At 62.0% G+C, this 55,311-nt stretch carries 57 protein-coding genes (1 of these 57 cut by a window edge); 26 read left to right on the top strand and 31 right to left on the bottom strand.

Annotated elements, in window-relative coordinates; genetic code table 11:
- Positions 1-1,468: the 5' portion of an NADH-quinone oxidoreductase subunit D gene (locus QNM96_RS09285; RefSeq protein ID WP_283835895.1), read on the bottom strand. It extends 224 nt beyond the left edge of the window; only the first 1,468 of its 1,692 coding nucleotides appear in the window; its start codon is at positions 1,466-1,468; its stop codon lies off the left edge, out of view.
- Positions 1,469-1,550: 82 nt separating this feature from the next.
- Here QNM96_RS09285 and QNM96_RS09280 point away from each other — a divergent pair, with 82 nt between their 5' ends.
- From QNM96_RS09280 to QNM96_RS09270, 3 genes are all read left to right on the top strand, one after another.
- Positions 1,551-2,201, top strand: coding sequence for a helix-turn-helix domain-containing protein (locus QNM96_RS09280; RefSeq protein ID WP_283835894.1), 651 nt, complete (start codon positions 1,551-1,553; stop codon positions 2,199-2,201).
- A gap of 218 nt (positions 2,202-2,419) precedes the next feature.
- Positions 2,420-2,968: an XTP/dITP diphosphatase gene (locus QNM96_RS09275; RefSeq protein ID WP_283835893.1), complete on the top strand. Its 549-nt coding sequence runs from the start codon at positions 2,420-2,422 to the stop codon at positions 2,966-2,968.
- A 209-nt stretch (positions 2,969-3,177) separates the two neighbouring features.
- Positions 3,178-4,068 carry a DUF5518 domain-containing protein gene (locus QNM96_RS09270; RefSeq protein WP_283835892.1) on the top strand — a complete coding sequence of 297 codons (891 nt, stop codon included), beginning with the start codon at positions 3,178-3,180 and terminating at the stop codon, positions 4,066-4,068.
- Between the two features lie 260 nt (positions 4,069-4,328).
- On the opposite strand, the gene QNM96_RS09265 is transcribed toward QNM96_RS09270, so the two are convergent.
- From QNM96_RS09265 to QNM96_RS09250, 4 genes are all read right to left on the bottom strand, one after another.
- Entirely contained in the window at positions 4,329-4,820 is a 492-nt protein-coding gene (locus tag QNM96_RS09265; protein ID WP_283835891.1) for a hypothetical protein, read from the bottom strand.
- A complete protein-coding gene (locus QNM96_RS09260; RefSeq protein ID WP_283835890.1) occupies positions 4,813-4,974 on the bottom strand; it encodes a hypothetical protein in 162 nt (53 codons plus the stop codon). Before QNM96_RS09260 ends, QNM96_RS09265 begins: the two co-directional genes overlap by 8 nt.
- Positions 4,975-5,047: 73 nt before the next feature.
- Entirely contained in the window at positions 5,048-6,160 is a 1,113-nt protein-coding gene (locus QNM96_RS09255; RefSeq protein WP_283835889.1) for a putative sulfate/molybdate transporter, read from the bottom strand.
- Between the two features lie 226 nt (positions 6,161-6,386).
- The gene (locus QNM96_RS09250) at positions 6,387-7,214 is read right to left on the bottom strand and encodes a hypothetical protein (protein ID WP_283835888.1); all 828 of its coding nucleotides are present in this window, start codon (positions 7,212-7,214) and stop codon (positions 6,387-6,389) included.
- 151 nt (positions 7,215-7,365) lie between these two features.
- Between QNM96_RS09250 and QNM96_RS09245 the strand changes: the two genes are divergently transcribed.
- The 9 genes from QNM96_RS09245 (at position 7,366) to QNM96_RS09205 (ending at position 19,028) form a co-directional block, all read left to right on the top strand.
- Positions 7,366-8,478, top strand: coding sequence for an AIR synthase family protein (locus QNM96_RS09245; protein WP_283835886.1), 1,113 nt, complete (start codon positions 7,366-7,368; stop codon positions 8,476-8,478).
- Between the two features lie 81 nt (positions 8,479-8,559).
- Positions 8,560-9,906, top strand: a complete 1,347-nt coding sequence (thiD, locus tag QNM96_RS09240) for a bifunctional hydroxymethylpyrimidine kinase/phosphomethylpyrimidine kinase (protein ID WP_283835885.1) — start codon at positions 8,560-8,562, stop codon at positions 9,904-9,906.
- A gap of 115 nt (positions 9,907-10,021) precedes the next feature.
- On the top strand, positions 10,022-10,351 hold the full coding sequence (locus QNM96_RS09235) for a tRNA-binding protein (RefSeq protein ID WP_283835883.1): 330 nt from the start codon (positions 10,022-10,024) through the stop codon (positions 10,349-10,351).
- 133 nt (positions 10,352-10,484) lie between these two features.
- Positions 10,485-10,877 (top strand): hypothetical protein, encoded by a 393-nt coding sequence (locus QNM96_RS09230; protein ID WP_283835882.1) that lies wholly within the window; start codon positions 10,485-10,487, stop codon positions 10,875-10,877.
- Between the two features lie 115 nt (positions 10,878-10,992).
- Positions 10,993-13,782, top strand: a complete 2,790-nt coding sequence (gene mutS / locus QNM96_RS09225; RefSeq protein ID WP_283835880.1) for a DNA mismatch repair protein MutS — start codon at positions 10,993-10,995, stop codon at positions 13,780-13,782.
- Positions 13,775-16,027: a DNA mismatch repair endonuclease MutL gene (mutL, locus tag QNM96_RS09220; RefSeq protein WP_283835879.1), complete on the top strand. Its 2,253-nt coding sequence runs from the start codon at positions 13,775-13,777 to the stop codon at positions 16,025-16,027. The genes mutS and mutL overlap by 8 nt, the downstream gene beginning before the upstream one ends.
- Before the next feature lie 115 nt (positions 16,028-16,142).
- A complete protein-coding gene (locus QNM96_RS09215) occupies positions 16,143-17,603 on the top strand; it encodes a sodium-dependent transporter (protein WP_283835878.1) in 1,461 nt (486 codons plus the stop codon).
- A complete protein-coding gene (locus QNM96_RS09210) occupies positions 17,603-17,920 on the top strand; it encodes a hypothetical protein (protein ID WP_283835877.1) in 318 nt (105 codons plus the stop codon). The genes QNM96_RS09215 and QNM96_RS09210 overlap by 1 nt, the downstream gene beginning before the upstream one ends.
- A 67-nt stretch (positions 17,921-17,987) precedes the next feature.
- Positions 17,988-19,028 (top strand): proline racemase family protein, encoded by a 1,041-nt coding sequence (locus tag QNM96_RS09205; RefSeq protein ID WP_283835875.1) that lies wholly within the window; start codon positions 17,988-17,990, stop codon positions 19,026-19,028.
- Positions 19,029-19,034: 6 nt separating this feature from the next.
- On the opposite strand, the gene QNM96_RS09200 is transcribed toward QNM96_RS09205, so the two are convergent.
- A complete protein-coding gene (locus QNM96_RS09200; RefSeq protein ID WP_283835873.1) occupies positions 19,035-19,847 on the bottom strand; it encodes a protein-glutamate O-methyltransferase CheR in 813 nt (270 codons plus the stop codon).
- A gap of 238 nt (positions 19,848-20,085) precedes the next feature.
- Between QNM96_RS09200 and QNM96_RS09195 the strand changes: the two genes are divergently transcribed.
- Positions 20,086-20,331 carry a flagella cluster protein gene (locus tag QNM96_RS09195; protein WP_283835872.1) on the top strand — a complete coding sequence of 82 codons (246 nt, stop codon included), beginning with the start codon at positions 20,086-20,088 and terminating at the stop codon, positions 20,329-20,331.
- Between the two features lie 31 nt (positions 20,332-20,362).
- Here QNM96_RS09195 and QNM96_RS09190 read toward each other — a convergent pair whose 3' ends face one another.
- The 5 genes from QNM96_RS09190 to QNM96_RS09170 form a co-directional block, all read right to left on the bottom strand.
- Positions 20,363-21,853, bottom strand: a complete 1,491-nt coding sequence (locus QNM96_RS09190; RefSeq protein ID WP_283835871.1) for a sulfatase-like hydrolase/transferase — start codon at positions 21,851-21,853, stop codon at positions 20,363-20,365.
- A gap of 129 nt (positions 21,854-21,982) precedes the next feature.
- A complete protein-coding gene (hisS, locus tag QNM96_RS09185; RefSeq protein ID WP_283835870.1) occupies positions 21,983-23,281 on the bottom strand; it encodes a histidine--tRNA ligase in 1,299 nt (432 codons plus the stop codon).
- Between the two features lie 140 nt (positions 23,282-23,421).
- Positions 23,422-24,012 (bottom strand): alpha hydrolase, encoded by a 591-nt coding sequence (locus QNM96_RS09180; protein ID WP_283835869.1) that lies wholly within the window; start codon positions 24,010-24,012, stop codon positions 23,422-23,424.
- Complete coding sequence (locus QNM96_RS09175) at positions 24,012-24,362, bottom strand: DNA-binding protein (RefSeq protein WP_283835867.1); 351 nt, start codon at positions 24,360-24,362, stop codon at positions 24,012-24,014. Before QNM96_RS09175 ends, QNM96_RS09180 begins: the two co-directional genes overlap by 1 nt.
- 165 nt (positions 24,363-24,527) lie before the next feature.
- Entirely contained in the window at positions 24,528-24,983 is a 456-nt protein-coding gene (locus QNM96_RS09170) for a 30S ribosomal protein S19e (RefSeq protein WP_283835865.1), read from the bottom strand.
- A gap of 192 nt (positions 24,984-25,175) precedes the next feature.
- Between QNM96_RS09170 and thiL the strand changes: the two genes are divergently transcribed.
- Positions 25,176-26,081 carry a thiamine-phosphate kinase gene (gene thiL, locus QNM96_RS09165; protein WP_283835863.1) on the top strand — a complete coding sequence of 302 codons (906 nt, stop codon included), beginning with the start codon at positions 25,176-25,178 and terminating at the stop codon, positions 26,079-26,081.
- 42 nt (positions 26,082-26,123) lie between these two features.
- On the opposite strand, the gene QNM96_RS09160 is transcribed toward thiL, so the two are convergent.
- The 3 genes from QNM96_RS09160 to QNM96_RS09150 form a co-directional block, all read right to left on the bottom strand.
- The gene (locus tag QNM96_RS09160) at positions 26,124-27,296 is read right to left on the bottom strand and encodes a site-2 protease family protein (RefSeq protein WP_283836359.1); all 1,173 of its coding nucleotides are present in this window, start codon (positions 27,294-27,296) and stop codon (positions 26,124-26,126) included.
- 173 nt (positions 27,297-27,469) lie between these two features.
- The gene (locus QNM96_RS09155; RefSeq protein WP_283835861.1) at positions 27,470-27,709 is read right to left on the bottom strand and encodes a hypothetical protein; all 240 of its coding nucleotides are present in this window, start codon (positions 27,707-27,709) and stop codon (positions 27,470-27,472) included.
- Between the two features lie 253 nt (positions 27,710-27,962).
- Positions 27,963-28,793: a molybdopterin synthase gene (locus tag QNM96_RS09150; RefSeq protein ID WP_283835859.1), complete on the bottom strand. Its 831-nt coding sequence runs from the start codon at positions 28,791-28,793 to the stop codon at positions 27,963-27,965.
- 156 nt (positions 28,794-28,949) lie between these two features.
- Between QNM96_RS09150 and pyrH the strand changes: the two genes are divergently transcribed.
- The 3 genes from pyrH to QNM96_RS09135 all read left to right on the top strand — a co-directional run bounded on the left by pyrH (position 28,950) and on the right by QNM96_RS09135 (position 33,302).
- Positions 28,950-29,675 (top strand): UMP kinase, encoded by a 726-nt coding sequence (gene pyrH, locus QNM96_RS09145; protein WP_283835857.1) that lies wholly within the window; start codon positions 28,950-28,952, stop codon positions 29,673-29,675.
- A complete protein-coding gene (gene lysS / locus QNM96_RS09140; RefSeq protein ID WP_283835855.1) occupies positions 29,672-31,381 on the top strand; it encodes a lysine--tRNA ligase in 1,710 nt (569 codons plus the stop codon). The genes pyrH and lysS overlap by 4 nt, the downstream gene beginning before the upstream one ends.
- 76 nt (positions 31,382-31,457) lie before the next feature.
- Positions 31,458-33,302 (top strand): site-2 protease family protein, encoded by a 1,845-nt coding sequence (locus QNM96_RS09135; protein ID WP_283835853.1) that lies wholly within the window; start codon positions 31,458-31,460, stop codon positions 33,300-33,302.
- A 255-nt stretch (positions 33,303-33,557) separates the two neighbouring features.
- On the opposite strand, the gene QNM96_RS09130 is transcribed toward QNM96_RS09135, so the two are convergent.
- Positions 33,558-34,085: a PadR family transcriptional regulator gene (locus QNM96_RS09130; RefSeq protein ID WP_283835852.1), complete on the bottom strand. Its 528-nt coding sequence runs from the start codon at positions 34,083-34,085 to the stop codon at positions 33,558-33,560.
- Between the two features lie 137 nt (positions 34,086-34,222).
- Here QNM96_RS09130 and QNM96_RS09125 point away from each other — a divergent pair, with 137 nt between their 5' ends.
- A complete protein-coding gene (locus tag QNM96_RS09125; RefSeq protein WP_283835851.1) occupies positions 34,223-35,752 on the top strand; it encodes a heme-binding protein in 1,530 nt (509 codons plus the stop codon).
- Between the two features lie 32 nt (positions 35,753-35,784).
- On the opposite strand, the gene QNM96_RS09120 is transcribed toward QNM96_RS09125, so the two are convergent.
- The 3 genes from QNM96_RS09120 to QNM96_RS09110 all read right to left on the bottom strand — a co-directional run bounded on the left by QNM96_RS09120 (position 35,785) and on the right by QNM96_RS09110 (position 37,839).
- Positions 35,785-35,973 (bottom strand): hypothetical protein, encoded by a 189-nt coding sequence (locus QNM96_RS09120; RefSeq protein WP_283835850.1) that lies wholly within the window; start codon positions 35,971-35,973, stop codon positions 35,785-35,787.
- 177 nt (positions 35,974-36,150) lie between these two features.
- Positions 36,151-36,534: a DUF5611 family protein gene (locus QNM96_RS09115; protein ID WP_283835849.1), complete on the bottom strand. Its 384-nt coding sequence runs from the start codon at positions 36,532-36,534 to the stop codon at positions 36,151-36,153.
- Between the two features lie 246 nt (positions 36,535-36,780).
- Positions 36,781-37,839 carry a hypothetical protein gene (locus tag QNM96_RS09110; protein WP_283835848.1) on the bottom strand — a complete coding sequence of 353 codons (1,059 nt, stop codon included), beginning with the start codon at positions 37,837-37,839 and terminating at the stop codon, positions 36,781-36,783.
- Positions 37,840-38,066: 227 nt separating this feature from the next.
- Between QNM96_RS09110 and QNM96_RS09105 the strand changes: the two genes are divergently transcribed.
- From QNM96_RS09105 to QNM96_RS09095, 3 genes are all read left to right on the top strand, one after another.
- Positions 38,067-38,366, top strand: a complete 300-nt coding sequence (locus tag QNM96_RS09105) for a DUF6432 family protein (protein WP_283835847.1) — start codon at positions 38,067-38,069, stop codon at positions 38,364-38,366.
- Between the two features lie 110 nt (positions 38,367-38,476).
- Positions 38,477-39,610 carry an aminomethyltransferase family protein gene (locus tag QNM96_RS09100; RefSeq protein ID WP_283835846.1) on the top strand — a complete coding sequence of 378 codons (1,134 nt, stop codon included), beginning with the start codon at positions 38,477-38,479 and terminating at the stop codon, positions 39,608-39,610.
- A 68-nt stretch (positions 39,611-39,678) separates the two neighbouring features.
- Complete coding sequence (locus QNM96_RS09095; protein ID WP_283835845.1) at positions 39,679-40,140, top strand: hypothetical protein; 462 nt, start codon at positions 39,679-39,681, stop codon at positions 40,138-40,140.
- Between the two features lie 13 nt (positions 40,141-40,153).
- On the opposite strand, the gene QNM96_RS09090 is transcribed toward QNM96_RS09095, so the two are convergent.
- A complete protein-coding gene (locus tag QNM96_RS09090; RefSeq protein WP_283835843.1) occupies positions 40,154-40,627 on the bottom strand; it encodes a hypothetical protein in 474 nt (157 codons plus the stop codon).
- A gap of 156 nt (positions 40,628-40,783) precedes the next feature.
- Between QNM96_RS09090 and QNM96_RS09085 the strand changes: the two genes are divergently transcribed.
- On the top strand, positions 40,784-41,194 hold the full coding sequence (locus QNM96_RS09085; RefSeq protein ID WP_283835841.1) for a hypothetical protein: 411 nt from the start codon (positions 40,784-40,786) through the stop codon (positions 41,192-41,194).
- A 144-nt stretch (positions 41,195-41,338) separates the two neighbouring features.
- Here QNM96_RS09085 and QNM96_RS09080 read toward each other — a convergent pair whose 3' ends face one another.
- From QNM96_RS09080 to QNM96_RS09040, 9 genes are all read right to left on the bottom strand, one after another.
- Positions 41,339-42,229, bottom strand: a complete 891-nt coding sequence (locus QNM96_RS09080; RefSeq protein WP_283835839.1) for an arsenite methyltransferase — start codon at positions 42,227-42,229, stop codon at positions 41,339-41,341.
- Between the two features lie 84 nt (positions 42,230-42,313).
- Positions 42,314-43,270, bottom strand: coding sequence for a permease (locus tag QNM96_RS09075; protein WP_283835838.1), 957 nt, complete (start codon positions 43,268-43,270; stop codon positions 42,314-42,316).
- A gap of 1 nt (position 43,271) precedes the next feature.
- Positions 43,272-43,655, bottom strand: a complete 384-nt coding sequence (locus tag QNM96_RS09070; RefSeq protein ID WP_283835837.1) for a metalloregulator ArsR/SmtB family transcription factor — start codon at positions 43,653-43,655, stop codon at positions 43,272-43,274.
- Positions 43,656-44,263: 608 nt separating this feature from the next.
- Positions 44,264-45,355 carry a geranylgeranyl reductase family protein gene (locus QNM96_RS09065; RefSeq protein WP_283835836.1) on the bottom strand — a complete coding sequence of 364 codons (1,092 nt, stop codon included), beginning with the start codon at positions 45,353-45,355 and terminating at the stop codon, positions 44,264-44,266.
- Positions 45,356-45,441: 86 nt separating this feature from the next.
- Entirely contained in the window at positions 45,442-46,092 is a 651-nt protein-coding gene (locus QNM96_RS09060; RefSeq protein WP_283835835.1) for a GTP-dependent dephospho-CoA kinase family protein, read from the bottom strand.
- Positions 46,093-46,104: 12 nt separating this feature from the next.
- A complete protein-coding gene (gene spt4 / locus QNM96_RS09055) occupies positions 46,105-46,302 on the bottom strand; it encodes a transcription elongation factor subunit Spt4 (protein WP_283835834.1) in 198 nt (65 codons plus the stop codon).
- Between the two features lie 2 nt (positions 46,303-46,304).
- The gene (locus QNM96_RS09050) at positions 46,305-46,877 is read right to left on the bottom strand and encodes a DNA-directed RNA polymerase (RefSeq protein ID WP_283835832.1); all 573 of its coding nucleotides are present in this window, start codon (positions 46,875-46,877) and stop codon (positions 46,305-46,307) included.
- On the bottom strand, positions 46,878-47,264 hold the full coding sequence (locus QNM96_RS09045; protein ID WP_283835831.1) for a DUF188 domain-containing protein: 387 nt from the start codon (positions 47,262-47,264) through the stop codon (positions 46,878-46,880).
- Between the two features lie 6 nt (positions 47,265-47,270).
- On the bottom strand, positions 47,271-48,503 hold the full coding sequence (locus QNM96_RS09040) for a translation initiation factor IF-2 subunit gamma (RefSeq protein WP_283835830.1): 1,233 nt from the start codon (positions 48,501-48,503) through the stop codon (positions 47,271-47,273).
- A 244-nt stretch (positions 48,504-48,747) separates the two neighbouring features.
- Between QNM96_RS09040 and QNM96_RS09035 the strand changes: the two genes are divergently transcribed.
- The 4 genes from QNM96_RS09035 to QNM96_RS09020 all read left to right on the top strand — a co-directional run bounded on the left by QNM96_RS09035 (position 48,748) and on the right by QNM96_RS09020 (position 52,318).
- Positions 48,748-49,695 carry a helix-turn-helix domain-containing protein gene (locus QNM96_RS09035; RefSeq protein ID WP_283835829.1) on the top strand — a complete coding sequence of 316 codons (948 nt, stop codon included), beginning with the start codon at positions 48,748-48,750 and terminating at the stop codon, positions 49,693-49,695.
- Between the two features lie 137 nt (positions 49,696-49,832).
- Positions 49,833-50,228, top strand: a complete 396-nt coding sequence (locus QNM96_RS09030; protein WP_283835827.1) for a hypothetical protein — start codon at positions 49,833-49,835, stop codon at positions 50,226-50,228.
- A gap of 83 nt (positions 50,229-50,311) precedes the next feature.
- Positions 50,312-51,334: a DUF5787 family protein gene (locus QNM96_RS09025; protein WP_283835825.1), complete on the top strand. Its 1,023-nt coding sequence runs from the start codon at positions 50,312-50,314 to the stop codon at positions 51,332-51,334.
- A gap of 126 nt (positions 51,335-51,460) precedes the next feature.
- Entirely contained in the window at positions 51,461-52,318 is an 858-nt protein-coding gene (locus tag QNM96_RS09020; RefSeq protein ID WP_283835823.1) for a hypothetical protein, read from the top strand.
- Between the two features lie 30 nt (positions 52,319-52,348).
- On the opposite strand, the gene QNM96_RS09015 is transcribed toward QNM96_RS09020, so the two are convergent.
- The 3 genes from QNM96_RS09015 to QNM96_RS09005 all read right to left on the bottom strand — a co-directional run bounded on the left by QNM96_RS09015 (position 52,349) and on the right by QNM96_RS09005 (position 55,176).
- Positions 52,349-53,176 (bottom strand): MBL fold metallo-hydrolase, encoded by an 828-nt coding sequence (locus tag QNM96_RS09015; protein WP_283835821.1) that lies wholly within the window; start codon positions 53,174-53,176, stop codon positions 52,349-52,351.
- A 2-nt stretch (positions 53,177-53,178) separates the two neighbouring features.
- Positions 53,179-53,667, bottom strand: a complete 489-nt coding sequence (locus tag QNM96_RS09010) for a DUF2237 domain-containing protein (RefSeq protein WP_283835819.1) — start codon at positions 53,665-53,667, stop codon at positions 53,179-53,181.
- A 93-nt stretch (positions 53,668-53,760) separates the two neighbouring features.
- The gene (locus tag QNM96_RS09005) at positions 53,761-55,176 is read right to left on the bottom strand and encodes an ATP-binding protein (RefSeq protein ID WP_283835817.1); all 1,416 of its coding nucleotides are present in this window, start codon (positions 55,174-55,176) and stop codon (positions 53,761-53,763) included.
- Positions 55,177-55,311: the final 135 nt, after the last annotated feature.

Genomic DNA, 55,311 nt, shown 5'->3' with positions numbered 1-55,311 from the left:
GTTTCAGGGTTCGGGGTACGTTCGCCTGCACCTCCCGGTCGTCCTCGGGCCACTCCTCGAGCAGGTCGAGACACTGCGCGACGATTTTGGCTGACTCTTCGACCTCCCGCATTCGAACGAGCACTCTGGCGTAATTGTCGCAGCCGCCCTCGGTGACGACGTCCCACTCGAGGTTCGGATAGTAGCCGTAGGGATCGTCCCGGCGGAGATCGTAGTCGACGCCAGAACCGCGGGCGACCGGGCCGGTACAGCCGTAGTCCTTCGCGACGTCGGGCTCGAGGACGCCCGTGTCGACGCATCGAAGCTGGAAGATTTCGTTCCCGACGAGCAGGTCGTGGTATTCGTCGATCTTCGCGGGTAACTCCGCGAGGAGGTCCCGAGTTCGTCCGACGAACTCCTCGCGCGGTTCGGGCAGATCCCAGGCGACGCCGCCCAGCCGGAGGTAGTTGAACATCATCCGCTGGCCGGTGAGTTCCTCGAGAATGTCGAGGACGAGTTCGCGGTCCCGCATCGCGTATTGGAAGGCGACGGTGAACTCGCCGACGACGTCGAGGGCGTAGGTTCCCAGCGCGATGAAGTGCGAGGCCATCCTCGAGAGCTCCGCGCCCATCGTACGGATCACCTGCGCGTATTCGGGGACGTCGATATCGGCGAGATCCTCGGCCGCTCGAGCATAGGCCCACTCGTTTAACAGGCCCGAGGAGACCCAATCCCAGCGATCGGGGTAGGGCATGATCTGGTGGCGGTACGTACTCTGCTGGCACATTTGCTCCTCGCAGCGGTGAATGTAGCCGATGTCGGGTTCGGCGTCGACGACCGTCTCCCCGTCGAGGACCGCCTTCACGTGGAGGACCCCGTGCGTGGAGGGATGGTGGGGGCCGATGTTGAGGAACATCGTCTCCGATTCGGGGTCGCGTTCGTCGCCCGCGATCGGGTTCGCGTGTTCGGAGAGCGTGACGACCTGTGGCTTCGTCCGATCGTAGTCTCGCGCCAGCGGGTGGCCCTGCCAGGTCTCGGGCAGAAGGATTCGCCGTAAATCGGGGTGGTCCTCGAACTCGATCCCGACGAGGTCGTAGGCTTCGCGCTCGTGCCACTCCGCGGTCCGGTACACCGACGACGCCGACTCGCTCACCGGATCGTCGACCGCCGTCGGAACGACGACGCTCAGTTCCCGCGTCGGATCGGCGTACGACCGGAGGTGGTAGATCGTCTCGAACCGGTCCGGGTACTGCTGAGCGGTGACACACGCGCAGTGATCGAAATCAGCCCGCTCGCGAAGCGTCTCGAGGACGTCGACTACTTCGTCGGGCCTGACGACGATCCCCGGCGCGTTGAGGTGGTCGTCTCGAGCGAGGATCGCCTCGCCGAGCAGGTCCTCGAGATCGGCTTCGATCCGCCCGTCCCCCGCGTTCGCCGTGTCGATTCGCACGTCCGCCTCGAGCGCCTCGGATTCGGAACCTGTCGACATAACTTGACGTTCGAACGAATCTCGTGAATCGATTGTGCACCAGTCACTAGGCTATTTATATACTCGAGCCGATCTGCGGACGATGAAGACCGTTCGGTTGATCCTGCGCCACGACGCCGAGACGATCCACCCGATGCATCGGTTCGTCGCCGAGCACGACGCGTTCGACTCCTACCGAATGGTCCACGGAAACTTCAGCGGCGAGGAGGAACGGTCGTTCATCTTCCACGTCGTCGGCGACGCGACGGTCTACGAACGAGCCCTAGAGGAGTTCGGCGGGACGGTCTCCTACGATCTCACCGAAACGAGCGAGCGATCGTTCTCCGTCTACGTCCGCGACGCGCCGGAGGAGGTCGGCCAGGAGTTGCTCGCGGCGTTTACGCGGGGCACGCTCGTCGCTCTGCCGCCGGTCGAGTACTGCGACGACTGGACGATCCGCTTTTCGGTCGTCGGCGAATCGGAGGACCTCCGCCGCGCCCTCGAGACGGTTCCGGACGGGATCGACGCCACTGTCCAGCGAATCGGCGAGTACGAACGGCCCGATTCCGCCCCGATGTCGCTGACCGAGCGCCAGCGGGAGGCCCTCCGCGTCGCTCGAGCGAAGGGGTACTACGCGATTCCGCGCGAGGCAAGCGTCGAGGATGTCGCCGAGGAGTTGGGGGTTACACCGGGGACGGCCGCCGAACACCTGCAGAAGGCCGAATCAAGGGTGATCCGCGGGCTCGAGTTGTGATCTGACGAGCGAGTTCGAGGAGCATCCGACATTCGGTGGCGCGCGCTGTGTCGCGGCGAGCGAAGCGAAGGCGTTCGTCTTCGAAAGAGCGTCAGTAGCCGCACGTGGTTCAGTAGCCGGATGTGGTTCAGTAACCACGTGTGGTTGCTCGAGCCCTCGTATCGATTATCGCGGAAGACACCGACGACGCTTTAGCCCTCCCGAACACCTCCCCTCGTATGACCATTCAGTTCGTCACCGGAAACGAGGGAAAGGTGCGCGAGGCAACCGCCTACCTCGAGGGCGTCGAACCCGTCGAGCAGGTCGAGTACGACTACACGGAGATCCAGAGCGACGGACTCGAGGAGATCGCCGCCCACGGGGCGCTCGAGGCCTACGAAGAACTCGGGGCCGACGAGCCCGTGCTGGTCGACGACGCGGGACTGTTCGTCGACGCCCTCGGAGGCTTTCCGGGGCCGTACTCCGCCTTCGTCGAGGACACCGTCGGCGTCGAACGACTCTGGCGACTGGCCAGCGAGGAGGACAATCGCCGCGCGCGATTCAGGACGGTACTGGCCTACTGCGACGAGAACGGGACCGAGACGTTCGAGGGCTCCGTGGCCGGAACGCTGGTCGCGCCTCGAGGCGAGGGCGGCTTCGGCTACGATCCCATCTTCGAGTACAACGGCCAGACGATGGCCGAAATGAGCACCGAAGAGAAAAACGCCGTCTCCCACCGCGGCCGGGCGCTGGCGACGTTTTCGGAATGGTACGCCGAAGAACGATAGGCGCGCCGAGAATTGCTACTTCGTTTTGCGGGCAAAGTGGGGTATTCTCGAGCGGGTTATCGACGGGTTTCTCGGGCGGGCTATCTACAGTGTCCTCGAGTGATGATCGACGGTCGTCGATTCCGAGTCCGTTCTGGTTTTTGTCGGCCGACAACCCTCGTAACGAACGGTAGCTTCAAGGGGAGGTGTCAATATAACACAATCATCGCATGACCTCGCTTCGATCTCCCCTCCCACCCATCCAACCCGTTCGCGACGGCCTGACGGACGAGTCGTTGCGGTTCGCGATCCTCGCCGGGCTCGCGACGATTCCGATTACCCTGCTCCTCTCCTGGGAGGTCGTCACGGACGACGTGGCTTTTCTCGGCGGAACGATCTCGGGAGCGCCCCTGCTACTGGCCGCGCTGGTCGTCGGCTACCGCTACAGCGACCGGGAAACGACGGCTCGACGCGCCGGCGTATGGACCGGGCTCGGAGCCTCAGCTGGGACGATACTCATCTATCTGGCAAACACCGCGACCACGATGTGGGATGCCTCCGCGGAACTGGCCGCGATCGCCGCCCTCCTAACCCCGCCCACCATTATCCTCGGGGTCGGGCTCACCGTCCTCGTGACCACGGCGACCGCCATGTTCAGCGGCTGGGTAGGGACGCGACTCGACCGAAACCGGCGAGTAGTCGACTCGCACGAGACCGTCGAACGAACCGTCCGGAACTCCCGCTGGTGGATCCCCGTGGCAGTGTACGCGCTCGCGGCACCGATCACGCTCGTCGGGATGGTCGCCCTCGAGTCCCGGAGTGAACTTCACGGACTGCTCGCTGCTCTGCTCACGATCTGTCTCGCGTTCGTTTCGGTGATCGCGTTCGTCTCGCTCTTTATCGACGCGACCGCCCCTCGAGCCGCGGAGACGGACTGGATTCCGAATCTGTGGCTGTACGTTGGTCTCCCGATCGGCGGCTACGCGCTCGTCTATCTTGTGGCGGCGGTTCAACAAGTACCGGGGCCGTCGGCTCCCGGCACGTTCGGGTTCCTTACCGCCCTCTGGGCAGCGACGGTGATGTACGTCGTCGCACGGCACCGCCACGTCGGAACGGTGTGAGAGGATAGACAAATCAGCTAAACGAACTCTGTTTTGCAAATACATTGTCTCCTAATCACTCACAAACGCATACACCGCCTTCGGAAGGGGTATTCGACTCGTTCGAAAACGCTACGATCTTCCGACCGCTCGAGTTGTAAATCCATCTCGAGAATCCATCGCGAAACGCAGTCCGGACGGACGAGAGAGAACCCTCTTCTCGAATTGCTCGATAAGGGAGGTTCGCACTACTCTTGGAGATGAAAGGAAGTCACGAGATGCTACGGCGATTTCCCGTCTCGAGGATCTCGATCCGGGCCGGGATACTCCCCGCTGTGCTCGTCCACTGTTTTATACAAACTCGCTGGATCGAACAGCGTTGCGAACGCGTCCGGTGGGCGGATACTGAGCGATACTCGCGGCTGGAGCGTTAGCCCGGCCTTCGCCGACCCGAGCCGTTCGTCGTAGCTCAGCAGGTGCGCGGCGTCGCCCTGGTACGCGGAGGCCAGCGCGGGGTGGTCCTCCGCGGGCTGTTCGACGCGAACGCGTTCGGCCTCGAGTCGCGCGCGGTGGTCGCCCGCGAGATCCGCGTCGGTCAGCGAGGCCACGAGCCGTTCGGTCTCGTCGAGCAGTTCGTCGCTCGCGAGGAGCTCGACCCAGGAGTGGCGTCGAACGTGATCGAGCGCGTCTCGAGCCTCGCCGCCGACGAGCAGATCGGCCGCGAGGACGTCCGCGTCGGCCACGACGCGGGTCGGATTCGGGTTCTCAGTCATCGTCGATTGCCTCCTCGTCCCCGTCGGATCCCGGTTCGCGCTCGTCCGCAGACGAATCGTGACGCTGCGACTCGAGCGTCTCTCGAATCGTCTCGAGGTCGACGTCGGCCGACTCGGCTCGATCGAAGAGGTCCGCCCAGTTCGTCATCGTCATCGGACGCGAGTTAGGGCCGGACCGAAAAAGGCGTGCGCTTTTCTCGTCGGTATCGGCCGTCCGCCGCTCGACCCTAGACGCCGCGTTTCCGGCGCGCGAGCAGCCAAAAGACGACCGTTCCGAGGACGAACGCGACGCCGACGTTGACGAGCAGGCCGACGGCTCCGACGCCGACGACGAGCGCGAGCGACTGGTGGGTATCGACGGGATCGAAGGCGGCGCGACCGAGCTCGAGCGCGACGACGACCAGCAGGACGCCGAGCAAGGCCATCGGGAAGGCCGCCAGCAGGGCCCCCGCCGCGACGAGCGCGAGCGCGAGGTAGCCGATCCCGAGCAGGACGTTCGCGCCGCCGGTCCGAGCACCGAAGGCGTACTTCCCGGCGAGTCCGCCGCTTCCGTGACACATCGGCACGCCCCCGATCGGCACCGCCGCGAGACAGGTGACGCCCATGCTCTGTGAAAGGTTGTCCGCGGAGATATCCCGGTCGTAGAGATCACCACAGAGCAACGCGGTCGCGATAGCCGCGTTGCCGACGGTCATCCCGATTTGGGCAACGGTGCCCTCGAGTGCGGCCTCGCTGAACGCGGGTGTTCCCGCCGGGAAGAGGGTCGCCTCGGGCACTCGAGGAGTCGGAATGCCCGCGTACGCGACCGCGGCGACGGCTCCGAGGCCGAGCACGACCAACACGCTCTGCTTGCGGTATCCGACGAGCGTAAGAACGACGACGACCGCAAGGCCGGCGGCCGCGACGGGGAGGCTTTCGACGGACAGCTCGACAGCGGCCTCGAGCAGGAGCAGGGCGACCGCGAACTGAATACCGCGGATGACGGGCTCGCCGACGACGGTTTGGAGCCTCCCGACGAGTCCGAGCCGACCGACAACGAGTAAGACGATTCCCGCGAGCAATCCCGCGGCGGCGAGTTCCGGGTACGAAAGCGTGCCGACGATCGCCAGGCCGATCAGGGCTTTCATCGGCTCGACGGACAACGGCATCCCGTAGTACAGCCCCCAGACAATCTGGAACACGCCGAAGCCGACGAGAACGTGGGGTAACGACACCGATGTCGTCGCCGCGAGCGCCACGATCAGGGGTAGAACCGTAACCGAATCACCTAGCGCACCCGTCAGTTCGCTCGTCGAAAACTCGAGCGATTCTCGAGTCGAGTGCTGTGACGAATGCGCCATCTGTAGCCATTAGGCTGACGGTCCCTTTTACTCTTGCCAGAAACTCTGCGACGTTATTTCTCGAGCAAACGTAACTGATATCAGTTGCCACTCTGCTCGGTTTTGGAAGGTCCCTAACCACGCTGTGACGAGAGACGCTGAGAAAACGGCGAGGGCCCAGACGTAGTCTGGAAGGCATCTCTGTCCGACAGTGACTCGTCTGTGCTATTCGACTGATCCGCCACCGCTACGCTGACTCGTTACCGTCGCTACCGTTGGCGTCTTCGATGTCTTCGGCATCCTCTATATCCCCAATATCCTCGCCGTCTTCAACGTCCTCCGCCGTTTCGGCGTCTTCGGGGAGCTGGATATCGACCGGTTCGTTGTGCTCAGAGATTATCATCTCCGTGGTCGAGGTGATGGTTTCACCGCCGGAAGTCATCGTCAGATCGGCGTCGATACCGTGGATGTAGTTCGTCTCCTCGTCGACGTAGAGCTCGTAGGAGACGTCGTCGACGGTCGCTCCGGTCGCCTGGAAGTCTCGGGAGCTCTCGAGTTCTTCTTTGAGTTCGTCGGTCGCTTCGACGGAGACGACGGTCGTTTCGACGCCGTTGACCGTCTCGGTTCCGTCTTCGGTGAGTGTCCCGGATTCGATGAAGTCGGTCTGTGCCGCGAGCTGGGCGCTTTCCTCCCAGACGTCGCCATCGAGGTCCATCTCGAACCAGTCGCCGTCGATCGAGGCGTACATCGTGTTCTCGATGATGTATTCTTCGACGTCGATGGTCTCGTTCTCCGAAATCAGTTGGTTGTCGGTGGTCGAACTCACGTGAGATCTGTTCGCCGATTCGTTGATCGTTCCCTCCGAGACGACCGTTTCCTCACCGTTTGGCGTTTCGATCGTTTGCGTCATCTCGTACTGATACGTGTCGACGGCTTCGACCTGTTGGAGGATCTCTGTCTGCTCGATCTCCTCGTCTCCAGGGTCGTCGCCGCCGGGCATCGCGCCTGAGCAACCGGCGATCAGAACGACCAGTACGACGGCCAAAATCGCGCTTTTTCGAATTGAATGTGTCACGTTCCGTGAACGCTCAACGCACGGCTTCTAAACCGTTGTCCCACGATTCACTCCGCGAGAGATGACTGTCACAGAACCGTTACTGTCTCGGGACGGCCGAAGCTGTTCGGCGATCAGCACCGATAAGAGACCCGCACCGAAAGCAACCCGCGTGAGCGACCTTGGAAAAATCGACCGGACGTTCTTCGAGCGCCACGTCGCCCCGAACCTCGGCGCGCGGCGAGACGATGTCGCGATCGGCCCTCGACACGGGGTCGACTTCGGCGTCCTCGACATCGACGGGAAAGCGCTGGTCACCGCAACCGACCCGCTCTCGATCCTTCCCCAGATCGGCCTCGAGCGCGCCGCCCGGTTCGCGCTCGATCTGGTGCTCGCGGACGTCGCCGTCAGCGGCGTTTCGCCGTCGCATCTCTCGATCTGTTTTACCCTTCCCGAATCGATGAGTGACGAGGAATTCGCAACCGTCTGGGAGACGATTCACGCCGAGTGCGTCGATCTGGGCGTTTCCGTTGTCACCGGTCACACCGCTCGCTACTCCGACCCGTCCCATCCGTGGGTCGGCGCGGCGACCGCCATGGGGGTTGGCGACCACGACGAAATCGTTCGCCCTGACGGGGCTCGAGCCGGCGACGAACTCCTCCTCACGACCGGTCCCGGCGTCGAATCGGTCGGCCTGTTGAGTACGCTGTTCGGCGATCAGATGGAACTCCCGGACGACGTGCTCGAGGACGCGCGAGAACGGCTCCAAGACGTCCACTGCGTCCGCGACGCGCTCACTGCCGCCGCGGCCGGCCCTGTGACGGCGATGCACGACGTTACCGAAGGCGGCCTCGCCGGGGCGCTCAACGAGATGGGCAACGGCGCGAACCGGCGGGCGTCAGAGAGTACGAGCGAAGTGGCCGACGCAGATATCCGATTCGAAATCGACCGCGCGGCGGTTCCGATCCGGCCGGGTGTCGCCGAGGTCTGTGCCGAACTCGAGATCGATCCGTGGCACACGACGAGTTGTGGCTCGCTCGTGATCGCCGTCGATCCGGCGGGCGTCGATGCGGTCCGGAGCGCGCTCGAGGATCGGGACACCGTCGTCGCCGAAATCGGGCGAGTGGTAGACGCCGATACCGGGCAAGTGGCGGACGAGAGCAATGAGGTCGAGATAGATCGATGGGAGGCACCAGGCGGAAACGTCTTCGTCGACGGGGAGCGACTCGAGCACCCCGATGTCGATCCGTCGTGGAGGGCGTACGCCGAATTGGCCGGTCAGTGAAATTGACACGATCTCCGCGGCGAGCAACACTGCGACGCGGAGCCCACTACCCATTTGTATAACGGCGAAATACAACTAGGCATGCGAACGCCAGCACCAGAAACACTACCGGTCGCCCTGACGATCGCCGGAAGCGACTCCGGCGGCGGTGCCGGAATCCAGGCCGACCTCGCGACGATGGCCGGACACGACGTCTACGGCACGAGTGCGATCACCGCGGTCACGTCCCAGCACAGCCGCGGCGTCGAACGATCGTACCCGCTTCCGCTCGAGGAGGTCGAGGGCCAGCTTTCGGCGGTTACAGGGGATTTCGACATCGGCGCGGCCAAGACGGGGATGCTCGCGACGACCGAAATCGTCCGAGCAATTGCGACCGAGGCCGAGAACTTCGCGTTTCCGCTCGTTGTCGACCCCGTCATGGTCGCTACCTCGGGGGATCGACTGCTCGAGCCCGAAGCCGAACGCGCCTACGAGGACCTCATCGGGGAGGCCGCGATCGTTACGCCAAACGCGGATGAAGCCGAGGTACTGACCGGGATTACGGTTGAAGACGAGGACAGCGCGATCGAGGCCGGGGAAGCGCTCCTCGAGTTCGGTACGGACGCGGCGCTGGTCAAGGGCGGGCACGTCCCCGGCGAAACGATCAGCGACGTGCTCGTGACCGAGGACGGGGTCAGGACGTTCGAACACACGCGAGTCGACACCGACGCGACGCACGGCTCGGGCTGTACGCTCGCAGCGGCGGTCGCCGCGCGACTTGCAAAGGGAGATTCGCTCGAGGACGCAGTCAGCGGCGCGACCGACTTTCTCACCCGCGCAGTTCGGTACCACTACGACGTTGGGCAGGGAGCCGGCGCGGTCAACCACGGCGTCGAACAGCGAAATCGAGCGGCCATGGAATCGACCACCGAACAGGTCCGAAACGCCGTCGGGCGGATCGTTGAGGCGGATATCTCGCCGCTCGTTCCGGAAGTCGGAACGAACGTCGTCGGTGCGACGCCGTACGCGGACGCCGTCGAAGAGACTGCGGCCGTCGAAGGGCGAATCACCCGAACGCTGGGCGGGATCAGTCCGAACGGCGCGGTTCGGTTCGGCGCCTCGAAAAACGTCGCACGATTCCTGCTCGACGCTCGAGAGGTCTGTCCAAGCCTGCGGTTTGCGTGTAACCTCCGGTTCAACGAGGAGGTCGAACAAGCGCTCGAGGAACTCGGATGGGTGATCACGGAACTATCCCGCGATACCGAGTCCGAAACCGACGAGTGGGTGACGCCGACAGCCGTCGAAACGGTCTTCGATGGCGACGGCGACCACCCGACCGCGATTATCGACCGCGGATCCGTCGGGAAAGAGGCGATGACGTATCTGGTCGCCGTCGAGGCCGAGACGGTAGCCGATCGTGTCCTCGAGCTCTATTCGGAACTCGACTAGCGGGGCGACTGTCCCATCGATAGAGAGGGCGTTCCGCGAAAGCGGGCGGGACGGTCGACTACCACCGACGGGACGTTCCGCTGACGTTTTTGTTCCCGCCCCCGTTCGCTCGCGTATGGTCGAAAGCCCGTTCGACGTCGACATTCGGGTCGGCGAGATACTCGAGGCCGAATCGTTCCCGGAAGCGAACAAGCCGAAGATGACCAAACTGTGGATCGATCTCGGCGACGGAGACGGCGAAATTCAGTCCGCCGGACAGCTCGATCACCATTACGAGCCCGACGAACTCGAGGGGCGGCAGGTTCTCTGTGCGACGAACCTCGGAAGCGTTCGGATCGCCGGCTTCAAATCCGAGGCGCTGACCGTCGGCGTTCCGGACGAAGAGGGGTTTCCCGTTCTCGTCGAACCCGACGAGGAGGTCCCGCTCGGGGGCCTGTTGTTCTGACGTCAATCGGCGAGACAGGATGAACTGATCCCGTTACCACAATAGTATGAAACAACGATCGAAAACCAAAGATAACAGATCAAAATTTCGGGTGAATCCCGACAATCTGGGGCGCATCTTCGGGAAGCTTCTCGTGGCTTCTTGGATTTCGTTCGTCCTGTCGATGGTCGGAACGGTGGGGATCGCACTTATTCAGCCCGATACCAGTCAACCGCTGACGATCACTGATATCACCGATATCCCCGTTTTCGTACTGCTCGGTTCCTGGATCGGCATCTGGTCGTCGCTTCTCAGTTACAGCGTCTGGTCGTTCTGGCAGCTTCGGCGAATGAGCGAAGAGCGGAGTCGCCAAAAAGAACGGAATCCGTTCAAGCGACTCTACTTCCTCCTTGTACTTGCGGCCGAGAAAGTCGACGATCCGACGACATACGAAGAGCGGCTGCAACTGACAATACAGTCGTTCGTGTTCGGCACGGTCATGCTGGTCGCCCCGATTCACTCTACGGTGTACGGTTGGGGTCGGTAAGTCGAGTAGGGTCGGGTTCGGTGAGTCGTGTACGGTTGGGGCCAGTAAGTCAAGTGACGACCACTTCCGCCGCGGAACCCGCAGGTCTTTTGCGATGGAAGGACACCCCTCAAGTATGACAGAGGCGACGGGTATCGTCGGCGAATTTCTCTCGCTCAAGGAGACGACCGACGCGGAGGTGCTGGCGATGCAGTGTGGCGATTTCTACGAGTTCTTCGACGAGGACGCCGAACTCGTCGCTGACGAACTCGACCTCACGATTTCACAGAAGTCCTCCCACGGGTCGTCGTACCCGATGGCGGGCGTTCCGCTCGACGACCTCACGCCCTACCTCAAGGCGCTGGTCGAGCGCGGCTATCGCGTCGCCGTCGCCGACCAGTACGAGACCGACGACGGCCACGCACGCGAAATCGTTCGCGTCGTGACACCCGGCACGCTCCTCGAGACGACCGACGCCGACGCGCAGTATCTGGCGGCCGTCGTCGAGGGCGATTCCGGCGGTGGGTCGGCCAGCACGGCTGGCACCACTAGCGGCAGCGACGGCTCGACGTACGGACTGGCCTTCGCCGACGTGACGACAGGACGATTCCTGGTCGCGGGTGCCGAAGACGCTGCGGAAACGCTGACGGAACTGTACCGATTCGATCCGGTGGAAGTGCTTCCGGGCCCCGCGGTTCGCAACGACGACGAGATCCTCCAGCAGATCCGTGACCGGACCGACGCGACACTGACCCTCCACGATACCGAATCGTTCGCACCGAAACGGGCCGAACACGTCGTTCGCGAGCAGTTCGGGCGCGAACCCCTCGAGGGACTCGACGCACCCCAACCTGCGATTTCAGCGGCGGGATCGATCCTCGCCTACGTCGAGGAGACGGGAGCCGGCGTGCTCGCGTCGATGACTCGGATCACGACCCATCACAGCGACGACCACGTGACCCTCGACGGAACCACCCAGCGGAATCTCGAGTTAACCGAGACGATGCAGGGCGAGCGCAAGGGCTCGCTGTTCGAGACCATCGACCACACCGAAACGAGCGCCGGCGGGCGACGCCTGAAGGAATGGCTCCAGCGCCCCCGTCGATCGCTTTCCGTTCTCGAGGAGCGCCAGGAGAGCGTCGCCGCGCTCTCCTCGGCCGCACTGGCCCGCGACGAACTCCGAGACGTGCTCGGGGAGGCCTACGACTTAGAGCGCCTGGCCTCGAAAGCGACCCACGGAAGCGCCGACGCGCAAGATCTAGTCGCGGTTCGGGAAACGCTCGCGGTGCTCCCGCGGATCGCCGACGTGATCGCCTCGAACGAGGAGCTGACCGGCTCGCCGCTGTCCGCGATCGTGGATCGGCCGGATCGCGGGGCCGTCGCCGACCTCCGGGAGATGCTCGCAGAAGCGCTCGCCGAGGAGCCCCCGTCGACGGTCACGCAAGGCGGCTTGCTCCAGCGGGGCTACCACGAGGAACTCGACAAGGTGATCGACCGCCACGACGAGGTCGAACGGTGGCTCGAGAGCCTCGCCGACCGCGAGAAACGCGAACACGGCCTGAGCCACGTCACCGTCGATCGGAACAAGACCGACGGCTACTACATCCAGGTCGGCCGTTCCGTCGCGGATCAGGTACCGGATCACTACGAACAGATCAAGACGCTGAAGAACTCGAAGCGATTCACGACGCCGGAACTCGAGGAGAAAGAACGCGAGATGCTCAGACTCGAGGAGCAACGGGGCGAGTTGGAGTACGAACTCTTCGAGCAGGTACGCGAGGACGTCGCCGCGGAGGCGGCGCTCCTCCAGGACGTCGGGCGAGCGCTCGCGACCGTTGACGCTCTCTCGAGTCTGGCGAGCCACGCCGCGGCGAACGGCTGGGTACAACCCGACCTCCACCAAGGCGACGACCTCGACATCGATCAGGGACGCCACCCCGTCGTCGAGCAGACGACGGAGTTCGTCCCCAACGACGTGCGGATGACCGACGACCGGGGCTTTCTGGTCGTCACCGGGCCGAACATGTCCGGGAAATCGACGTACATGCGTCAGGTCGCCTGTATCGTCTTGCTCGCACAGGTCGGGAGCTTCGTTCCCGCTCGAGAGGCCGAGATCGGCCTCGTCGACGGCATCTTCACCCGGGTCGGGGCGCTCGACGAACTGGCTCAGGGCCGCTCGACGTTCATGGTTGAGATGAGCGAGCTCTCGAACATCCTCCACACCGCGACCGACGAATCGCTGGTGATTTTAGACGAGGTGGGCCGCGGGACGGCGACCTACGACGGCATCTCGATCGCGTGGTCTGCGACCGAGTACCTCCACAACGAGATTCGAGCGAAGACCCTCTTTGCAACCCACTATCACGAACTGACGGGGTTAGCAGAGCACTTGCCGCGCGTCGCGAACGTCCACATCGCGGCGGACGAACGCGACGGCGACGTGACCTTCCTGCGGACGGTTCGGGACGGGCCGACGGATCGCTCCTATGGAATCCACGTCGCCGACCTCGCCGGGGTTCCCGGCCCGGTCGTCGATCGAGCACAGGACGTCTTAGAGCGGCTTCGCGAGGAGAAAGCCATTGAAGCGAAGGGCGACGGCACCTCGGAACCGGTTCAAGCGGTCTTCGACCTCTCGAGTGGCACGATGGAGCGGGCGGCGACGACCGACGGCGGAGCTGCGTCGGGGGCGGGGACGCAGGCCAGTCTCGGTACAGAATCGGCAACTGACACCACAGCTGACACTGGCGAAGCATCCGCCGCTGACGCAGAATCCGTCGCCGATTCCGGAGCCGAGGCGAACGCCGGCCTCGAGCCCGAAACAGTCGAGGTGCTCGAGGACCTCGAGGATATCGACGTGAACGAGACGCCCCCAATCGAGTTGATCACCAAGGTACAGGAGTGGCAACGGAGGCTCGAGGATGAGTGACCACGAAATCCGCGAACTCGACGAGGATACCGTCGCCCGCATCGCCGCCGGCGAAGTCGTTGAGCGGCCGGCCAGCGCGGTCAAGGAACTCCTCGAGAACAGCCTCGACGCCGACGCCTCGAGAATCGACATTACAGTTGAGGACGGCGGGACGGAACTGATTCGAGTCGCCGACGACGGCTACGGCATGACCGAGGATGCCGTTCGCGCGGCGATCCGCCAGCACACGACCAGCAAGATCGAGGGACTCGAGGATCTCGAGAAAGGCGTCGCCACGCTCGGCTTTCGCGGCGAAGCGTTGCACACGATCGGCTCCGTTTCGCGGCTAACCGTCGAGACTCGGCTTCGAGCCGACGGCGACGGAGCCCAACAGGGAGCGTCGGCCGCGACGGGCACGAAACTCGTCTACGAGGGCGGAGAGGTGACGACCGTCGAGCCGACGGGCTGTCCGGAGGGAACCGCCGTCGAGGTTGCGGATCTGTTCTACAACACGCCCGCCCGCCGAAAGTTCCTGAAGACGACGGCGACGGAGTTCGCCCACGTCAACCGCGTCGTCACCCGATACGCGCTGGCCAATCCCGACGTCGCGGTCTCGCTTACCCACGACGACCGCGAGGTGTTCTCGACGACGGGGACGGGCGATCTGCAGGAGGCCATCCTCTCGGTGTACGGCCGCGAGGTCGCCAAAGCGATGATCCCTGTCGAGGCCGACAGTGACGAACTCCCAGTCGGCCCGCTCGAGTCTGTCACGGGTCTCGTTTCCCACCCTGAAACCAACCGCTCGAGCCGAGACTATCTCGCGACGTACGTCAACGGCCGGGCGGTCACCTCCGATGCGATCCGCGAGGGGATCATGGGTGCCTACGGGACCCAACTCGGGAGCGATCGCTACCCGTTCGTCGTCCTCTTTCTCGAGGTGCCGGGCGAGGCCGTGGACGTGAACGTCCACCCGCGCAAGCGCGAGGTGCGCTTCGACGACGACGATGCCGTACGCCGGGCGGTCGATTCAGCGGTCGAATCCGCACTCTTGGAGCACGGACTGCTCCGTTCGAGCGCTCCTCGAGGTCGATCCGCGCCGCGAGAAGCCCAAATCGAGCCGGATCGCTCCGGTCGTGACGGGGAACTCGAGGAGGCGAGCGCCGGATCGAACTGGGAAGTCGAATCGGGCCAGGTTGACGAACCGGACGAGGGAGCCGAGTCGAGCCGAGAGGCCGAGTCGGAGACGGGCGAGACGACTCGAGCGCCGAAAACGGGAACGGATCGAAAGGCAAACGCGGAGACGGACGCGGGGGCCGAAACTGAGAAGACGAGGCCGGCGACCCACGACGGCGAACGGCCGGCGACGTCGAACCCGGACGACCGATCCTCGAAAGCGGAGACTACCGCGGTAGAATCGGAGCACTCAGCTGAACGAACGGAGGCCGAGACGACGAATCCGGAGTCCCTGACGGGCGGCGAGTCTCCCGGAGAAACGGGTCAAGCCGAGTTGGGTTCGGCGGAGTCGTCCCCACCGGATCGATCCGAATCAGGGGGGTCCAAACGCGAAGCCGCCCTCGAGTCCGGTCGCAAGTTCTCCGGTGACACCGACCAGCGAACGCTCGCAGGCGAGGTGGCGACCGGCGAAGCGCCATCGTTTGACTCCCTGCCCAGCCTTCGCGTCCTCGGGCAGATACAAGACACGTACCTCGTCTGTGAAACGCCCGACGGCCTCGCGCTGATCGATCAACACGCCGCGGACGAACGCGTAAATTACGAACGACTCCAGGAAGCCTTCGCCGCCGACCCCGCCGCGCAGGCGCTCGCCTCGCCGGTCGAACTCGAGTTAACAGCCGCCGAAGCCGAGGCGTTCGAACACTACCGCGAGGCGCTTTCGCGACTCGGCTTCTACGCGGACCGCGTCGACGACCGGACCGTTGCCGTGACGACCGTCCCCGCGGTGCTCGAGAAAACGCTCGAGCCGAGCCGACTGCGAGACGTCCTCGCGTCGTTCATCGCCGGCGACCGCGAGGCCGGCTCCGAGACGGTCGACGCGCTGGCCGACGAGTTCCTCGGCGATCTGGCGTGTTACCCCTCGATCACGGGCAACACGTCGCTTACCGAGGGGTCGGTCGTGGACCTGCTCGAGGCGCTCGATTCCTGTGAGAATCCATATTCCTGTCCGCACGGCCGGCCGGTCGTCATCCAGTTCGACGAGGGGGAGATCGAGGATCGGTTCGAGCGGGATTATCCGGGCCATGGCGGATAACAGCTGCAGATAGTAACAGACAGCGCGCCATACCGGCGAGTGAACTCGGCGTGACCCGACCATGGGAACACCACGTATAACCCGTTTGTGAGTGTTATGCTAGCCAGTGACAAACATGGCAGAAAGTGAGGCAAAAACTGCTCGAGAGGAATGGGGGACTCGGTTCGGGTTCTTGATGGCGATGGTCGGGGCGATGGTCGGTGCCGGCAACGTCTGGCGGTTTCCGTACGTGATGGGCGACAACGGCGGCGGAGCGTTCGTCCTGGCGTTTCTGGTACTGCTGTTCCTGCTGGCGGTACCCGGGCTCATGGCCGAAGTTGCGCTGGGACGGTACACGAACAAGGGCGTTATCGGCGCGTTTCGCGACGTTCTCGGGCCCGGCGGGATGGTCGGGCTGGGTGTCGTCGTCCTCCTGGTGAACATCGCGCTAATGTCCTATTACTCGCCGCTGATCGGATGGACGCTGTACTACGCGGCACATTCGCTGCTGTTTACGTTCACCTCGAGCGGGTTCGAGGCCGAACCGTTTATGGAGGCCTTCTTCGCGAATTCGGGGCTCATGATCGGGCTCCACACGCTCGTGATGGCGAGCGTCGCCGGGATCCTCATCCTCGGGATCCGAAGGGGCGTCGAGCGAATCGTCGTCTACGCGGTCCCCGCACTCGTGGTCTCGCTGGTCATCATGACGGGTTACGGGCTGACCTTGGACGGCGCGAGCGAGGGGATCGCGTTCACCTTCGGCATCGACTGGGCGTATCTCACCTACAGTAGCACCTGGATCGAGGCCCTCGGCCAGGCGCTGTTCTCGACGGGCCTGGGGTGGGGTATCGCCCTGACGGTCGGGAGCTATCTCCGCGAGTACGACGACGTTCCGCTCGGAGGCGGCGTCTTCACGGCGATCGGCGAATCGAGCATCGGGATCCTGGCGGCGCTCGCGATCTTCCCGGTCGTCTTCGCGGTCGGCGTCGAACCCGACGCGGGCGCGGGACTCGCGTTCGTCTCGCTCGTGCAGGTGTTCCCCGAGATTCCGCTGGGCGGGATCCTCGCAATCTTGTTTTTCGTCGGCTTTTTCATCGCGACGTTCACCTCGGGGCTGTTGATCACCGAGGTCAGCGTCACGACGGTCGCTGAGGAAACGCGGTTCGACCGGACCCAAACCGTACTCGGTATCTGCGGGCTCATCTGGCTCGTCGGGCTACCGAGTGCGTTCTCGGCCGACTTCCTCGACTTTGCGGACTTCATCTTCGGGAGCTGGGGACTGCCGCTGGCGACGCTCGCGATCATCCTCGTCATCGGCTGGGTGATGGGGCCGGAGCGGCTGCGCGTCCTCGCGGTAAACAAGAACGCCGGTATCTACGTCGGCAAGTGGTGGGATCCCGTCATCAAGTACGTGATCCCGATCGTCATGATCTTCATTATGGGCTACTTCGCGGTCGACGAGTTCGGAACCCCGGAGATGATCGGCGGCATGCTGGTCATCATCCTGTTCCCGATCATCGGCTACGGGATCATGTCAGTAGTCGATCGCACGGCGACCGAAACTGATACCGCCGAGGTCACCGGAGGTGACGACTAATGCCGCTCACTCCCGGCGTCCTCGGCATGCTCGCGTTCACCCTGCTTGCGTTCTGGGGAGTCGCTATCTGGGCGCTCACCCGAACGCTCCGCCAGGAGAGTCGCAAGGTCGAGATGCTTGAGCAACAGGACCGACTTGACACCTACTCGCCGAAAGCGCTCGCGGAACTGCGCGAGTGGATTGAACGGAATCCGAACGACCCGCTGGCGGCGGAGGCCAGAGCGCAGTACAACGAGTGCGTCGACACCCTTGAGACGACAGATCAACACTTCTACGACTGGAGCGACCGGGAGATCGAGTCGCTCGAGCGGCTCTAACCCCTCGAGCGAGAAGCTGGAGACGGGCTTTGCAGGCCGACCGAATCACGATTACAAACGCAATACAATGCACACTGAGACGCTTATCGAAACGCTTGACACGCACACAGCTGGAGAGCCGACGCGAATCATCACGAGCGGAGCGAATCGATCACAGCTCCACGGCGGAACCGTCGCGGACAAATGTCGGGAGTTCGCCGACGGTCAGGATTGGCTCCGAGAACTCGTCCTCTGTGAGCCGCGCGGCCACGACGACATGTTCGGGGCGGTCCCCGTCGAACCGACCGCCGAGGAAGCCGACCTCGGACTGTTCTTCATGGACACCGGCGGCTACCTCGAGATGTGCGGTCACGGAACGATCGGTGCCGTCACGGCGCTTTTAGAGACTGGCCAGCTCGAGGCCCGGGAAACGATCACCGTGGAAACGCCGGCCGGACTCGTACGGACCCACCCCGCCGTCGACGAGACGGGCCGAGTCGAATCGGTCGCAATCAGAAACGTCGAATCGTTCGTCTACGACGCGCTTACGGTGTCGCTCGAGACCGGCGAGTCGGCCCGATCCGTGCCCGTCGACATCGTCTTCGCCGGAAACGTCTTCGCGCTCGTCGACGCCGCGGCCCTTGAACGAGCGATCGAACCCGAACGCGTCGAGGCGTTCGTCGAGGACGGCCTCGAGATCCGGCGAGCGATCAACGACCGACTCGACGTCGTCCATCCGTTTACGGGCGAGCGCCAACCTGTCTCGCTCGTCGAGTTCTACGAACGCGGCGGAGACGGCGATGCGGATCGGAACGTTGTCGTCTTCGGCGACGGACAGGTCGACCGGTCCCCCTGCGGGACGGGTACCTGCGCGAAGATGACGCTCCTCCATCGGGAAGGAGCCCTCGCGGTCGAGGAACCGTACGCGTACGAAAGCGTCATCGGAACGCGGTTTACGGGGCGGTTGCTCGAGGCCGAGAAACGGGACGGGATTACGGTTACGACCCCCGAAATCAGAGGCTCTGCACACATTACCGGACGCCACACGTTCCTCAAAGATCCCGAAGACGCCGTGACGGGCTTTTCGTTGACCGGATCAGCGGACGGTACCGGAACGGACACGCTGTAGGCGAGATCACTCAACAGCGGGGTACTGATAGGTCTTATCCCCCGCATTCACCGAATCGAACTCCCGGCGCATACCGAGGGGGATCGTCTCCGATTTCCCGATCACCATATAGCCGCCCTCCTCGAGCGAGTCACGGATGGTCTCGAAAATCGGCGTCTTGTGTTCGTCGTTGATGTAGATGAGGATGTTCCGACAGACGACCATATCGAAACCGGACTTCGAGCGGCCGTTGATCAGGTCGTGGCGCTCGAATTCGACCGGTTCTTGAATTGTATCTGCGACTTCGATATGCCCGTCGCCTTTCGTAATATAGCGATTCGGGCGTTCGAGAAAGTCCAGTTGGCTCGAGACGTCGTCCGTCTGTAGGTCCTGATAAACGCCGCCCCGTGCGGTCTCGAGTGCGTCGTCGCTGATGTCGGTCGCGAGGATACTGATTCGCGATTCGTCGATCTTGCGATCGCTGTGGGCGAGCATCGATAGCGAATACGGCTCGCGGCCGTCCGCACACGCCGCACTCCAGATGCGGACGTGGGACTGTTCGTCGGTCAATTTCCGGAGCAAGGTCTGAATTCCCTCCCAAACGCTGGGATTCCTGAAGAACCCGGTAACGTTGATGCTCAGCGCGTCGAGGAGTTCCTCCTGTTCGGTTTCGTCACGTTTCAACAGGCTGAAATAGTCTCTGTACGATTCGGAGTCCGTTCGACGCATTCGAGACGAAACGCGACGATCGAGATATCGTTCGTTGTAGTAACTCGTCGCGAAGGAGAGTTCCTCCTCGACGAACTCGAGAATCGGCTGAATAGTATCTGATGTGTTCATAGCGTACGCGGTCCGAGATATATCGACACATGTAATCACCGGTCTTATACGTACCGGCAAGTTGAAGTTATGTTTTTTAGATGTTTTCGTCACAAAATCAGAGACGTGACGGGGAGACAGTCTCGATAGAAGGGTTATAGCATGACACAAATATCAGCCGGTAATACTATAATCATCAAATAGTTGTCAGCGACAGTGAAGTTGAAATGGGCCCTAGAAAGAGTATACACTAACTGAAATGGGACGGATCGATATCACTGCCGGATTCAGCATTCACGACTACCGAACGAAACTGAAACTCTTGAACGATAACGGAGACACGCGGGTGCTCGAGAACCGGGAAGAACTCGGCTGTCCGTCGTGTGGCCAGCCGTTCGACCGGTTGTTCGTCACGGAGAACGCGACGGCATCGTTCGACAGCCCCCCGGAAAAGCCGTTCTGTCTCGCTCGAACGGAAGAGAAACTGCTTCTTTTGTCGCACTGAGTACACGGGACTGCTATTTCCCAACGACCAGTTATTTGAACGTCTGTGGCACCCACGCTCGGTTCGGATCCGCCATCGCCTCCATCCACTCGAGTAACCGTTCGGCCATCTCCGCTCGAACGCGCTCGTAATCTGGATGGTCGATCAGGTTGTGAAGTTCGGCTGGGTCTGCCTCGAGGTCATACAGTTCGTTCACGTCGGGGCCGTTGTAGACGTACTTGTAGCGTTCCGTCCTGACCATTCGCTGGGTGTATAGCCCGAACTCGTCGCCGTGATACTGTGCGAACGTCGAGTCCGGCCAGTCCAGCGGGCTATCCGTGCCCTGGCCTTCGTCGCTTACAACCGCTCCGTCACCGCCCTCGAGCAACGGTACGAGACTCCGAGCGTCGAACGAGTCCGGAACCGAAACGTCGCCGATCTCGAGGAACGTCGCCGCCAGATCGTGGAGGTGGACCGGAGTCTCACAGACCGATCCCGGTCCGACCACGCCCGGCCAGCGAACCTGCAACGGAATCATGTACGTGTCGTCGTACATCAGCGGCCCCTTGTTGAACTGCCGGTGCGAGCCCGTGAAGTCGCCGTGATCCGAGGCGTGGACGACGACCGTCTCCTCGGCGAGACCGGCTCGATCGAGGGCCTCGAGGATCCGCTCGAGTTGGTCGTCGATCAGGCTGACAAAGCCCCAGTACTTCGCGATCGCTTCGGCCCAGAGCTCCCAGTCGAAGCCGTCGACGCCGCGATACTCGAGGTAGTTCTCGTGAACCTGCGGTTTTCCGTCGTAGGTTTCGGCGTAGGTCTCCCACGGCTCGATATCCTCGGGATCGTACATCGAGGCGTAGGGTTCGGGAACGACGTAGGGGTGGTGCGGACCGTAGAAATCGGCTCGGTGGAAGAACGGGGAGCCTCTATCTCCCTCGGCGTGGGCTTCGATCGCGTCGATCGTCCGCTCCGCGAGGAACCAGGCTCGAGTCTCCTCGACGTCGACTGTTGTCTTCGCGGCGACGAAGGTCCCTTCGCTTCCGTCGCGCGGATCGTCGCCGGTGTAGATCACCTCCTCGAGGTCGACGTCGTCCACCGGAGTGCCGCGTTCGTCGCGGTACTCGCGAAACGCGTCATCGATGTCGTCGTGGTGTTTGTCGCTCCCACCGAGATAGGAAAAGCCGAAGTCCTCGGGGGTCTGGTCCCGGCCGACGTGCCACTTTCCGGTGTAGGTCAGCTCGTAGCCCGACTCCGCGAGCAGTTCCGAGAACGTCGTCAGTTCCGGCGGGAGATTCGGCTGGATCGCGTCGTCTTCGTGGCAGTTGTTGAGCATGCCGTGGCCGTGTGGAAACAGCCCGGTCAGAAGCGAGGCGCGAGCGCTCGAGCAGATGCTGATCGGGGTGAACGCCCGATCAAATCGCATCCCCTCGCTCGAGAGGTTGTCTATTGTCGGGGTCTCGACCGGCGGGCCGTCGGGAGCGCTACAGTCGTAGCGCTCCTGATCTGTGAGCACGAGCAAGACGTTCGGCGGTGAGTCGACCATCGGGTCGGCTACACCGCTCGGCCAGTTAACGCTTGCACCGCCGTATGGAAGTGGGCACAACTCAACTGAGAGGGGAACTGGGAGTCGAGCAAGACACGTTCCGACAAACCAGAGACGGGCACTATCGGGTTACGAGAAGTCCTCGGTTGTCGGCCGCTCGAGGTCGCCAGGGAAATCCTCGACCGGGGCCTGGATCTGATCGCCCGACTCCATATCCTTGATCGTCACCTCGTCGTTCGCGAGATCCTGTTCGCCGACGATAACTGTCGTCTCGGCGTTGATCGAGTCGGCGTAGTTGAGCTGTGCGCCGAACGAACGACCGGCGATATCGGTTTCGACGATGTGGCCGCGCTCGCGGAGGGCTCGAGAGATCCGGGCGGCCTCCGTTCGCGTGTCGCCGACCTGCAGGACGTAGTAGTCCGTCGTCACTTCCTCCTCGGGCCAGACGCCCGCCCGTTGCATCAACAGCGGCAGGGTCGCGTGACCCGGCGCGACGCCAACGGCTGGCGTCGGCTGGCCGCCGAACTGCTCGATGAGGTCGTCGTAGCGGCCGCCACCGAAAATCGACCGCGAGACCTCCCCAGCGGAGTCGAAACACTCGAAGACGATCCCCGTGTAGTAATCGAGTCCGCGCGCGGTCTCGAGCGAGATCGTACAATACTCCCGAACGCCGAAGTCCTCGGCGGCCTCAAGCACGTTCTCGAGGTTTGTGACCGCCTCGGTCACGCGCTCGGTCCCGGCGAACGACTCGACGGCCTCCAGGTCGCCGGAAGCGATCAGATCGTCGAACTCTGCCGCCTCGTCGGCGGTGAGTCCGGCCCCGACGAGTAAATCATGGTACTCGGCCTGAGAGATCTTATCCGACTTGTCGACGGCGCGGATCGCCGCCTCGGTGTCGATATCGGCGTCGTAGGTCTCGAGCACGCCGCCCAAAATGTCGCGGTGGGATATTCTGAAGTCGAAGTCTTCCGCCGCGAGGCCGAGCCCGGTCATGGCGTCGGCGGCCCACGCCAGAATCTCGGCGTCGGCTTCGGGCTCGCTCGAGCCGAAGATGTCGACGTTGGTCTGATAGAACTCGCGCTGGCGACCCTGCTGGACCTGCTCGTAGCGCCAGAACGGCCGCGTCGAGAACCACTTAATCGGCTTCGAAAGCTCCTGTTGTTTGGCGACGACCATCCGCGCGACGGTCGGCGTCAGCTCGGGCGTGAGCGTCACGTGGCGTCCGCCCTGATCTTCGAACGAATAGAGTTCGTCGACGATATCGTCGCCGCTCTTGTCCGTCCACATCGACGCGCGCTCTAAGGCCGGCGTTTCGATCTCGCGAAAGCCGTACTGACGGGCCGTCTCCTCCAGCGTGTCGATGGTCTCGCGTCTGGCGGCCATCTCGCCGGGATAGATATCACGAAAGCCCTTGATCCGGTCGTACATGAGCAGTCGTTTGGCGAGCGCGAACTTCTAACCTTTCGTTCGCGGCCGCGGTTCTCCTCGAGTGGTCGTCCGTTCGAGAAATCGACAATCCGTGACGCAGGTCGCCTCGCTACCGACCGATCAGCGACGTGGGCCGCCCGTCACCGAACGTCCGTCACGTGGGTCTGTTCGTGATCGGGAAAGAGATCTCCGATCGCCGCCTCACCCGCCGAATCGACCAGAAGCGCTCTGAGTTCGGCCTCGTAATCGGCCCGCGTGATCTCCTCACTCGGGCCGACGGTCACGTCGAGGGTGTTCTCGACGAGACAATCGACGGCGGTCCGCCCGAAACCCGAGAGCGGGGCGATGTAGTCGATATCGTGACGATCCTCGAGGCTCTGGGCTTGCGCGTGCGACACCGTTGGAACACGATCATCTCGGCGCGTCCCGTCGGCGACAGCGTCGTAGCCTTCCTCGGCCGCCCGCTCTAGTGCGTGCTGGTGGACCATTTGAATGCCGTTGCGCGGAAACCCGTCCTCGCGTATCTGCTCGGCGGCTTCCTCGGCAACGCCCGTCTCGAGCTGGAGGCGTTCGAACGTAAATTCCGTCGATTCAGCGGTCGCTCGAGCGTGTTTCCAGTCGTCGGTAACGCCGAAGTGGGCGGTCAATAGCGTGACGTCGTAAAACTCCTTGAGAAGCAACGCCGCGAGCGTTGAGTCTTTGCCGCCGCTGTAGAGCAATCCGAGCTCCATCAGCGCCGCTTGATGTCGAAGCTCTTCTTCTCGGGCTGGAGTTCCTTGAGCAGTTGTTTCATTTTCTCGTCGTCGATCTTGCCCTGAATGCGCCCGCTTTGGGCGAGGGCGACGACCTGTCGTTCGACCTGCTCGCCGAACTGCTCTTTGCTCATCTTGACGGTGTTAAGCCGTTGGCGGGCTTCGTCGGTCAGGTGTTTTCGAAGCAGCGCCTGTTTCTGGGCGTCGGCCTGCTGTTTTGCGGCTTCCTGTCCCTGGTCACCGCCCTGGTTCTCCGCACGGTTCTGTAGCTCCTCCATTTTCTTCTGACGGAGCTCTTCGATATTCTCGTCGTCAGGGGTGCCACTCATACAATCGCCTACTCTCGCAGTGGGGAAAATGATTACGGACCGGGGCGATCAGCGCAACCGCTCCAGGCGTGATCGGTTCGAAAACGAGTCGATCGTTCCGTTCCCTCGTCCCAATCTCCCGCTTGCGGACGCGAATACGCCCACTGTCGACGGCGGTGTCGGTCTCTACGCGTAGCGTTCGAGTTCCGGTCGATCGAGGTCTTCGAGGACGTTACCGGCGGTTTCGTCGAGGAAACTGCGTCCCTCGGCGGTGATTCGACGACCTTCTCCTTCTGCAGTCTCGACGAGGTCTTCCTCTTCGAGCTGCTGGAGGATGGTTCGAATCATGTTGCGCGAGCCGTCGGTTCGCTTGTCCGACGAGACTTGGTAGCGGTTCGATCCGCTCTTCGCACCGCCGTATTCGGTCGAGAGGCGCTCGACGCCGACCGGTCCGGTGTCGGCGACCTTGCGGAGAAGGCTGCCGGCGCGAACTGCCCAGAAGTTGTCCTGTTCTGGCGGAAGATCGCGGCTGACGCCAGTTTTCGTGAATTGTGCCCAGTCGGGTTCGTCGAGTCGGTCCTCGAGGTCCTCGGCGAGCGCCTGAACGAGCGCGTCCGCCGGAACGTCGTACATCGTAGCCATTGGCGTTTGGTTCCCTTCCGCGGCATTTAAGACCATCGTTGTGGGTGCAGCCGGCAACTATGGCCTGTCGTGACACGCCACGGCCGTCGACGCCGGGCACGCTACGACGGCCGCCACAGTCGTGTCCCCGGCACGATATAGATCGTTCGATCGTGCCGGACCGTTTTTCGCACTCGAGGCGAAAGGGGGGGCATGGACGAACGCGCCGCGCTGGCAGTGCTCGAAGACGAACTCGAGTCGGTGGGAGACGACGCCGCCGTCGTCGACGACCTCGTGGTGACGACGGATATGCTTCACGAGACGACGGATTTTCCGCCGGGAACGAGCCGATACACCGCGGGGTGGCGAGCAGTCGGCGCATCGCTTTCCGACGTCGCGGCGATGGGCGGGCAGGCGACCGCCGCCGTCGCGGCCTACGCCGCTCCCGAATTCGACCGGCAGGAACTGCTCGCGTTCGTCCGCGGCGCGAGCGACGTCTGCGCGCTCGTCGACGCGGAGTACGTGGGCGGCGATCTCGACGACCACGAGGAGTTTACGGCCGTAACGACGGCGTTCGGTACGACCGCCGATCCCGTTCTCCGAAGCGGTGCTCAACCCGGCGACCTCGTCTGCGTCACCGGGACGCTCGGGCGCAGCGCGGCCGCCATCGAGTTGTTCGAGCGCGCTCGAGACCGAACCCTATCGAGCGATCGGGATGCGGACAGGGAACGCGCGAACGAGCTGTTTCGGTTCGAACCGCGAGTCGCCGCCGGACGAGCGCTCGCGCCCCACGCGACGGCGATGATGGACTCGAGTGACGGGCTCGCCAGGTCGCTCCACCAACTCGCCGAGGCGTCGGACTGCGGGTTCGCCGTCGACGCCGACGAGATCCCGATCGACGACGCCGTCTTCGAGACGGCCGAAACGGAAGGGAAAGCGCTCGAGCGGGCGACCACCTTCGGCGAGGACTTCGAACTCGTCGTAACGATTCCCGAATCGGCGTTCGAATCGGCTCGAAAAGCGATTACAGTGGCACTCACACCAATCGGTGCCGTCGTCGACGATGGTATGACGATGGACGGGCAACCCCTTCCTGATCGAGGATACACGCACGGATGACGACCCAAGAAGTGCGACTGCAGAATCGTAGCTGAAGAGCGGCTAGCCGACCACCGTTACCGGAACCGGCGTGAAACAGAGAATACCGAGGCCGAACGTGAGTATTCCGAGCGCGAGTCGCTTCGTATCGAGTGTCTCCTCTCGAACGGGATGAGCAGGACCTGCAGTGGCGATAAATGCAGTTATCAGCCCCCAGAAACCCCAGATGAGTACCGAGTTGATGTCGTGTCCGCTGACGTAGTAGAGATATCCCGCGAGGGCGAACAGGACGCCGGGAACGAGTGCTGCAATCGTTCGTTGAACAGAGCCAGCCATCGCACGGAGAATGTGCCCGCCGTCGAGTTGGCCCACTGGGATGAGGTTTAAGAACGTGACAAACAACCCCACCCAGCCGCCGATGACGACCGGATTCACGTCTCTCGTGGGGTCGTCCTGATACAGCGGCTGATCGAAGACGGATGCGAGAAACTCCATCAACGGCGGGTAGCCGAGGATGAACTCGACGGTGTTCGGATTGTTGAGGAGGGTATCGGGCCGCTCGACGGGTGGCAGATGGAGGCCGATACTGATTACGCCGATCGTGGCTATCAACCCCGCGAGCGGGCCCGCAGCGCCGATATCGAACAGCGCCTTTCGGTCGGGCATTCGACCTTTCATCTTGATGACCGCACCCATCGTCCCGATAAGCGTCGGTATGGGGATGAAATAGGGGAGCGAGGCGTCGACTTTGTGGTACCGACTCATCAAATAGTGTCCCATCTCGTGAACGCCGAGTACGCCGAGAAGGGCCGCGGTAAACGGCCAGGCCCGCCAAATTTCAGTCGGGTTCGAAAACGGGTCGATGTAGTACCACATCGAACCGGCAAAGAGCGTCGAGACGACCGTCGCGACGAACAAAAAGAGGTTCGTCCAGGGAATCCCGTTGATGCCGATCTGGGTCGGCTCTGCGACGATCACGTAGTTTCCCTCCCGAACCGTGAGCTGCGCCTCGTAGCCTGACTCCCGAAAAACGGACCACAGCTCGCGCATCATCGCTTCCGGCGAAACGAGCGGCGTGCCGAAGTACAGAAGCGTCTCGTCCTCCGTTCGCGTTTCAGCAACGACGAACGTCGACTCGATTCGCTCGAGCGAGGGACCATCGGCGGGAGGGTCGACGTCAGTTCCGGCGGAGGAATACCAGTGTCGTCCAACGTCGGACGAGTCCGGACCGTCCATCATCGGTGGTTCACCCTCGTGTCGTATAAATAACGTGCCGGGTGACAGACAGTGATGATCGGCGGATATCGTGTCTGGGAAAAACGGCGGGAAGAGGTGTGTCGGATAGCGTCACTGACGCGCCGACACGGACAGGAGGTGTACAACGTGTGACTTGGAGATTGAAGCGGTGATCAGGCTGGTTCGACGCGCCACGTGGTTGCACTCGTGTACGACCATTTCTCGACCTCGAGGTCCGTCGCGGACTCCGAGAGCTTGACCATTAGCGCGCCGATCTCTTTGGGGGACATGCCGACATCGTCAGCGATGAACTTCCCTTTGAAGTATAGTTCGCCGTCCTCTGCGCGATTGCGCAGGTAATTCTTGAGGCGACGTTCCTTGCTTTCCGTGGAGGGTTGGGCTGTGGTGCTCATCGACAGTAGCTCCTTGTCGGGGAAGTATGTTATAAAGGGAGGTCGGTTAGCAGAATTTCGGATATATTCAGGAAGAAGGGGGGCCAGAGACGTTTCACACCCATTTATAATCGCCATTATGACTGTTTCATATTCAGTTAGAAGTTTTATAACCGGATCTAATACGTTATTTCGATTTTGAAACTCACGATTTTCAAACATTCTCGTTATGATACTAAATACGTTAATACATATCCTAATACATAGATATAAATTATTGTGACTGTTCGTGTACCCAGAACTCGTCCTCGACGGTGACCTCCTTTTTGAACAGCGGGACCTCATCCTTCAATCGGTTGATCCCGTCCTCGACCGTTCGGAACGCCTCCTCGCGGTGACCGGCGAGAACGACGACGAATACGATATCCTCGCCGTCCTTGACGACCCCCGTCCGATGGTACATCACGACCTCGTAGACGCCGTCGCGAGACTCGAGATCCTCCCGAAGCGCGGCCATGCGCCGTTGTGCGACACCCTCGTACTTCTCGAACTCGAGGTACTCCGTGCGCTCGTCGTCGGGGTCGTCTTTTGCACGGACGCGGCCGGTGAACGTCGCGATCGCACCCGCTTGATCCGCCTCCGGCGAGCGCTTGACATCGGCGACGAGCGATTCGAGGGTTTCGTACGGTTCGTGGCGCTCGAGCGCGTCGAAGAGGTCGTCCTCCTCGAGGTCGCTGGCCGACGCAACCGACGTGAGAACGGTTCCGGCAGCCGACGGTTCGTCCGCCGCTCCGACTACGATCGAGGGGTATCGGAGCGTCGAGACGCCGACGACGACCGCATACTCACAGTCGGTGGCCAGCGCGTCGAGAGCATCCCCGACGGAGAGCCCTGTTCCGGCGGCGGTCCAGTCGCCGTCGGCACCGAGGTCGTACGTAACGTCGCCGCCGGGCGTCAGTGACTCGTGCGTGCCGTCAGCGATCGTCGCATCGTATCGAACTACGCCGACGCGACCCGCTCGAGAGAGCCGATCGACGACGCGGTCGACGACCTGATCGAGCAGTTCGTCGCTCGAGTCGCGCTCGAGAATACCGAGTACGTGCATACGAGAACGGTAGGACGTGTTGGTCTTTGTAGCTGTCGCCCTCGAAGGCGAGCAGCCGAATCGTGGGCGGCAACGAGTACGGTGAAAGAGAGTCCCACCCGCTCGGAGCCGGGCTTGATAATCCTTAAGCCCGCCACCACGCTACACCGCTGTAGTATGAAAGTGGTCGTTTCTATCGGTGGCAGCGTTCTCGTGCCCGACCCGAGTACGGCTCGAGTCGCAGAACACGCCGACGTCGTCGAAAACCTCGTCTCGGAAGGGTGTCGCGTTGGCGCCGTCGTCGGCGGCGGCGGCGTCGCTCGGGACTATATCGGCGCGGCTCGAGAACTCGACGCGAACGAGATCGAACTCGATCAGCTCGGGATCGATGTCACTCGGCTAAACGCGCGATTGCTCATCGCCGCGCTCAGCGAGGAGTCGGTCACCGCACCGGCACAGAACTACGAGCAAGCAAGCGAAGCGCTCCGCCGCGGGAATATCTGCATAATGGGGGGCGTCGCACCCGCACAGACGACCGACGCCGTCGGAGCCGCCCTCGCGGAGTACGTCGACGCCGACCTGTTGATCTACGCGACCAGCGTCCCCGGCGTCTACAGCGACGACCCTAACGAGACCGAGGACGCGACGAAGTACGACGAACTCACCGCGAGCGAACTCGTCGACGTGATCGCCGGCCTCGAGATGAACGCCGGAGCGTCCGCACCCGTCGACCTGCTGGCGGCGAAGATTATCGAGCGCTCGGGGATGCGAACCATCGTCCTCGACGGTACCGACCCGGACCGAATCGCGCGAGCCGTTCGCCGAGGAGAACACGACGGAACCGACGTTATTCCGGAACGCGCGGGCGAGGAACCGACCTACTGGGCGAGCGACGAGCAATGAGTCCCGATTCGGACGCACCCGAAGACGGGATCGACGAAACCGAAACGACCGGTTCGGAGAGTCCGTACACCCTCCAGCGCGAGGACGGGAACGAAACCCACCACGCCTTCTGGGCGGACGACGTTGCGGATAGAGTCGAAGCCCGAAATCCGGACGAGCCCGTCGTCATCAAGGGCGGAATCTCGCCCTCCGGCGTTCCACACCTCGGGAACGTCAACGAGATTATGCGCGGCTACTACGTCGCCGAGGTCCTCCGAGAACGCGGCCACGACGTCACGCAAGTGTTCACCGGCGACGACCGCGACCCGCTTCGCGGACTCCCGCGGACGCTCTGTGACCTCGAGGGGAACCTCGTCGACCTGGGCGAGGTAAACGCCGGCGCGCTCGGTCGAAATCTCGGCGCGCCCTACACCGACATTCCGGACCCCTTCGAGTGTTGTGACTCCTACGGCGACCACTTTTCACAAATCATCAGAGACAGCGCCGAAGCGGTCGACGTACCCCTCGAGTTCGTCTCGACGACCGAGCTGTACGAAAACGGTGATCTCGAGGAGATCACTCGCCACGTCCTCGAGAACCGGGATACGGCGCGCGAAGTACTTTCGAAATATCAGGATAAAGTAGACGAGAACGGCGAATACGTTCCGTTCAACCCAATCTGTGCCGACTGCGGGAAAATTACCGAGACGGTGACGGGGATCGACCTCGAGGCCGGAACCGTCGACTACCGCTGTACGGATATGGACGCCGGCGACCAGACGATCGACGGCTGCGGCCACGAGGGAACCGCCACGCTCCGCGAGGGGAAAATGCCTTGGCGCTTCGAGTGGCCTGCCCAGTGGCAGGCGCTGGGTGTCGACTTCGAGCCCTTCGGGAAGGACCACGCCGAAGGCTCCTGGCCGAGCGGGATCGACGTCGCCGAGAACGTGCTCGGGATCGAACCGCCGGTTCCAATGGTTTACGAGTGGTTCACGCTCGACGGGGAACCGTTCTCCTCCTCCGCCGGAAACGTGATTCTGGTTTCCGACGTGCTCGATCTGATCGAGCCCGAAGTGCTCCGGTACTTCTTCGCGAAGGACCCGATCAAGGCTCGGGACTTCAGCGTCGAGCGACTCGATCTGCTCGTCGACGAGTTCGACCGCTTCGAATCGATCTACTACGACGAGGTCGAGGCGAGCGAAGACGAGAAGGCGTTCGCAGAGCGCGTCTACCCGCTCGTCGTCGACGAACCGGACGAAGAACGGATCCGGCTTCCCTACACCTTCGCCGCAGTGCTTGGCATGACCGACGACCCGGACCTGCGCGAAGAGATCGCCCGTCACGAAGGACACATTCCCGACGACGCGCCAGAATGGGCCGTCGAGGGCGCACTCGATCGCGTCGAGCAGGCCCGAAACTGGGCGCGCCGAACTGAGAACGAGTTCGACTACGAACTCAAACGCAGCGCGATTCCGGATCACGACTTCGACGAGACGACCGAGACGGCCCTCAAGGAACTCGCGGATTTCATCGAGGAGGGACACGGACCCGACGAAATCCAAGAGGAGATCTACGAGACCGCAAAGCGCCACGGCGTCGACATGGGATCGTTCTTCTCGGCCGGCTACAGGCTCTTTTTCGACGAAGAACAGGGACCGAAGCTCGGTCCGTTTCTCGCGAAAGTAGATCAGGAGTTCGTCGTCGCCCGGCTTCGACGCGAACGGTAACGGGACGGTGGGCCGTCGAATTTCGGAGCGTTCGTAGACAAAAGCCATTTGAGAGCCCCTCCCTGATAGGGTGATAATGGAGTCCGGTCCGTTTACAGCGACATCACCTGCTTTCCTCGAGATGTTTACCTCGGGGATCTTATCGTGGATTCTCGTCGGTCTCGCGGCGTACTGGCTCGCGATCATCGCGCTTCGGAAGCGCGATCTGCTACCGTCGTACGTCGGCGCGCAGGGACCGATTCTGACGATCCACACGAAGCGTGGACGGGCATTTCTGGACTGGTTAGCGGGCCCGAAGCGATTCTGGCGGGCCTGGGCGAACTTCGGCGTCGGCATCGCCATCGTCGTGATGGGGAGCATGTTCGTCTTCCTCCTGCTCGCGGCGGTCGGCGCGCTCCTGTCGCCGGAGCCGTCGGGAATCCAGACGCCGCGGAACGTCCTCGTTATCCCCGGTGTCAACGATTTCCTCCCGCTCTCTGCGACTCCCGGTATCGTCTTCGGTCTGCTCGTCGGACTCGTCGTCCACGAAGGTGGCCACGGATTGCTCTGTCGCGTCGAGGATATCGACATCGAATCGATGGGCGTCGCGATGCTCGCACTATTGCCGATCGGGGCGTTCGTCGAACCCGAACAGGAGAGTTCGAAAAACGCGAGTCGCGGCGGTCAGACGCGGATGTTCGCGGCCGGCGTGACGAACAACTTCGCGATCACCATCGTCGTCTTCGTCCTGTTGTTCGGTCCGATCGCGGGCTCGATCGCCGTCGCACCCGGCGCATCGGTTGCCGGAGCTGCACCAGATTCACCGGCCTCTAACGCCGATATCGGTGCGAACGACCGGATCACCGCGATCGACGGGACCGAGGTCGAATCGAACGACCACCTCGACGAACTGCTCGCAGGAATCGACAGCGACGAGGTCGAGGTAGAACTCAACGACGAGGAGACGACGACCGTCGAGCGATCCTTACTCGTCACCGTCGCGATCGAAGGCGGGCCAGCGGATGTCAACATTGGCGATACGATTCTCGAGGTCAACGGCGAAGACGTCGGCACGGAAGCCGCCTTCTTCGACGCCGTCGGTGACGAGGAAACCGTCACGCTCACGGTCGAACGCGGTGATAACGGCGAGATCATCGACCTCGAGGACGTACCGATCGGCGCGGCCATCGAAGTCGCACAGAACGGGCCGGTGGGAGAGGCGGGTGCGCCGACGGACGAGCCGCTCATCGTTACCGAGATCGACGGAGAGCCGATCCAGTCGACCGAAGAACTCTACACGTTCCTCGAGGGAACCGAACCCGGTCAGGAGGTCGTCGTTTCGGGATACGCCGGTGACGAACCCGTCGAGTACGACGTGACGCTCGGAGAAAGTTCGGACGTGGACTACGGCCTCATCGGCGCACAGAGCACGATCGAGGAGGTTTCAGGAATCTCGATGAACGACCTCGGGGTTCAGTACTACCCCGCCGGCGAGTATCTCTCCATTCTCGGTGGCGACGGAGACGACAGCTTCGGCGGGATGACGGACTCGTTCCTCGGAAAGATGGTACTGGTCCTGTTTCTCCCAATTATCGGGATCACAGATCTGTTGCCGTTTAATTTCGCCGGATTCACCGGCGGCGTCGAGAACTTCTATGAGGTACAGGGGTCACTGGCGGCACTGGGCGACGGGACGGTGTTCATCATCGCGAACCTGTTGTTCTGGACCGGCTGGATCAACGTCCAACTCGGCTTCTTCAACTGCATTCCCGCGTTCCCGCTCGACGGTGGTCACATCCTCCGAACGAGCACCGAAGCTGTCGCTTCCCGGTTGCCCATCGAGACGACTCGGGGGATGATTCGGATGGTCACGACGATCGTCGGCGTCACCATGCTGATCAGCTTCCTCGCAATGATATTCGCGCCCGGAATGCTGGCCTGAGAAGCGTCCAATAGCTTGCTGGTGTTCACTACGCCTGCCAACCTTTTGCTCTGCGTGCGGTCGCTTCGCGACCGCACTCGGCAAAACGTTGATGAAAAGCACGTCGTCAACCCCTCAGCCGCGCCGTTGGCGCGGCTTCGAGGGCTCCTTGGCCCGCTCGCTCACTGCGTTCGGTCGCGGGTGCAAGCGGTAACACCTCCGCCTATACTTACCACAAGAACTCGAGCAAACCAACGACGAACGACTAGTCCGCAATCACTCGTCGTCGTGCTCGACGTCGTGGCGCTCGTAAAACTCCTCGGGCGTGTCCTCGATGCGTTCGAAGTCGTTGTCGAAGTAATGTTCGTGATGGCGGACGACCTGTTCGACGACCCACGCGCTGAATTCCTCGTCGAAGCGCCACTCGCCCTCGAGATCCGGGATTTCGAACCGCTCGTCCGTCGAGAAGGCCGCGTAGACGTGGAAAAAGCCGAGGATGACGTCGGCGAAGTCTCGAGCCTTCTCTGAGCCGCTCGCGCGCCTGTCCTCGAGTTCCTCGTACCCCGAATCGGTGAGTTCGAAGTACTTTCGGTCGGGCTCGTCCTCGCGCTCGATTCGCTCGGTCCACCCCTTCTCTTCGAACTTGTACAGGATCGGGTAGACGGAGCCGTAGGACGGCTCCCAGTGACCGCCGCTGATGTCGCGAATTTCTTTGAGTATCTCGTAGCCGTATCGCGGCTTTTCCTCGAGCAGTTCGAGAACGAGATAGGCGATGAGTCCTTTCGGTGGACCGCTTTTCCGCATATACGCCCTGATTTAAATCGGCGAACGTAAATGGTTTCGGTCGGCGCAACTGCCAGCCGGCGACGGGATATCCGCGCTACGCTCTCCCTGCGACGAAAACCCCGTCCTTCTTAGCGACCCCGGCCTAACTCGCTCGTATGGAACGACGCAGACCGCCACAGACCGAGGAAGGCTGGTACGTCTTTCACGACTTCCGGTCGATCGACTGGGACGCCTGGCGAGACGCACCGCAACGGCGTCGCGAGCAGGCGATCACGGAGGGAATCGAGTACCTTTCGGCGTGCGAACGACTCGAGGACGCCGAGGAAGGCGACTCGGCGACGTACGGGATCCTCGGCCACAAGGCCGACCTCATGTTCTTGCATCTTCGGCCGTCACCCGCGGATATCGACGTGCTCGAGCGGCGGTTCGAACACACCGCCCTCGCTGAGTTCACCGAGCAGGTCGACTCCTACGTGTCGGTGACCGAAGTCTCGGGCTACATGTCCGAGGAGTACTTCGAGGAGGATAGCGAGGTCGAGGACACCGGCATGGCCAGGTACATCGAATCGCGGCTCAAACCCGAAATTCCGGACTTCGAGTACGCGAACTTCTATCCGATGGACAAGCGCCGCGACGACGAGTGGAACTGGTACGACCTCTCCTTCGACGAGCGGGCCGAGTACATGTCCGGCCACGGCGATATCGGCAAGCAGTACGCCGGGCGGGTCACGCAGATCATTTCCGGGAGTATCGGCCTCGACGACTACGAGTGGGGCATCACGCTCTTCGGCGACGATCCGACCGATATCAAGGAACTGCTCTATGAAATGCGATTCGATCCTTCGAGTTCTCGATTCGGCGAGTTCGGGCGATTCCTCTTCGGTCGGCGGTTCGCACCCGAAAACCTCGGTGCGTACCTCTCGGGCGAGTTCGTGCCACAGGAGGCCGCAAGTTCGGGTCACGGACACGGAAGCGGTCACGGCGACGAAGGCGGCCACCACGGCGGTTCCGGTGGACATCACGGCGGGTCCGGTGGAGACGGCCACCACGACCACGACCACGGCGGCGGCTCCGGCCGCGACGACGAAGACGACGCGGACATCCGAGAGGAACTCGAGGACGTGGGCGTCTACGCCGGCCAGCCACACGGCGAGGACGTTCACGCGGTCGTCCTCTACTCGGCGGCCAGCCCCGAGGAACTGTTCGAGGAAGTTGACGGCCTGCGAACGAATTTCGATCACTACGACACGCACGTGAAGACGGCCGTCTACGAAAGCGAAGACGAAGACGCCGAAACGGCTATTGTGAGTCTCTGGGACACCGAGCGTGCGGCGAGTACGGCGGCCGGATTTCTCTCTGACCTCCCCAAAATCGTTCGACAAGCCGGCGACGACGAGTCAGACTCCTGGGGAACGATGGGAATGTTCTACACGGTGAAAGATGAGCACCAGGAGGATTTCGTCGAAACGTTCGACGACGTCGCGGGTCTGCTGGCCGATATGGACGGCCACCGGAAAACGGATCTGCTGATCAACCGCGAAAACGAACTCGATATGTTCATCGCCAGCCGCTGGGATTCCCGCGAGGACGCGATGGAGTTCTTCCGAAGCGACGCGTTCGCTGAAACTGTCGAGTTCGGGCGGGACGTCCTAGCGGATCGACCGCGTCACGTTTTCTTGGCATAATCCAGCCGAACCTGCGGATCGCCCTCCTTGGGTTAAATCCCGCCAGACCCCTCGAGTTCGTCGTAAAAGAAATAGCCTGCAAGCCCCGCAAGTCCGAACGCGAGCGTGATATACGGCCAGTTGCCGGACTCCTGATCGGTCCAGTAGGCGTGACCGACGATGAACATCGCGAAACCGAGGTGTGCAACTGCCGTCGCAAAGATGAACGTCTGCAGTTCCATTAGCGGGCGATTGCGGTGAAAACGTTTTAGCTATTTCGAAGCAGACGTTCCGGAGCGCGAGACGCCGTCTCAAGTCTAAGAGGCGAACGTCCCTCGAGTTCCAGAACCGACTGTTTCGACGGGCGAAGCCGCAGGCTCTCGGCGGTGAATGGATCGAAACGGAACAAGAAACCGACTCTATAAATCGTGGTCCGGGTCGTCCTCAACGGAGCGTTTTAGCGAGTCGCGTCGGGACTTGGCGTCTCGAGCGGTCGCCTCGAGGAGGAAATCGTTTTTCGCGTCGACGGCGTCGCCAGCGGCCTCGAGTTCGTCGGGGCCGAGTTCGGTGGGATCGCGTTCGACGAAATCGACAGCGAGTTTGTCCTTTTTGCCGGAGTACTCGACTGCACCGACGATAATACGTTCGAAGACGGGGTTGTCCGGCTCGGCGATAACGTAGAGATCGCTTCCTTTGAACTCCTCTGTGCCGGTGATTGGTCCGAAGTACTCCTCGACCGTGGCTTCCATATCCGGAATCCGATCCTCGAGGTGTTCACCACGTCGCATCTTGTACTCCTTCATAAATTGGAGATATACGGCGGAGTGTTTACCTCTTTTCATAGTCTCCGGCTGGCGAAGTCACGGGGTGGAGATGGACGCCGCTCGGGTAAACGAAAAGTTACGGAAAATCGAGGAGAAAACCTCGAGCTTCAGCGCGGGGAGGATATCAATAGACACCTGCTGACCGGAAGCGCAAAATCAGAACGAAGCAATGCAGCGTGTGGCGGAATTCCGATAGCGTGCGTAAGTCGGCGTCCGGGGGGCCGACTACGCCGTTCGCTCGCCGATGTAGCCCTTCTTGCACTCGGGGCAGATGTCGCCGGTTCGGAGCGAGCCGCTATCTCCCGGCGCAACGAAGCGACACTGCGGACAGAAAAACTCCGTAGTCGCACCGTCTGGAATCGAACTCTCTCCTGGAGCAGGTGCGCTCTCTGCGCTGGTGATACCGGTTTCGGGACCCGACGACTGGGAGCCAGCGGCGGGCTCGGCGACAGACTCAACCTGAACGGCGCTCGTCTCGGAGCCGTCAGCGGGCTCTGGATCGGAACCGGGTTCAGCAGCCGGCTCGCCGCTCGCATCGATGGAGTGGTCGAACTGTTTGCCGCTCGAGTCGGCCGTCGTCTCCGACCCACTCTCGAGGATTACGGCGTCGTCATCGGGCTGTTCCTCGAGTTCCGATGGCCGGTCGCCGACGTCTTCGTCGTCGGCTACGGCCCGTGCGCGCTCTTGTTCGTCGTCGGGCCAGGCGCTGGGTTCGGTATCGCTTCCGACGGGCGGGCCGACGTCCGCCGAGTCGGGCCACTCGCCGTGGCGCCGATCGCCCGAAATCGGGTCGTCATCGTCGCCGTCGTCCTCGAGGATTTCCCCGTCGTCGACGATCGGCTCGTCGTTTTCGTCCGTCGGAACGTCGATTTCGTCGGCGCCGTCATCCGAAGCGGCCTCGGCCGGCGTCTGATCGACCGAGACGGCGTCCTCGGGTGCGGCCTCGGCATCGAGGGGCTCAGCGTCGCGCTCTGCATCCATGATACCACTCGAGTCGGGCTCGATACCCATAGCCTGTTCGGCGGACGGTTCAGGCGGCGTAGAACGAGCAGGGTCTGGCGCTTGGTCGGAATCATCAGGTGCGTTCGAAGCGCGAGCAGGCGTCTCATCAGGGACGATGCTTGTCACTTCCGTGTTCTCAGTGATGATGTTTCGCTCACCGCAGCGCTGACACGCTTGAAACTCCGTGACAGTGAGGACGACTTCGCTGCCCCGTTCTTCACGCTCGCGATCGACTTCGGGCTCGCCGTAACTGTGGCCGAGCAGCGAACATCGCAGTACCATTATCCAATCGTATCTATTCACGGCATAAAAAACGTACTGCAAGTGGTATACTCGTTGACGGCTAGACAGTCGCTAGCCGATATCGCGAGAAGCGCATCGAGAGCCCTCTGATCCAGTGAATACGCCGACACTCCAGCAGAGACGTCAACGAACGAAAGAACGAGCCGCGTTTAGACCCCCAGTCGAACGGCAAACGTCAAATCCCGGGTCGACAAATACGTCACTGGATGAAAGCGAAGCGAGAGTACCGGGACCGAGAGCGAACGCAGGTGGCGGTACTCGACGTGCTTGTCAACAATGTCGAGGACGGCATGACCGTCTTCGAGCTTCGCGCGGCCGTTTCGGTCGAAATAGACGACCTCGAGGACGCGCTGGCGACGCTCAAAGACGATAATCTGATCGTCGTCGAGCGAGACGGGCGCGGTGCGGTCATCAGACCCGACGATCAAGTGGTGCCCGACGAACCGGACGACGAGAACGAGGGGGCGTCACTTCGCGACTGGGTTCGCGAGCGGTTCCCGTTCTAACGAGCAAGGCGTCACTCGAACGGCGGCCGAACCACTCGAGGCTCTGCGCGAACGGACGAATCACTCGAGAGATCGAAACGCCTGATATCGTCTGGCTCTTCGAACACGGTATGAGTGTCATCGAGTCGCTACACGAGGATCACGGGGCAACGTTTGGCGACCGAGCGGGGCGAACTATCGTCGAACACTACGGTCGCCCGGAGCGAGCACACAGAGCCGTTCGAAACGCGGCCGGGTTGATCGAGTCCGCCTACGGCGTCCTCGTCGTCGAAGGAGACGACCGCGTCGAGTACGTCGACAACGTCGTTACGAATCGCGTTCCGACCGAGAACGGTGACGGTTGCTACGCACTCGTTCTCGATCCACAGGGCGGAATCGAGGTCGAACTCTACGTCTACAACGCAGGCGAGCGACTGCTTCTGTTCACCCCGCCGGATCTCGCCGAGGAACTGGCATCGGAGTGGTCCGAGAAGGTGTTCATTCAGGACGTCGAGATTCGAGTCGCGACCGACGAGTACGGGACGTTCGGCGTTCACGGCCCGAAAGCCACCGAGAAGGTCGCCAGCGTGTTGAACAAATCGTCGACGCCCGACGAACGCTACTCCTTCGTGCGCGGATCGATGGGCGACGAGGGCGTAACTGTGATCCGAACGGACGCACTCACTGGCGAGGAGAGCTACGAGGTGATCTGCGGAGCCGACGACGCGGCGGCCGTCTACGACACCCTCCTAAATCAGGGGTTGAACGCGGCCCCCTTCGGTTACCGAACCTGGGATACGCTCACGGTAGAGGCCGGTTCACCGCTGTTCGAGACCGAACTCGAGGGACGCATTCCGAACGTTCTCGGGCTAGATCACGCCGTGGACTACGAGAAGGGCTGTTTCGTCGGCCAGGAGGTCGTCTCGAGGGTCGAAAACCGCGGCAGACCGAGTTCACAGCTAATCGGGCTCTCGCTCAAAGATGGCGGTGGTAACGCCGACGAGAGCGACGACGGCGACAGCGACGGAACGGTTCCCTCGAGCGGCGCGGCCGTCTTCGACGGCGACGACGCAGTCGGCGAGATCACCCGCGCTGAGACGAGTCCGATGCTCGAGCACCCGATCGCGCTCGCTACCGTCGAGTACGGACTCGAGGCTGAGAGGCTGGCGGTTCGAGTGGACGGGGAAGAAGTCCCTGCAGAGCGAACGACGCTGCCGTTCGTCGAAGGGTCCGACCGATCTGCTCGGTTGCCCGTCTACGAGTAGTCCCGACGCTCCCCCGTCGTCGAGTAACCAAATAGTTTCTATCACCGACATCGTACGTCACGCCACGTATGCGGAGTTCGATTATTCGGGCGCTTCGAGGTCTTCTGGCGGGATTCGCCGGCCTCTCTTTTCTCCTCCTTTACTTGCTCCTCGAGGCCCGGGTGTTGTCGATTCCCGCCGCGGTCGTCCTATTCCTCGTCGGCATCGGTTCGCTCGCCGGAGCCGTAGGGTCCGCGGGAATCTCCCGCCTGTTCAGAATCACACCGAGAACGAGCGAGGGGAACGCCGCCGAGAGCGAGTGGTGGCTCGCGAGACTCGAGCCGACGCTCGAGGAATCGTGGAACAGGTGGTCCGACCTCGTCCTCGCGCTCGGACTCGGCGTGGTCGGCGTCGGGGCGCTCGTTCTGGTCGCCCTTTCGCCCGACGGCGAACCGCCTCTGGGGCTGCTCGTCGTGGCGCTCGTCGGAATCAACGGATCACTCATTTCGCTCGCGTTTGTGGGTCTGGACGCGAGCTCCTCGGCGGAGTAACTCGAGGGTCGGTTTACCTCGAGCCCTCGTTTTGAATGTGGCGAGTTCCCCTGCGGAACGCGTTTACGGAGCCGAGAGCGGTCCACGAGAGCGCCAGTGCGCCCGCGACGCCGAGACCGAGAACGGCCGGATCGTTGTTCGCGAAACCGAACGATATCGCGGCGACCAGGATCCGAACGAGGACAACGGCCGCAGCGAGTGCGACGACGCCCAACACGCCGTGTCGGGCCAGTTGCCGCGAACGGGTCCCCCTATGGAGTTCCGAGAACCCGTGCAAACGAACCCGACAGATCTCCATCGCGGTGACGTACCCGAGAACCAACGACGAGAACAGGACCGTCGCGTGGACGAACCCGTTCTGGATCGGGCCGAGACCCGCGACGATCCGGAGGGTATCAGCCGCAGCGAGGACCGTCAGGAAAGTCAACGGAACGAACAGCAACAGCGAGCCCGACAGCACGGCCGCCGTCGACAGATAATCCCTCATGATATTCAGTTGGAAGACGTTCGAGAGCGACCTTTAAAGCTTTTGTCAGAACGGAAGCGGCAGCATAGCATCTCGAAGCCAGATTTCGGGAACGAAATGTCGGCCGCCTGTACTGGCCAGGCATAGCGACTTGGTCCCACACGGTAACAATCCGGTATGGACTCGAGTACGGATTTCGAAGAGCTGTCTGCACGCATGCGAACCCAGTCCGAAGACGCCGCGGGTTCGGACACGGAACGAGTGACGATCAGATCGCTCGAGGAGGTGAGCTACGACGGGATCAAATCGCTGCTCGAGGTGTACGCGGTCGAAAACACCGACACGGAGGATCTCGTGCTCGTCCTTTCGTCGCTCAACGCGGAACTGGTGTTCGAGACCGACGAGGCCGACATCGACGACACCGAGGATCTCGAGGACCGGCTGGGCCACGAGGTTCGCGTCGAAGAGGGGATGCCCGAGGACACGATTTTACTGCTCGATCCGGACGCCGTGTCGGGCGAGGAAATTCTCGAACCCGAGAACATCGTCTGCGGGATGGTCGGCGCGGCCGACGAACCGGACGAGTGAGTTGCGTACAAGTTCGAAGGATAACGAATCTACGAACGAGAACAGGCGGTTTTTCGAGCGGTGAACAGGGGGAAACAGCGAGTTCGAATCGCTACTCGCTGGTACTTATTCAGAAAGGGTTACGAGCAAATTCCACCGTAGTGGCTAATTGCTCGGTTTGTGTGCCCGGATAGTCGCCGAAACGAGCACCTCGTCTAAGTCGCGGTCGTCACCCCACTCGCGGATGAAGTCTTGGGTTTCGTCCTGAGGTTCGATTTGGACGTCTTGGAATCCCGCCTCTTCGAGAAGACCCTCTAATTCCCTAATTCGTGTTGCACCGCCAACGCACTCCGCGATTGAGTCGAGATCTGCACGCAACTCGTCAGGGAGTTTAGCCGTCAAAACGACATCCGAGATAGCCAGCCTACCGCCGGGTCGAAGCACTCGATAGGCCTCTTCAAACACTTGGCGCTTGTCGGGTGAGAGATTGATTACGCAGTTCGAGATGATGACGTCGATGGTATCGTCACTAACAGGGAGATGTTCTATCTCACCGAGTCGGAATTCAACGTTTTCAGTGTCGTTTTCCTCACTATTTGTACGGGCTTTTTCGATCATCTCGGGTGTCATATCGACTCCGATGACGTGTCCATCCGTGCTAACCTCGTTTGCAGCGAGGAAACAGTCGAACCCTCCGCCGGAGCCGAGGTCTAGAACCGTCTGCCCTTGGGTCAGGTTTGCGATAGCGGTCGGATTGCCACACCCAAGTCCGAGGTTCGCATCAGTCGGAACCGACTCGATCTCTTCAGAACTATACCCAACTTGTTCCGCCCATGTTGTTGATGTTTCATCGTTTGTACAGCACCCAGTTAGTGTCTCTGTGTCGGTATCGTCACTTGTTGGTGACTCCGTGCTACTGCTACAATCAGCGTTCGAACTCGATTCGCAACAGCCCGTGTCATCAGATGCCACCTCCGCGTATCGGTCGCGGACTGTCTCGTGCTGTTCATCGTCAGTGAAAGTCGACTCTTCTGGAGCGGTTGTGTTTTCAGTCATTGTTGTTTGTCGGGTAGGTGTCACTTTTTTGGAGCCCACTGCGACGAGAATTGTGTCGACTGTTGGTCTCTCATATTTTGGATGTCAGACGATGAAGAGATTGAACACGACGCCAACGGTAATACCGATTGTGACGACGGTTCCAGCGTAGACGAGCAATAGCCGGCGTTTGAACAGCTTGTTTAGGAGAATTAGATTCGGGATGCTCACACCTGCGCCACCGATGACGAACGCAAGAACGGTCCCGATTGCAATCCCCTGTTCGCTGAGCGAGGCGGCGATGGGAAGCATACCGCTGAGGCTAATGTAGACCGGGGCACCTGCCAACGCCGCTAACGGCACGGCAAGTGGGTTCTCCGGACCAACGACGGTATGAAGCAGATCAACCGGAACGGCGCCGTGAATCAGCGCACCGATCGTCATTCCGAGTATAAGATATGGAAGTGTATCGACGAAGAACGACCACGCTTCACGCGCGGCCAATTCGAAATGCTGTCGATGCGTCTGCTCTACATTCGCTGTCCCTCCGGCACAGCAATCAACGGTCCCGCCGTCCGCTACGGCCTGACTCGTACTATCCGTAATGCGGACCTCTTTGACGTGGTCAACTAATCCGAGCCGTCCGATGATGATACCACCGACGACAGCGGCAACGAAGGTGATCGTAACGTAGTAGGCAGTCACCCCAATTCCGAAGAGGCCGAGAAGCAGAACCACTGCAATCCAGTTGACCAGGGGCGATGCAAGTAGAAACGAGAACGCGAGTCCAAGCGGCGCACCTGCTTGCAACAAACCAGCGAGGATAGGGACAGTCGAACACGAACAAAACGGAGTTACCGCACCGAAGCCAGCTGCAGCAACGTTGCCAGTCCCTTCGTCATGACCATGGAGCTTGCGTTCGACCTTCTCTGGGGGGAGATACTCCTGTGCAAGGCCCACGAGGAAGGAGGCCCCAATGAACAGCGGTACGAGAACGACGGCGAGGTGCAGAAAGTAATCCCACGAGTCGAGGAGTGCGTTGGTAAGGCCTGGTGGAAGCATTTCAAACGTCCTCTTGAATGGCGTGGGCGAGGTCGAGCAGTTCGAAGACTGCGGTATCGGCGATGCGATAATAGCTCCACTTACCCTTCTTCCGGGATTTGACCAGTCCTGCCTCTTTCAGCTTCCGGAGGTGGGTGGCGACCGTCGATTGGGGTGCGTCGAGCACGATCTGTAACTCACAACCACAGCACTCGGATTCGCGGAGTGCACTCAGAATTCGGAGGCGATCCTCATTCCCGAGGGCCTTGAAGACGGTCTCCTGACCGGCGACATCTTGTTCAGATGGTCGGATATCCTGTAAGGTGGCGATTCGTTCTTCTGGGTCGTCGTACAGCCGTTCGAGTGCGCTGTAGGCTTCGTCGGGTAGCGAATCTGTCTTAGACATATTTGATTTTCTCGGTCCGAGTTATTTGCAACAGCTTTCGGACTCGGTTTCTGTCGAATCAGATTGGACTTCTTCGATAGCCGTTCCACAACATTCGGACCCCTCATCCTGCCTGTATCGGTTTGCGAGACGATTCCAGATTCGGTTAAGGGTACTCTGAGCCATCACCATCATATCGTATTTTCTCGATTCATATGAAGGTTATGGTGGCACAGGTTTAGCCTCGCAGTTGAGAAGAGGATTTGCATGGTCACGCTTCAGCACAATACTTAGCGAGAGCGACGTTGACGTGAGTGGGCGCTTGATGACCTCAAAAGACAGAATCTAGACTACATGCATGAAATTCGCGATGAAATCGAACAGCGAGTTATCGACCTGTTTGAAGAGTCCAGCGAGATTTTACAAAAATAGTCTCGCTACTCCCTACTGGAGTAAATAGCGATCAGGTTTGTGGTCCCCCGGACTGCTTCCCACTGGAGTGATTAAATATACGACCCACCATGACAGAAATATAATGATCTGTAGCTACTCACCTTCCGAACCTCTGCTCGAGGGGCGGTACAAGAACTGAGAGCAGCCCAACCCGAGAAGAATCGTCCCCTATCCGGTCACCGTCGCAGACTCGAGACCATCGCCTGTGCGTGCTCGAGCGAGAACGCCGATGTCGGCCGGTCCATGTGAACACCGATTTCGCCCGAGAGAGCGGTGAGCCCGATCCGCTGGACGGGTTCGGGAAGCGAGTAAGCGCGACGGATAAGGTGGCCGAATCGCTGTTCGCGCTCGAGTTCCTCGCGCCAGGTGTGCTCGTAGGCCGCGAGCGAGGTCGGACGGTCGGGATCGATCTCACGGGCGGCGTGGTCGGCACAGGTCATACTATAAAGGATGCCGCCACCGGTGAACGGTTTCGTCTGCCCGGCGGCGTCGCCGAGCAGGAAGCCTCGACGCGTCGTGACCCGGTCCGGCGGCCCGATCGGGATCGCCCCCGAACAGCGGTGAGAGACGTCGACCTCGTAGCCGTCAACGAGTTCCTCGAAGTGTTTGTTCACCTGCACGCCCGGCGGCGCGGCGAGGCCGTACTCGACGCCGGCATCGCCTCGGGGAATCCGCCACGCAAAAAATCGCGGCGCGGTGAGGTGAACGTCGACGAAATCCTCGTCGTCGGCCTCGTCCGAGAACGCGAGCACGCCGTGGAGCAGTTCGTCCGGTTCCGGGAGCGACAGCGCCTCGCGAACCCTCGAGCGCGGACCGTCGCAGCCGGCGACCATCTTCGCCTCGAACGTCCGCTCGCCGTCGGGGCCTTTCGCGTCGATTTCGACGGAGTCTGCGGACTCGCGAACGGCAGTTACGGTGTGTTCGTCGCGGACGTCCGCGCCTGCGTCCCGCGCGAGCTCGGCGAGGTGACGATCCAGCCCCACGCGGTCGATTACGTTCGAGACGACCTCGTCTTTGTAGAAGGGATAGGAGTCGCTTCCTGGCCCTTGCACGTGAAACCGCGCTCCCCGAACCTCGTTCTGGAGGAGTTCCTCGCGAGCGCCCTCCCCGGTAAAGTTCCAGACGTCAGTGCTGACGTGTCCCGAACAGGCCAGCGGCTCGCCGATCGATCCTTTCTCGAGGGCGAGCACGTCGTGGCCGTTCTTGGCTGCTCGTCGGGCAAAGCGCGCTCCCGGCGGCCCGACGCCGACGACGACGAAATCGTACATGTTCGTCACGTTCACGCCGCCGAATAAATAGTTTCTCGACTCTCGCTGAGTATCTGAATCAATGTTTTAGGACCCCAATCGACGTATTAGGCATCTTCAAGGAGAGCCCATATCGCGTCGCCCTCGCCCTCGAAGCGCTCGAGCAACGCTCGAACGCGACTTCGAACGTCATCGTCGACGCGGACGTGGACCATCCCCTCGTCGGGCTGGCCGTAGACGACGCTCGCGCCGGCGGGTGCGGCGACGATCGCAGGGAGCGCGGCGAGATCCTCCTCGCCGTCGACGAGGATCGTGATGGGGTCGTCGGCCACGAGTGCCTCTACTAGCGCGCCGACGAGTTCCTCGGTGATGACCCCCGGCGGGTTCTCGACCTCGAGGTTGACGCCGTCGGTGACGGCGCGTTCGATCTCTTCGTCGACGGCGCTTCGTTTTGTTCGGCCGTCGACGAGAGCGACATCCGGCTGGTGGCCAGCCTGCAAAAAGTGATACGTAACGACATCGCCGACGGCGACGAGCGGTCCCGAGACGGACGCCAGCAACACGTCGGCGTCGGTCTCGATCGGCCCGAACGGATCCTTCAGGTCGCCTCGAGCGTCGACCGGGAGCGAGAGCGAGGAGTGGTCGTCGCTCGAGGAATCGGCGTCAGTTGGTGGAGGAGATTCGGCTTCCTCACCGGTATTACCGGCGGTATGGCCCGTTTCCGTGTCGTCTTCGCCATCCGGGCCAGTTCGAGTCACGGTCCTACCGCGTCACCGAACCTTGAGCGCGTACGCGCCGGATTCGGTGACCTGCATCTCTGTTGCGATCTGGCTCTCCTCGGGGTGGGCAATGACAACGTAGCCCGCCCAATCCTCGGTCAGCGACGACGACGCACAACTTTCGCAGGTTTCGGCGTCGGCGTCATTGACACGGTGGCACTCTCGACAGACGAGACGATTCGATGCCATCGTTATTCACCCGCCGCGGCTTCTTCGCGTTGCTCTCGATCTTCCTGGAGCCAGCCATGTTTTCCGAGACCGGGCTGTTTCGCGGTCAGGCCGATCTTCGAGTCACGCGGGTTGCGCTCGTCGATGCTCTTGGTGACGATTCGCGCGCGGACGGCGTCGTCGACGCCGAGCGTGCGATTTGACTCGTTCGAGGCGAGTTGCTGGTTCTCCCCGTCGAACGCGAGATACTCGTCGCTGATCTGGGAGACGTGGAGGAGTCCGTCGACGGGACCGATGCCGACGAAGGCACCGAACTCGACGACTTCGACGACGGTGCCGTCGACGACCTCCTGCATCTGTGGGTCGAACGTGATCGCGTCGAACTCGGCCTCGTAGTAGACGCCCGGCTCGTTCGGAAGAACCGTTCCCTCACCGATATCGATAACATCGGTGACAGAGACGACGCTTCCGACTTCCTCGTCCATTCGTCCTTCCAGCTTGTCCTGGAGCAGTCGCTTGACGAGGAGCGGCGAAACGTCGCCGAGTTCCTCTGGCGGTACTTCTACGGTGTCCGTTAATCTAGCCCGTTTGTACATCTATGGTTGAGTTACTGCCAACTTGTTTCTCCCGCGTAATGCAATTACCGGTCTACTCGCCTCAAGCACCCGGTCGCGCAGCGGGCGGTCGTTCGTGACGACGTAGTCGACCGCGCCCTCGCGGGCAAGTTCGACCAGGGCGTCGTCTGCGTACGATTCCTCCGTGTCGACTACGAGACAGCGATCGGTCGCCAGGTCGTGGCCGACGTTCGCCGCAGTGCCCTCCGTGCCGCCTTTCTCCGACAGGCGTCGAAGTTCTTCGACGACGGGTTGTGGCGCCGTCGGCTCGAATTCGCCGAGCAGGCGATCGAGTTCGTCGAACAACCGCACATCGAGTTCGACCGGCATCATCAACGCACTCGTATCGAGGGCAACCCGCGAACTCATTGTGACTTACTCCGTCAACGTACCGAGGCCGATCAGCCGCCATCGAGCGCCGATCCGGCGGTTGATCGCGATTTTCGCACCCGGGTCCGCACAGACGGGACGTTTGAGCTTGACCTCGCACTCGCCCTCGCGCGCGCTCGTGACCGCACCGACGGTTGTCGACGTGCCGACGGTCATCATGAGGGGTTCGCCCGTACTGATCTCGTCGACGGTTTCGCCGCCGTCGACGCCGACGACGCGCTCGAGCAGATCCACGTCCATCGTGAACTTCTCCCACGTCGGCGGAAGGGTCCCGGGAGGACCGGCCATCTGCCCGGCCAGGGCGTCACCTTTCGTCAGGGACGGGTCGAGACCGGTTCCGACGCCAAGCAGGCCGCCGGGCGTGACGGTATCGACGTTTTCGCCGCCCGCCTGCAGCGATCGGATCGTTGTTTCGATCGGCACGTACTCGCTCTGGCCACCCTCTTCGACCTCGCGGCCGGGTTTGACCTCGAGATCGTCCTCGACCTCGAGGTCTCCGGCGACCAGACTGCCGCCGAGGACGCCGCCGGCCAGATCTTCGAAGGTCGTTCCCGGCTTGTTGATGTCGAAGCTGCGGGCGACGTGGAGCCGAGCATCGGTTCCCGGATCACGGTCGGGCGTCGGGATCTCCTCCTCGATAGCGCCGATGAGCAGATCCATGTTCACGTCCTGTCCCGCGCTGACGGGGACGACGGGAGCGTCTTCGGCGACGGTCCCTTCGACGAACTCTTGAATCTGTTCGAAGTTGTTTCGAGCCGTCTCGCCGTCGACGAGGTCAACCTTGTTCTGTGCGATGACGATGTTCTCGATGCCGATGAGATCCAGCGCCATCAGGTGTTCTTCGGTCTGGGGCTGTGGGACGGGTTCGTTGGCGCTGACCACCAACACCGCACCGTCCATCAGCGATGCTCCCGAAAGCATCGTTGCCATCAGGGTCTCGTGACCCGGCGCATCGACGAACGAAACGGTCCGGAGCGGTTCGCTTTCGGAGCCGTCTGGACACTCCTCTTCGACGGTGTAACACTCGGGTTCGTCCATTCCGGGACACGTACGGAACGTCGCGTCCGCATAGCCCAGTCTGATGGAGATCCCGCGTTTCATCTCCTCGCTGTGTTGGTCCGTCCACGAGCCGCTGAGCGCCTGTACCAGCGTCGTCTTGCCGTGGTCGACGTGGCCGACGAGCCCGATGTTCACCTCCGGTTGTTGATTTCCTGCCATAAGACGATGAGTAATCTTGAATATGACTTCCCGTGTGCGCTTGATAAACCTACTGTTCTAGGAGCGAATTCCCCGCCGGAAACGTACTCGAGTGGCTATTGGTCACCCCAACTGGTAGTTCGTCCGCACGTATTTGCGGCTGTATTTCGTGGACGGTTCAGGCGGACCGGTCAAATAAGTTAGAAAGGCTACAAAAATTCGGCCAAGGGAATGGCTTTGTCAGTCGGCCGCGTGAATTAACCCCATGAGTCGATCAAACGCATCGTTACAATCAGGGGATTCCGAGGGGATCCTCGAGTGTACCGACTGCCTGGATCCCGCCGACGCGTTTGCGCTGATCGGAAACGAAACGCGCCTAGCGATCCTCGAGGCGCTGTGGGCCGCCGGCGAACGGCCCGTCTCGTTCTCCGAACTCAGGCGCGAGGTCGGGATGCGCGATTCCGCGCAGTTCAACTACCACCTTCAGAAGCTGACCGGTCACTTCATCAGAAACGTTGAGGGCTCGCTTGACGGCGCCTCCGCCTCGACCGCGAACAGCGGCTACGAGTTCAAACACGCCGGCGAGAAAGTCGTGCGGTCGGTTATCGCCGGCTCGTTTACCGAAACGCCGACGATCGAGCCGTTTCCCGTCCAGGGCGGGTGTGTCACCTGCGGCGGTCCGCTACAAGCCGAGTACGTCGACGAGCAGTTAGCCATCGAGTGCACCGACTGCGGCCAGCGCCACGGCGAGTACTCATTCCCGCCCGGCGGATTGAACGACCGCACACTCGAGGAGGTGGCCGAGGCGTTCGACCAGCGGGTTCGGCATCTGCACTGTCTGGCGGCCGACGGGGTGTGTCCGGAGTGTAACGGCCGAACGGAGTCGACCATCGTCGAGGACGCCGACGGCGAGTGCTGTCTGGGTGCCGGCGTCCGCGTCGACCACGACTGCCAGCAGTGTGGCCACAGCCTGTGTTCGGCCGTCGGACTGCAACTGCTCGATCACTCAGCGGTCGTCAGCTTCCACCGCGAGCGGGGCGTCTCGCTCGATGAACGTCCGTACTGGACGCTACCGTGGTGTGTCTCCGACCAGCAAACCACGGTTCTCGAGCGCGATCCGTACCGACTCGAGGTCGACATTCCGCTGGCCGAGGACCGCCTCCGGATCACGCTCGACGACGATCTGGACGTCCTCGAGACGGTAGTCGAATAACGACCCGGAGAGACGTCCATAGCAGAACCCACTGTACACCCGCTCAAGCGATGTCGTCGTTTTCCTCGGTTCCCTGTTTTCCCGCCGCTACGCAACCGATTTTCAGTCCAGCACCTTACAAAAATGTTTTTCAGATTATGCTTATTCTCGGCCGGAGCGTTCGCCTACTCGAGGAGCCACTTCGAGTCATGTTCCCCCGTTCAGCACCAGATCCCGTCGAACCGACCACGTCTCGAAGCGTGTTCGCCGAGTTGTTCCATAGTATCGTGACCACCGCTCTCCTGCTCGTCGTCCTCGCCAGTGTCTTAACCACCATCGCCGTCGCTGACGGGCCGGCACCGGCCGTATATTCGGCCGCGTTAGCTACCGGATTCGTCGTTCTCGTCGGCGTTCCGATCGCGGGACGGGTGCTCGTCCGTGCGTTTACAGGAACACTGTCGACGGGTCTCGAGGACCGTCAAACGAACCAGCAAGAGAACCGTTGCGCTGAGAACGAGGGGAACCTCGCGAATCGGCAACGAGGTCGAATCTGAAGCGGAACCCGTCTCAGCGCATACGCGGCCGTCGGACCGGTAGATTCCGACAGCTTTTGTCGATCCGTTCGCTCTGTTCTATCGTGTCTGAGTTCGCGTTCGAGCTCGAACTGTGTGCCCACCTCGAGTCATCCGGCCGACCGGGGGCATCTAGCAACGCCATTGTGGCCCGACAGCTCGGCGGAGCCGTCGCCGAGCCGGGCGGGCGGATCCTCGATATCGTCTGCGTCGAGCCGGGGCCGGAGTTCGACCAGCGGCTGGCGCTGACGGGCGAGACGATCCCTGACGCCGCCATTGAGGCCGACGTGGGTCCGGGAACGGCCCGTTACTGGAAGGACGCCTTCGCCGACGACTGTCACCCAGAGCGGGCGAAAAGCGCGCTCGAACGCGCCCTCAAGATTGACTTTTTCGAATCCGAACTGCGAAACGGCCGCGAGTACGTCCGGCAGGTCGCGCGCTATCCCGACTGGTACTCACGAATCGTCGGCATCGAGAACAAGCCGGATCTCGGAACGCCCGGCGACCTCGAGGCCCAGCTCCGGACCGACGCGAGTCTCGGGCTCGTGGACGAAGCGATCCTCGCAACGGAGAGCTACGTCACCGGCGCGCACCTGAACCGGATTCCCGGGGAGATCGGCGTCTGGCGCGTCTCGAGGGGAGATACGAGCGATGGCGTCGGAAACCGCAAGCTCGAGATCGAAGTAGTCCGCGAACCGATGTCACTCTCGACGGACGAGTCGGGAATCGAACCGCTCGAGTACCACCCGGGCCACACCGACGTGGCGGTCGTCTCGCCCGAGCGGAAAGCCCGGACGCGGCGGCGAATCGCGGAGCGCGCGTTCGGAAAGGGGTGGCGGACGTTCCGGTTTCCCGACTGCGAAGCCTGCGAGCCGTCCGGCGAAGAGTTTTCGACGCCGCTCCCGTTCTGTTCTTGGAAGGGGCGAATCGTCGACGCCGAGTCGGAGTGCGGCGCTTCGTGTGCGGGTCACGATCCGGCGAGCGGCCTGGAAATCGATCTCGAGGCCGAACGCGACCGCCGAACGCCGTGGCGGCGCGAGCCGAGCGGCGAGCGCCGACGGCAGTCGGGACTAGATCAGTTCGGCTGATCGGGTCGCGTCACTCGAGCCCCGTCGTCGCTCCGAGACCAGCACGATCGTTCTCGGACGCCGACGCGGACGTCGCGGTCGCCGACCGACGATAGGTATTAGTATTTTCGTTGATAGTATCGACGCATGCCTTTCGAAGACGACGATTCTTCGCCCCTCCGAAGACGACATTTCCTGGGTGCCGGCGTCGTCGGTCTCGCGGGCATCGGGACCGTCTCCGGCTACCGAGCCCTCTCCGAAGTGCGCGAGGATGTCAACCTCAAGCGAACGCTGACCGTCGGAGAGGAGTTCGACGTCGACGAGAATCCACCCGAACCCGCCCCCGACGACCACGAACCCGACCGCCCCGACGGCTCGTTTCAGCGCTGCGAACCTGACCCGGATCGGTTGCGATCGGGCAGTCACATCGCCAACCTCACGATGATCGACGCGTGGAATGAACGATACAGGATCTGGAGCGACGAGGCGGACTCGAGCACTGAAACCGGTGATATCGAGGGAAGCGACGCGAGCGGCGTCGACGTCCAGAACTCGCTGTCTCTCGAGAAGGCCTCGGATCGCGTCGACGGCTCGTACTGCTACGGCGTACGTCTGTACTCGCTGTGTCACGTCGAGAGCGCTCGTCTCGAGCAGTTGCGGCTTCGACGGCTCGAGCACGAACTCGTCGTCGACTCGGCTATCGAGATTCGGTCGGTGCTCCCGGAACGACCGATCGCACCCGACGGCGGCGTCTGCGAGATGGGGTTCTCGACCGAACTTGACAGCGGGTGGGCGGCCGGCTACGAACAGTACTGGCCGGCAGGCGAGGGAACGATCGCCGCCGAACGCGACGACGAAACCGTAACAGTCTCGCTCGAGGCGGATACCTCGAGTTCCCTGGCCGCAAAAGGCCTGCTGGAGCTTCGAAGCGACCGACCGCTGAGCGAACTCGGCGACGTATTCACGTGGACGGTTCGCGGCGAAGCAGCCCGACGCGGGCTCTAAGCCCGTTTGGCGACGACTTCTTGGGCCCCACTACTCGAGGACGTATTGCTCGCCGTCGAGCGCCAACGGTTCCTCGAACGCCTCCTCGGCCGGATAGTAATGGGCGATGTGTACTAGCCGCGTCTCGTCGGCATTCAATTCGTCGGCCAACTCGAGCGCTCCCTCTCGAGTCATGTGTTTCGTTCCGAACGTCCGGGGGACACCGTCGGAATTTTCGTGGCGGCCGCCGATGGGGTGAAACTCACAGAGGTGTGCCGGAACGATTCCATCGGCGAGCAGGAGATCAGGGTCGGCGAGCACCGCTCGAGAATCGTCGGGGACGGCGTAGCTCGTGTCGCCCGAAATCGAGAGCTTCGCGCCCGTCTCGGGGTCCTCGATCGCCAGGCCGTAACAGACTAGCGGCGGGTGTAAAACGGGGACGAGCGTCACGTCGAAGCCACAGATGCGAACCGGCTCGAGCGGCGTCGTCGGATGGACCGTCACCGGGTCGAGATAGTCGTAATCGCTGTCGACGGTTTCGGCGACGCTCTTTCCCGTCTCGGGATCGGTCTCGTCCGCCGCGTAGACATCGAGTTCGTCGAGCACTCGAAAGACGTTGCCCAATCCGTCGAGGTGGTCGAAGTGGATGTGCGTGATGATCGCAGCGTCGGGCAACGGAACGTCCTCGCGCAAAAACTGGTACCGAAAGTCCGGGCTGAAATCGATCAGGAGCGACTCGTTCGTCCGTTCGTTCTCGACGTGGACCGAAAACCGGGTGCGTTCGACATCGCGGTCTCGAGCGGCCTCACAGGTATCACAGTCACATCCGACGGTCGGCGTTCCCGTCGTATCGCCGGTTCCGAGTAGCGTGATTCGCATCGTCACGTCTCGCCGTCGATAGTCCCGCGTTCGTCGTCGGTACTTCCTCGGCCGTCGTCGGTGGAATTGTCTCGGTCGTTCTCGACCGATCCTCGATCACCGGTTCTCCAGGCGCTACCGCTCTCGCGTTCGTGTTCGTGCTCGCGCAACAGGTCGGGTTCGATGTCGCGAAGGACAGCCTCGTTGGTCGCCTCGAGGATCACCGGCGGTGCGTGGCCGGCCTCTTCGGCCTCGAGCCAGCGGCCGAGACAGAGACACCAACGATCGCCGGATTCGAGGCCGGGGAACTCGAACTGTGGTTTGGGCGTCGTGAGGTCGTTTCCCTGCGCCTTACTGAAGGAGAGAAACTCCTCGGTCATCACGGCACAGAGTTCGTGCCGACCGCGGTCGCCCTCGACGCGCTGACAACAGCCGTCGCGGAGAAAGCCGGTCTCCGGATCGGTGCTACAGGGCTGGAGTTCGGTTCCGTAGACGTTCCGATCAGTGGACATACGTACAGCTATCGAACGGGGGGACGAAAAGAGTGGCGTCAGCGGTTGCGCGGGAGTCAACGTGCCCGGCTGGCCGAATCAGACGAACCCACACTAATCGTCGTGGCTGTGGTCGTGTGCGTGATCGTGGTCATGATCGTGATCGTGTGAGTTACCACTATCGCCACCGCCCACGTCGCCGCCGGCAACCAGCGCGTCGTGGTCGCCGTCGATCATGTCCATGTTCTTCAAGTTGTCGCGCTCTTCGAACTCCTCGACGGCGTTGAGGAGGTCCGTCTGGGTGAGATCACGGCGATTCTCGGTTAGCGCCTCGAGAACGGCTTCGCGAAGCACCATCCGGAGGTCACTTCCGGTGAGCCCTTCGGTCGCCTCAGCGATGACGCCCGGGTCGAACTCCTCGATATCCATCGTGCTCGTGATCACTTGCAGGATGTCCGAGCGCATTCCGGAGTCGGGCTTCGGGAAGTTGACGATTTCATCGAAGCGCCGCCACGCCGCCGCGTCGAGCTGGTCGGGGTGGTTCGTCGCCCCGATCAACAATACGTCGTCCTGAATCAGCGAGATGTTGTCGATGCTCTTCAAGAGCGTGTTGACCGCGCGCTTGAGCGCCGCGTGTTCGTCGCTCCGACGAGTCTTCGCGACGGAGTCGAACTCGTCGATAAAGAGGATACACGGCGAGAGTCGCTTTGCGACCTCGAAGGTCTTGTCGACGTTTTTAGCCGTCTCACCCAAGTACTGGCTCGTGATCATCGAGAGTTTGACCTCGACGAACGGCAAGTCCATGTCCCGAGCCAGCGCTTGTGCCGTCGACGTTTTCCCCGTCCCCGGCGGCCCGACGAACAGGAGCTTGCCGATCTCGCGGAGGCCGATATTCGCGAGGTAATCGCGATGTTCGATGGCCTTCGCGATCTTGTCGATCTCGTCCTCCTGACTCCCGGTCAACACCAGGTCGTCAAGCGTGATATCGACCTCTTCGGGCGCGCGGATCTCGACGAGGTCGAGCATGTCATCGTCCTCTTCCTCGTCGAAGTACTCCTCGAGCAGGCCGTCGATCCAGACCCGATCGGCCTGAATCGGGCGATTTCGATCCCGCGCCTCCTCGTGGTCTACGTCGAGGCCCTCGTGGTCCTCGAAGTGCTTTGCGAGGGTCGGATTCTCGAGAACCCGCTCGTCGCTCGCGCGTTCGGCGAACCAGTCCTCGGCCATGTCCTGCTGGGTGAGCGAGACGGTTCCGGAGAACTCGTCGCGATCGGTGAACATGAGATCGCCGACAGCGTTCCACGGAGCCTCCACGCCGGTCGCCTCGCGAATCGTCTGGTTGGTCGCCGACAGCGGACGGGTGATTCCACCCTGTCGATTACCGCTCTGTTCGTCCTCGTCCCCCGAGCCGCTGGTCCAGAACACCTGCCGGACGTCGGGTTGCAAGTCGTTCTCGTCTAGCGATCTGTCGTCTGAATATACGCTCGTCGTGAGCAAGAACTCGACGACATCGAGCGCCGCATCACTCATTCCGTGAGCCTATTGGCCACACGGTCTTAACGCCGTCGTCACGCACATGTTGTGCGATATGCGTCTGAGAGTCCCATGCACAGTTTAGCCTATCTCCTTGACGGTGGACGATCTCACCAAGTGCGTGTCAGCGCG

It is taken from the genome of Halostagnicola sp. A-GB9-2 (genome assembly GCF_030068615.1).
GTDB lineage: Archaea > Halobacteriota > Halobacteria > Halobacteriales > Natrialbaceae > Halostagnicola.
The sequence above is the reverse complement of the archived record's forward strand: the minus strand, read 5'-3'. Positions and strand labels throughout refer to the sequence as shown.

What these genes read in the sequence shown, in the direction of transcription:
- QNM96_RS09280 (WP_283835894.1), top strand. Translation starts at nt 1,551, where the DNA reads ATGAAGACCGTTCGGTTGATCCTGCGCCACGACGCCGAGACGATCCAC.
- QNM96_RS09275 (WP_283835893.1), top strand. Translation starts at nt 2,420, where the DNA reads ATGACCATTCAGTTCGTCACCGGAAACGAGGGAAAGGTGCGCGAGGCA.
- QNM96_RS09270 (WP_283835892.1), top strand. Translation starts at nt 3,178, where the DNA reads ATGACCTCGCTTCGATCTCCCCTCCCACCCATCCAACCCGTTCGCGAC.
- QNM96_RS09265 (WP_283835891.1), bottom strand. Translation starts at nt 4,820, where the DNA reads ATGACTGAGAACCCGAATCCGACCCGCGTCGTGGCCGACGCGGACGTC.
- QNM96_RS09260 (WP_283835890.1), bottom strand. Translation starts at nt 4,974, where the DNA reads ATGACGATGACGAACTGGGCGGACCTCTTCGATCGAGCCGAGTCGGCC.
- QNM96_RS09255 (WP_283835889.1), bottom strand. Translation starts at nt 6,160, where the DNA reads ATGGCGCATTCGTCACAGCACTCGACTCGAGAATCGCTCGAGTTTTCG.
- thiD (WP_283835885.1), top strand. Translation starts at nt 8,560, where the DNA reads ATGCGAACGCCAGCACCAGAAACACTACCGGTCGCCCTGACGATCGCC.
- QNM96_RS09235 (WP_283835883.1), top strand. Translation starts at nt 10,022, where the DNA reads ATGGTCGAAAGCCCGTTCGACGTCGACATTCGGGTCGGCGAGATACTC.
- mutS (WP_283835880.1), top strand. Translation starts at nt 10,993, where the DNA reads ATGACAGAGGCGACGGGTATCGTCGGCGAATTTCTCTCGCTCAAGGAG.
- mutL (WP_283835879.1), top strand. Translation starts at nt 13,775, where the DNA reads ATGAGTGACCACGAAATCCGCGAACTCGACGAGGATACCGTCGCCCGC.
- QNM96_RS09215 (WP_283835878.1), top strand. Translation starts at nt 16,143, where the DNA reads ATGGCAGAAAGTGAGGCAAAAACTGCTCGAGAGGAATGGGGGACTCGG.
- QNM96_RS09210 (WP_283835877.1), top strand. Translation starts at nt 17,603, where the DNA reads ATGCCGCTCACTCCCGGCGTCCTCGGCATGCTCGCGTTCACCCTGCTT.
- QNM96_RS09205 (WP_283835875.1), top strand. Translation starts at nt 17,988, where the DNA reads ATGCACACTGAGACGCTTATCGAAACGCTTGACACGCACACAGCTGGA.
- QNM96_RS09200 (WP_283835873.1), bottom strand. Translation starts at nt 19,847, where the DNA reads ATGAACACATCAGATACTATTCAGCCGATTCTCGAGTTCGTCGAGGAG.
- QNM96_RS09195 (WP_283835872.1), top strand. Translation starts at nt 20,086, where the DNA reads ATGGGACGGATCGATATCACTGCCGGATTCAGCATTCACGACTACCGA.
- QNM96_RS09190 (WP_283835871.1), bottom strand. Translation starts at nt 21,853, where the DNA reads ATGGTCGACTCACCGCCGAACGTCTTGCTCGTGCTCACAGATCAGGAG.
- hisS (WP_283835870.1), bottom strand. Translation starts at nt 23,281, where the DNA reads ATGTACGACCGGATCAAGGGCTTTCGTGATATCTATCCCGGCGAGATG.
- QNM96_RS09180 (WP_283835869.1), bottom strand. Translation starts at nt 24,012, where the DNA reads ATGGAGCTCGGATTGCTCTACAGCGGCGGCAAAGACTCAACGCTCGCG.
- QNM96_RS09175 (WP_283835867.1), bottom strand. Translation starts at nt 24,362, where the DNA reads ATGAGTGGCACCCCTGACGACGAGAATATCGAAGAGCTCCGTCAGAAG.
- QNM96_RS09170 (WP_283835865.1), bottom strand. Translation starts at nt 24,983, where the DNA reads ATGGCTACGATGTACGACGTTCCGGCGGACGCGCTCGTTCAGGCGCTC.
- thiL (WP_283835863.1), top strand. Translation starts at nt 25,176, where the DNA reads ATGGACGAACGCGCCGCGCTGGCAGTGCTCGAAGACGAACTCGAGTCG.
- QNM96_RS09160 (WP_283836359.1), bottom strand. Translation starts at nt 27,296, where the DNA reads ATGGACGGTCCGGACTCGTCCGACGTTGGACGACACTGGTATTCCTCC.
- QNM96_RS09155 (WP_283835861.1), bottom strand. Translation starts at nt 27,709, where the DNA reads ATGAGCACCACAGCCCAACCCTCCACGGAAAGCAAGGAACGTCGCCTC.
- QNM96_RS09150 (WP_283835859.1), bottom strand. Translation starts at nt 28,793, where the DNA reads ATGCACGTACTCGGTATTCTCGAGCGCGACTCGAGCGACGAACTGCTC.
- pyrH (WP_283835857.1), top strand. Translation starts at nt 28,950, where the DNA reads ATGAAAGTGGTCGTTTCTATCGGTGGCAGCGTTCTCGTGCCCGACCCG.
- lysS (WP_283835855.1), top strand. Translation starts at nt 29,672, where the DNA reads ATGAGTCCCGATTCGGACGCACCCGAAGACGGGATCGACGAAACCGAA.
- QNM96_RS09135 (WP_283835853.1), top strand. Translation starts at nt 31,458, where the DNA reads ATGGAGTCCGGTCCGTTTACAGCGACATCACCTGCTTTCCTCGAGATG.
- QNM96_RS09130 (WP_283835852.1), bottom strand. Translation starts at nt 34,085, where the DNA reads ATGCGGAAAAGCGGTCCACCGAAAGGACTCATCGCCTATCTCGTTCTC.
- QNM96_RS09125 (WP_283835851.1), top strand. Translation starts at nt 34,223, where the DNA reads ATGGAACGACGCAGACCGCCACAGACCGAGGAAGGCTGGTACGTCTTT.
- QNM96_RS09120 (WP_283835850.1), bottom strand. Translation starts at nt 35,973, where the DNA reads ATGGAACTGCAGACGTTCATCTTTGCGACGGCAGTTGCACACCTCGGT.
- QNM96_RS09115 (WP_283835849.1), bottom strand. Translation starts at nt 36,534, where the DNA reads ATGAAGGAGTACAAGATGCGACGTGGTGAACACCTCGAGGATCGGATT.
- QNM96_RS09110 (WP_283835848.1), bottom strand. Translation starts at nt 37,839, where the DNA reads ATGGTACTGCGATGTTCGCTGCTCGGCCACAGTTACGGCGAGCCCGAA.
- QNM96_RS09105 (WP_283835847.1), top strand. Translation starts at nt 38,067, where the DNA reads ATGAAAGCGAAGCGAGAGTACCGGGACCGAGAGCGAACGCAGGTGGCG.
- QNM96_RS09100 (WP_283835846.1), top strand. Translation starts at nt 38,477, where the DNA reads ATGAGTGTCATCGAGTCGCTACACGAGGATCACGGGGCAACGTTTGGC.
- QNM96_RS09095 (WP_283835845.1), top strand. Translation starts at nt 39,679, where the DNA reads ATGCGGAGTTCGATTATTCGGGCGCTTCGAGGTCTTCTGGCGGGATTC.
- QNM96_RS09090 (WP_283835843.1), bottom strand. Translation starts at nt 40,627, where the DNA reads ATGAGGGATTATCTGTCGACGGCGGCCGTGCTGTCGGGCTCGCTGTTG.
- QNM96_RS09085 (WP_283835841.1), top strand. Translation starts at nt 40,784, where the DNA reads ATGGACTCGAGTACGGATTTCGAAGAGCTGTCTGCACGCATGCGAACC.
- QNM96_RS09080 (WP_283835839.1), bottom strand. Translation starts at nt 42,229, where the DNA reads ATGACTGAAAACACAACCGCTCCAGAAGAGTCGACTTTCACTGACGAT.
- QNM96_RS09075 (WP_283835838.1), bottom strand. Translation starts at nt 43,270, where the DNA reads ATGCTTCCACCAGGCCTTACCAACGCACTCCTCGACTCGTGGGATTAC.
- QNM96_RS09070 (WP_283835837.1), bottom strand. Translation starts at nt 43,655, where the DNA reads ATGTCTAAGACAGATTCGCTACCCGACGAAGCCTACAGCGCACTCGAA.
- QNM96_RS09065 (WP_283835836.1), bottom strand. Translation starts at nt 45,355, where the DNA reads ATGTACGATTTCGTCGTCGTCGGCGTCGGGCCGCCGGGAGCGCGCTTT.
- spt4 (WP_283835834.1), bottom strand. Translation starts at nt 46,302, where the DNA reads ATGGCATCGAATCGTCTCGTCTGTCGAGAGTGCCACCGTGTCAATGAC.
- QNM96_RS09050 (WP_283835832.1), bottom strand. Translation starts at nt 46,877, where the DNA reads ATGTACAAACGGGCTAGATTAACGGACACCGTAGAAGTACCGCCAGAG.
- QNM96_RS09045 (WP_283835831.1), bottom strand. Translation starts at nt 47,264, where the DNA reads ATGAGTTCGCGGGTTGCCCTCGATACGAGTGCGTTGATGATGCCGGTC.
- QNM96_RS09040 (WP_283835830.1), bottom strand. Translation starts at nt 48,503, where the DNA reads ATGGCAGGAAATCAACAACCGGAGGTGAACATCGGGCTCGTCGGCCAC.
- QNM96_RS09035 (WP_283835829.1), top strand. Translation starts at nt 48,748, where the DNA reads ATGAGTCGATCAAACGCATCGTTACAATCAGGGGATTCCGAGGGGATC.
- QNM96_RS09030 (WP_283835827.1), top strand. Translation starts at nt 49,833, where the DNA reads ATGCTTATTCTCGGCCGGAGCGTTCGCCTACTCGAGGAGCCACTTCGA.
- QNM96_RS09020 (WP_283835823.1), top strand. Translation starts at nt 51,461, where the DNA reads ATGCCTTTCGAAGACGACGATTCTTCGCCCCTCCGAAGACGACATTTC.
- QNM96_RS09015 (WP_283835821.1), bottom strand. Translation starts at nt 53,176, where the DNA reads ATGCGAATCACGCTACTCGGAACCGGCGATACGACGGGAACGCCGACC.
- QNM96_RS09010 (WP_283835819.1), bottom strand. Translation starts at nt 53,667, where the DNA reads ATGTCCACTGATCGGAACGTCTACGGAACCGAACTCCAGCCCTGTAGC.
- QNM96_RS09005 (WP_283835817.1), bottom strand. Translation starts at nt 55,176, where the DNA reads ATGAGTGATGCGGCGCTCGATGTCGTCGAGTTCTTGCTCACGACGAGC.